Annotated in this window: 52 protein-coding genes and 1 riboswitch (1 of these 53 running past the window's edge); of the genes, 12 read left to right on the forward strand and 40 right to left on the reverse strand. The window is 71.0% G+C overall.

The genetic code is table 11. The features are described from left to right. Positions 1-15: 15 nt before the first annotated feature. The 3 genes from ACWEV3_RS01950 to ACWEV3_RS01960 form a co-directional block, all read right to left on the reverse strand. On the reverse strand, positions 16-405 hold the full coding sequence (locus ACWEV3_RS01950; protein ID WP_358576692.1) for a VOC family protein: 390 nt from the start codon (positions 403-405) through the stop codon (positions 16-18). A 49-nt stretch (positions 406-454) separates the two neighbouring features. After that, positions 455-1,318: an EamA family transporter gene (locus ACWEV3_RS01955; RefSeq protein ID WP_452612070.1), complete on the reverse strand. Its 864-nt coding sequence runs from the start codon at positions 1,316-1,318 to the stop codon at positions 455-457. 207 nt (positions 1,319-1,525) lie between these two features. Continuing rightward, positions 1,526-2,332: a TSUP family transporter gene (locus ACWEV3_RS01960; RefSeq protein WP_358306333.1), complete on the reverse strand. Its 807-nt coding sequence runs from the start codon at positions 2,330-2,332 to the stop codon at positions 1,526-1,528. Between the two features lie 209 nt (positions 2,333-2,541). Here ACWEV3_RS01960 and rpsT point away from each other — a divergent pair, with 209 nt between their 5' ends. Next, positions 2,542-2,802 carry a 30S ribosomal protein S20 gene (rpsT, locus tag ACWEV3_RS01965; RefSeq protein ID WP_093271622.1) on the forward strand — a complete coding sequence of 87 codons (261 nt, stop codon included), beginning with the start codon at positions 2,542-2,544 and terminating at the stop codon, positions 2,800-2,802. A 70-nt stretch (positions 2,803-2,872) separates the two neighbouring features. On the opposite strand, the gene holA is transcribed toward rpsT, so the two are convergent. Then, the gene (gene holA, locus ACWEV3_RS01970) at positions 2,873-3,859 is read right to left on the reverse strand and encodes a DNA polymerase III subunit delta (protein WP_452612071.1); all 987 of its coding nucleotides are present in this window, start codon (positions 3,857-3,859) and stop codon (positions 2,873-2,875) included. Positions 3,860-3,955: 96 nt separating this feature from the next. Then, positions 3,956-4,088, forward strand: a riboswitch (SAM riboswitch). Positions 4,089-4,100: 12 nt separating this feature from the next. On the opposite strand from holA, the gene thrC reads away from it, so the two are divergent. Then, complete coding sequence (gene thrC, locus ACWEV3_RS01975) at positions 4,101-5,369, forward strand: threonine synthase (RefSeq protein WP_132489125.1); 1,269 nt, start codon at positions 4,101-4,103, stop codon at positions 5,367-5,369. A gap of 102 nt (positions 5,370-5,471) precedes the next feature. Here thrC and ACWEV3_RS01980 read toward each other — a convergent pair whose 3' ends face one another. The 10 genes from ACWEV3_RS01980 to ACWEV3_RS02025 all read right to left on the reverse strand — a co-directional run bounded on the left by ACWEV3_RS01980 (position 5,472) and on the right by ACWEV3_RS02025 (position 15,186). Further along, complete coding sequence (locus ACWEV3_RS01980; RefSeq protein ID WP_452612072.1) at positions 5,472-7,823, reverse strand: ComEC/Rec2 family competence protein; 2,352 nt, start codon at positions 7,821-7,823, stop codon at positions 5,472-5,474. Next, positions 7,820-8,383, reverse strand: coding sequence for a helix-hairpin-helix domain-containing protein (locus tag ACWEV3_RS01985; RefSeq protein WP_452612073.1), 564 nt, complete (start codon positions 8,381-8,383; stop codon positions 7,820-7,822). Before ACWEV3_RS01985 ends, ACWEV3_RS01980 begins: the two co-directional genes overlap by 4 nt. Before the next feature lie 339 nt (positions 8,384-8,722). After that, positions 8,723-9,580 (reverse strand): DegV family protein, encoded by an 858-nt coding sequence (locus ACWEV3_RS01990; RefSeq protein WP_452612074.1) that lies wholly within the window; start codon positions 9,578-9,580, stop codon positions 8,723-8,725. 34 nt (positions 9,581-9,614) lie between these two features. Beyond that, the gene (locus tag ACWEV3_RS01995) at positions 9,615-10,229 is read right to left on the reverse strand and encodes a histidine phosphatase family protein (RefSeq protein ID WP_452612075.1); all 615 of its coding nucleotides are present in this window, start codon (positions 10,227-10,229) and stop codon (positions 9,615-9,617) included. Then, positions 10,226-10,624, reverse strand: a complete 399-nt coding sequence (gene rsfS / locus ACWEV3_RS02000) for a ribosome silencing factor (RefSeq protein ID WP_358576687.1) — start codon at positions 10,622-10,624, stop codon at positions 10,226-10,228. The genes ACWEV3_RS01995 and rsfS overlap by 4 nt, the downstream gene beginning before the upstream one ends. A 187-nt stretch (positions 10,625-10,811) precedes the next feature. Continuing rightward, the gene (nadD, locus tag ACWEV3_RS02005) at positions 10,812-11,435 is read right to left on the reverse strand and encodes a nicotinate-nucleotide adenylyltransferase (protein WP_452612076.1); all 624 of its coding nucleotides are present in this window, start codon (positions 11,433-11,435) and stop codon (positions 10,812-10,814) included. A gap of 286 nt (positions 11,436-11,721) precedes the next feature. Further along, positions 11,722-11,943, reverse strand: a complete 222-nt coding sequence (locus tag ACWEV3_RS02010) for a ferredoxin (protein WP_452612077.1) — start codon at positions 11,941-11,943, stop codon at positions 11,722-11,724. Positions 11,944-11,971: 28 nt separating this feature from the next. Continuing rightward, entirely contained in the window at positions 11,972-13,177 is a 1,206-nt protein-coding gene (locus tag ACWEV3_RS02015) for a cytochrome P450 (RefSeq protein WP_452612078.1), read from the reverse strand. A gap of 81 nt (positions 13,178-13,258) precedes the next feature. Then, the gene (locus tag ACWEV3_RS02020) at positions 13,259-13,843 is read right to left on the reverse strand and encodes a TetR/AcrR family transcriptional regulator (protein WP_452612079.1); all 585 of its coding nucleotides are present in this window, start codon (positions 13,841-13,843) and stop codon (positions 13,259-13,261) included. Between the two features lie 2 nt (positions 13,844-13,845). Further along, positions 13,846-15,186: a glutamate-5-semialdehyde dehydrogenase gene (locus ACWEV3_RS02025; RefSeq protein ID WP_452612080.1), complete on the reverse strand. Its 1,341-nt coding sequence runs from the start codon at positions 15,184-15,186 to the stop codon at positions 13,846-13,848. An 89-nt stretch (positions 15,187-15,275) separates the two neighbouring features. On the opposite strand from ACWEV3_RS02025, the gene ACWEV3_RS02030 reads away from it, so the two are divergent. Beyond that, on the forward strand, positions 15,276-17,396 hold the full coding sequence (locus ACWEV3_RS02030) for a RecQ family ATP-dependent DNA helicase (protein WP_452612081.1): 2,121 nt from the start codon (positions 15,276-15,278) through the stop codon (positions 17,394-17,396). A gap of 93 nt (positions 17,397-17,489) precedes the next feature. On the opposite strand, the gene ACWEV3_RS02035 is transcribed toward ACWEV3_RS02030, so the two are convergent. From ACWEV3_RS02035 to ACWEV3_RS02045, 3 genes are all read right to left on the reverse strand, one after another. Next, positions 17,490-19,130, reverse strand: a complete 1,641-nt coding sequence (locus ACWEV3_RS02035; RefSeq protein ID WP_452612082.1) for a DUF885 domain-containing protein — start codon at positions 19,128-19,130, stop codon at positions 17,490-17,492. A 158-nt stretch (positions 19,131-19,288) separates the two neighbouring features. After that, the gene (locus ACWEV3_RS02040) at positions 19,289-19,486 is read right to left on the reverse strand and encodes a DUF397 domain-containing protein (RefSeq protein WP_132489149.1); all 198 of its coding nucleotides are present in this window, start codon (positions 19,484-19,486) and stop codon (positions 19,289-19,291) included. Continuing rightward, on the reverse strand, positions 19,483-20,334 hold the full coding sequence (locus tag ACWEV3_RS02045; protein ID WP_452612083.1) for a helix-turn-helix domain-containing protein: 852 nt from the start codon (positions 20,332-20,334) through the stop codon (positions 19,483-19,485). Before ACWEV3_RS02045 ends, ACWEV3_RS02040 begins: the two co-directional genes overlap by 4 nt. A gap of 251 nt (positions 20,335-20,585) precedes the next feature. On the opposite strand from ACWEV3_RS02045, the gene ACWEV3_RS02050 reads away from it, so the two are divergent. Both ACWEV3_RS02050 and ACWEV3_RS02055 read left to right on the forward strand, forming a co-directional pair. After that, entirely contained in the window at positions 20,586-20,825 is a 240-nt protein-coding gene (locus ACWEV3_RS02050; RefSeq protein ID WP_452612084.1) for a zinc finger protein, read from the forward strand. 117 nt (positions 20,826-20,942) lie between these two features. Further along, positions 20,943-22,220, forward strand: coding sequence for an MFS transporter (locus ACWEV3_RS02055; RefSeq protein ID WP_452612085.1), 1,278 nt, complete (start codon positions 20,943-20,945; stop codon positions 22,218-22,220). 64 nt (positions 22,221-22,284) lie between these two features. Here the strand turns inward: ACWEV3_RS02055 and proB are convergent, their stop codons facing one another. The 4 genes from proB to rplU all read right to left on the reverse strand — a co-directional run bounded on the left by proB (position 22,285) and on the right by rplU (position 25,677). Continuing rightward, positions 22,285-23,406 carry a glutamate 5-kinase gene (proB, locus tag ACWEV3_RS02060; RefSeq protein WP_452612086.1) on the reverse strand — a complete coding sequence of 374 codons (1,122 nt, stop codon included), beginning with the start codon at positions 23,404-23,406 and terminating at the stop codon, positions 22,285-22,287. Next, a complete protein-coding gene (obgE, locus tag ACWEV3_RS02065) occupies positions 23,403-24,893 on the reverse strand; it encodes a GTPase ObgE (RefSeq protein WP_452612238.1) in 1,491 nt (496 codons plus the stop codon). The genes proB and obgE overlap by 4 nt, the downstream gene beginning before the upstream one ends. Positions 24,894-25,096: 203 nt before the next feature. Continuing rightward, positions 25,097-25,354 (reverse strand): 50S ribosomal protein L27, encoded by a 258-nt coding sequence (gene rpmA, locus ACWEV3_RS02070; RefSeq protein ID WP_132489159.1) that lies wholly within the window; start codon positions 25,352-25,354, stop codon positions 25,097-25,099. A 14-nt stretch (positions 25,355-25,368) separates the two neighbouring features. Further along, complete coding sequence (gene rplU, locus ACWEV3_RS02075) at positions 25,369-25,677, reverse strand: 50S ribosomal protein L21 (RefSeq protein WP_093278869.1); 309 nt, start codon at positions 25,675-25,677, stop codon at positions 25,369-25,371. A 417-nt stretch (positions 25,678-26,094) separates the two neighbouring features. On the opposite strand from rplU, the gene ACWEV3_RS02080 reads away from it, so the two are divergent. From ACWEV3_RS02080 to ACWEV3_RS02095, 4 genes are all read left to right on the forward strand, one after another. Continuing rightward, a complete protein-coding gene (locus ACWEV3_RS02080) occupies positions 26,095-27,795 on the forward strand; it encodes a hypothetical protein (RefSeq protein WP_452612087.1) in 1,701 nt (566 codons plus the stop codon). After that, complete coding sequence (locus tag ACWEV3_RS02085) at positions 27,792-28,769, forward strand: glycosyltransferase family 2 protein (RefSeq protein ID WP_452612088.1); 978 nt, start codon at positions 27,792-27,794, stop codon at positions 28,767-28,769. The genes ACWEV3_RS02080 and ACWEV3_RS02085 overlap by 4 nt, the downstream gene beginning before the upstream one ends. Before the next feature lie 237 nt (positions 28,770-29,006). Continuing rightward, a complete protein-coding gene (locus ACWEV3_RS02090) occupies positions 29,007-32,234 on the forward strand; it encodes an arabinosyltransferase domain-containing protein (protein WP_452612089.1) in 3,228 nt (1,075 codons plus the stop codon). A gap of 80 nt (positions 32,235-32,314) precedes the next feature. After that, positions 32,315-33,076, forward strand: a complete 762-nt coding sequence (locus ACWEV3_RS02095) for a helix-turn-helix domain-containing protein (protein ID WP_452612090.1) — start codon at positions 32,315-32,317, stop codon at positions 33,074-33,076. A gap of 16 nt (positions 33,077-33,092) precedes the next feature. Here the strand turns inward: ACWEV3_RS02095 and ACWEV3_RS02100 are convergent, their stop codons facing one another. The 11 genes from ACWEV3_RS02100 to ACWEV3_RS02150 all read right to left on the reverse strand — a co-directional run bounded on the left by ACWEV3_RS02100 (position 33,093) and on the right by ACWEV3_RS02150 (position 46,043). Then, complete coding sequence (locus ACWEV3_RS02100; RefSeq protein WP_452612091.1) at positions 33,093-34,598, reverse strand: carboxylesterase/lipase family protein; 1,506 nt, start codon at positions 34,596-34,598, stop codon at positions 33,093-33,095. A 22-nt stretch (positions 34,599-34,620) separates the two neighbouring features. Continuing rightward, a complete protein-coding gene (locus ACWEV3_RS02105) occupies positions 34,621-35,229 on the reverse strand; it encodes a TetR/AcrR family transcriptional regulator (RefSeq protein WP_452612092.1) in 609 nt (202 codons plus the stop codon). 45 nt (positions 35,230-35,274) lie between these two features. After that, entirely contained in the window at positions 35,275-36,183 is a 909-nt protein-coding gene (locus ACWEV3_RS02110; protein WP_452612093.1) for a hypothetical protein, read from the reverse strand. A gap of 94 nt (positions 36,184-36,277) precedes the next feature. Then, the gene (locus tag ACWEV3_RS02115; protein ID WP_452612094.1) at positions 36,278-39,250 is read right to left on the reverse strand and encodes a translation initiation factor IF-2 N-terminal domain-containing protein; all 2,973 of its coding nucleotides are present in this window, start codon (positions 39,248-39,250) and stop codon (positions 36,278-36,280) included. Between the two features lie 166 nt (positions 39,251-39,416). Further along, entirely contained in the window at positions 39,417-40,211 is a 795-nt protein-coding gene (locus tag ACWEV3_RS02120) for a TIGR03936 family radical SAM-associated protein (RefSeq protein ID WP_452612095.1), read from the reverse strand. Between the two features lie 264 nt (positions 40,212-40,475). Continuing rightward, entirely contained in the window at positions 40,476-42,440 is a 1,965-nt protein-coding gene (locus tag ACWEV3_RS02125; protein WP_452612096.1) for a TIGR03960 family B12-binding radical SAM protein, read from the reverse strand. A gap of 299 nt (positions 42,441-42,739) precedes the next feature. Then, positions 42,740-43,273, reverse strand: coding sequence for a GNAT family N-acetyltransferase (locus tag ACWEV3_RS02130; protein ID WP_452612097.1), 534 nt, complete (start codon positions 43,271-43,273; stop codon positions 42,740-42,742). 5 nt (positions 43,274-43,278) lie between these two features. After that, positions 43,279-43,689, reverse strand: a complete 411-nt coding sequence (ndk, locus tag ACWEV3_RS02135; protein ID WP_101376463.1) for a nucleoside-diphosphate kinase — start codon at positions 43,687-43,689, stop codon at positions 43,279-43,281. Between the two features lie 106 nt (positions 43,690-43,795). Further along, on the reverse strand, positions 43,796-44,224 hold the full coding sequence (locus ACWEV3_RS02140) for a type II toxin-antitoxin system VapC family toxin (RefSeq protein WP_452612098.1): 429 nt from the start codon (positions 44,222-44,224) through the stop codon (positions 43,796-43,798). Continuing rightward, positions 44,214-44,444 (reverse strand): AbrB/MazE/SpoVT family DNA-binding domain-containing protein, encoded by a 231-nt coding sequence (locus tag ACWEV3_RS02145; RefSeq protein WP_452612099.1) that lies wholly within the window; start codon positions 44,442-44,444, stop codon positions 44,214-44,216. The genes ACWEV3_RS02140 and ACWEV3_RS02145 overlap by 11 nt, the downstream gene beginning before the upstream one ends. 60 nt (positions 44,445-44,504) lie before the next feature. Continuing rightward, entirely contained in the window at positions 44,505-46,043 is a 1,539-nt protein-coding gene (locus ACWEV3_RS02150; RefSeq protein ID WP_452612100.1) for an alkaline phosphatase D family protein, read from the reverse strand. A 209-nt stretch (positions 46,044-46,252) separates the two neighbouring features. Between ACWEV3_RS02150 and ACWEV3_RS02155 the strand changes: the two genes are divergently transcribed. Beyond that, entirely contained in the window at positions 46,253-47,353 is a 1,101-nt protein-coding gene (locus ACWEV3_RS02155; protein ID WP_452612101.1) for a zinc-binding dehydrogenase, read from the forward strand. Positions 47,354-47,371: 18 nt separating this feature from the next. Here ACWEV3_RS02155 and ACWEV3_RS02160 read toward each other — a convergent pair whose 3' ends face one another. From ACWEV3_RS02160 to folC, 4 genes are read right to left on the reverse strand one after another with little or no spacing between them, the layout of a single operon-like run. Next, on the reverse strand, positions 47,372-47,800 hold the full coding sequence (locus tag ACWEV3_RS02160; RefSeq protein ID WP_452612102.1) for a TA system VapC family ribonuclease toxin: 429 nt from the start codon (positions 47,798-47,800) through the stop codon (positions 47,372-47,374). Continuing rightward, a complete protein-coding gene (locus tag ACWEV3_RS02165) occupies positions 47,797-48,045 on the reverse strand; it encodes a ribbon-helix-helix protein, CopG family (protein WP_452612103.1) in 249 nt (82 codons plus the stop codon). Before ACWEV3_RS02165 ends, ACWEV3_RS02160 begins: the two co-directional genes overlap by 4 nt. A gap of 56 nt (positions 48,046-48,101) precedes the next feature. Continuing rightward, on the reverse strand, positions 48,102-48,584 hold the full coding sequence (locus tag ACWEV3_RS02170; RefSeq protein ID WP_452612104.1) for a DUF4233 domain-containing protein: 483 nt from the start codon (positions 48,582-48,584) through the stop codon (positions 48,102-48,104). Continuing rightward, positions 48,581-49,948, reverse strand: coding sequence for a bifunctional tetrahydrofolate synthase/dihydrofolate synthase (gene folC / locus ACWEV3_RS02175; protein WP_452612105.1), 1,368 nt, complete (start codon positions 49,946-49,948; stop codon positions 48,581-48,583). Before folC ends, ACWEV3_RS02170 begins: the two co-directional genes overlap by 4 nt. A gap of 94 nt (positions 49,949-50,042) precedes the next feature. Here folC and ACWEV3_RS02180 point away from each other — a divergent pair, with 94 nt between their 5' ends. After that, entirely contained in the window at positions 50,043-50,225 is a 183-nt protein-coding gene (locus ACWEV3_RS02180) for an SIP domain-containing protein (RefSeq protein WP_452612106.1), read from the forward strand. A gap of 114 nt (positions 50,226-50,339) precedes the next feature. Here the strand turns inward: ACWEV3_RS02180 and ACWEV3_RS02185 are convergent, their stop codons facing one another. Further along, positions 50,340-52,967: a valine--tRNA ligase gene (locus ACWEV3_RS02185; RefSeq protein WP_452612107.1), complete on the reverse strand. Its 2,628-nt coding sequence runs from the start codon at positions 52,965-52,967 to the stop codon at positions 50,340-50,342. Between the two features lie 126 nt (positions 52,968-53,093). On the opposite strand from ACWEV3_RS02185, the gene ACWEV3_RS02190 reads away from it, so the two are divergent. Next, positions 53,094-55,391, forward strand: coding sequence for an FdhF/YdeP family oxidoreductase (locus ACWEV3_RS02190; protein WP_452612108.1), 2,298 nt, complete (start codon positions 53,094-53,096; stop codon positions 55,389-55,391). A 45-nt stretch (positions 55,392-55,436) separates the two neighbouring features. On the opposite strand, the gene ACWEV3_RS02195 is transcribed toward ACWEV3_RS02190, so the two are convergent. The 3 genes from ACWEV3_RS02195 to ACWEV3_RS02205 all read right to left on the reverse strand — a co-directional run. Further along, complete coding sequence (locus tag ACWEV3_RS02195; RefSeq protein WP_452612109.1) at positions 55,437-56,042, reverse strand: hypothetical protein; 606 nt, start codon at positions 56,040-56,042, stop codon at positions 55,437-55,439. A gap of 156 nt (positions 56,043-56,198) precedes the next feature. Further along, positions 56,199-56,984 (reverse strand): SDR family NAD(P)-dependent oxidoreductase, encoded by a 786-nt coding sequence (locus tag ACWEV3_RS02200; protein ID WP_452612110.1) that lies wholly within the window; start codon positions 56,982-56,984, stop codon positions 56,199-56,201. A 9-nt stretch (positions 56,985-56,993) separates the two neighbouring features. After that, positions 56,994-57,671 carry the 3' portion of an SDR family oxidoreductase gene (locus ACWEV3_RS02205; RefSeq protein ID WP_452612239.1) on the reverse strand. It continues 381 nt past the right edge of the window, so 678 of the gene's 1,059 nt are visible here — the last part of the coding sequence; its start codon lies beyond the right edge, outside the window; its stop codon occupies positions 56,994-56,996.

Raw genomic sequence — 57,671 nt, forward strand, 5'->3', positions numbered from 1 at the left:
GACGAGTGCCGGCGATCACTCCGGGGCAGGGTCGCGGACGTCGGTCCGGATCGGGTGATCGGCCGGGATTTCGACCAGCACGATGCGCATCCCGTCCGGATCGGCCACCCAGCCCTCGTCGAGGCCCCACGGCTGCCGCGCCGGCTCCGCCAGGACCGTCACGCCACGGCCCCGGAGCCGCTCGAACTCCGCCCGCACGTCCCGCACCTGCAACCAGAGCACCTGATCCGGGCTCGGCCCCGGCCCGCCCGTGCCGGAGATCTCCAGAAAACCCTGCCCCAGGAAGAAAACCGTGCCACCGGGGAACTCCCGCGAGACGGCCAGCCCGAGCACATCGCGGTAGAACCGCAACGACCGCTGCCAATCCCGCGGCCGGAGGATCAATCGGCTGTTCAAGACCTCCATGCCCCGTTTCTACCCGTGCGGACCGGCGGCCGCCGAGCAACCGGGGCCATCAGGCGATGCCGAGGAGCACCACCCCGGCCAGGACCACCACGGCACCCGTCATCCGGCGCGTCGGCTGGGCTTCGCCCAGGAGCCGCCAGGCCAGCAGGCCCGCTAGGACGATGCTCAGCTCCCGGGCCGGGGCCACCAGGCTCACCGGGGCGAGCTGCATCGCGAACAGGACGAGGATGTACGCCAGCGGCGACAGCAACGCCACCGCCAGGATCTCGCGGCGGTGCTCCCGCCACGTGCGCGCGATCTGGGTCCGCCGGGTCGCCGCGTACGGGCTGAGCATCACCGAGCGGGCGAAGTTGCTCGTCCAGTCGAACACCAGCGGAGAAAGCGCCAGGCCCGTCACCGCGTGCGCGTCCCACACCGTGTAGATCGCGATCAGCGAGCCGGTCAGCAGGCCGAAACCGACGCCCGCCAGGCTCGCGCCGGAACGCGGTACCCCGTCGGACAGGCCGATCACGAACACCCCGGCGACCACCAGCAGCCCGCCGAGCACCCCGAGCCAGCCCGGGCGCTCCCCCAGGACCACCACCGCGATGATCATCGCCAGCATCGGGCCAGTGCCGCGGGCCAGCGGGTACACCACCGACATGTCGCCGACCGCGTAGCCGCGCTGCAGCAGCAGGAAGTACGCCAGGTGCACGACCGCACTGACCAGCACGCCCAGCAGCCAGTCGCCCAGCACGGGCATCCCAGTCCAGAGCAGCGATCCCGCCGCCACCGGCAGGTACAGCACGGCGCTGCACGTCGCAGTCAGCCACACGAACCCGGCACCGGCCGACCCGGCGCGCTTGGCGAAGAAGTTCCACCCCGCGTGCGCGAACGCGGCGGTGACGACGAGGAGAACGGCGGCCAGGCCCATGGGAACCCTCTCCGTGCCACGCGGGCGCGCGGCATCCGGGTTCCTCCAGGCTTTTGTCCCGTCAGATGTGCGACCGCACTCCTTCCGCGATCGCCGGTGCCGCTCGGACCGGTCCCCCGCGCTCCTAGTTGTGGTGACCTGCAGCGGAGCGGGAGCGGAACCCTAGGCACAACCAGACGTTGATGTTACTCCGTCCGATTCCCGCGTCTACACGCCCGCGGCGAGCTTCCAGCCGAGGCTGATGACGAGCCCGACGACCACCGTCAGGAAAACCCGCCGCACGAAACCGGATCCGCGCTTCGCGGCGACCATCGCGCCGAGGACGCTGCCCGCCATGTTGCTCGCGGCCATCACCAGCGCCAAGCCCCACAGCACCTTGCCCGCCGGGATGAAGAACGCGAGCGCGCCGATGTTCGTGGCGACGTTGACGACCTTCGCCGTCGCCGATGCAGTGACGAACGCGAAACCGACCAGGCCGACGAGCAGGAACACCAGGAACGAGCCGGTACCGGGCCCCGCGATGCCGTCCCAGAAGCCGATCAGGGCGCCGCCGGCGAGCATCACGAGCAGCTGCGCACGCCGCTCGAAGCGCGGCGCATCGGACGAACCCAGCTCGGGCTTGCGCCAGGTGTAGATGCCGACGACCGCCAACGCGACCAGCACGATGACGTTGAGGACCTGCGACGGAAGCGCATCGGCCAGGACGGCTCCGCCCAGCGACCCGAGCAGCGCGACGATCGCCATCGACAGCGCGGCCTGCCAGTCGATCGGCGTCCGCTTCGCATACGTCCGGGCGGCGGCCGCTGTCCCGGCGATCGCCGCCACCTTGTTGGTGGCCAGCGAGTAGATCACCTCGCCGCCGGGCAGGAGCAGCAGCATCGCGGGCAGCTGGATCAGGCCGCCACCGCCCACGATGGCGTCGACCGCCCCGGCCAGGAACGCGGCGCAGCAGAGGAACAACAGCCCGGCCAGGGAAAGTTCCGCGAATCCGGGCCAGTTCAACGCATCGAGCACGAAGAGTGACCCTATGGTCCGCAGGCGCGGGATCCGAGCCGATGTGACCGCCGTCGCCCGGTCCCGCCCGCCACCATCGGCGCAGGTGGCCGCTGTTAACATGGACGACCGTGCCGTGCGGCATTCCGCCGTGGAGGAAATCTGCCCTGGGGGCAGCGCCGACAACAGCGCGGCACGATCGATTCAACAGACTGAGAAGAGGCGCCACAGTGGCCAACATCAAGTCCCAGATGAAGCGGATCAAGACCAACGAGCTGGCCCGGCAGCGGAACAAGGCCGTGAAGTCCGCGGTCAAGACCGCCATCCGCAAGTTCCGCGAGGCCGCTGACGCCGGCGAGAAGGACAAGGCCATCGAGCTGCAGCAGGCCGCCAGCCGCGCGCTGGACAAGGCCGCCAGCAAGGGCGTCATCCACAAGAACCAGGCCGCGAACAAGAAGTCCGCGCTGGCGCAGCGCGCCAACCAGCTCTGAGCTGAGGCCGAGCTTCCGGCCCCCTTCCCGCACGGGGAGGGGGCCGTTTGCATTCACGGGAAAGCGCGGGTCACGAACGCTGGTTGCGGAGCTCCACGAGCCGGAGGACGGTCCGCTCCAGGGCGTAGGTGGCGTCGGCGGCCATGCCCTTGACCCCGGCGTTGACCTCCGCGACCGCCTGCAGCGCTTGCGCGAGGCTCGATGCGTTCCAGCCGCGGGACTGCGCCAGCGCCTTCTTCACCTTCCACGCGGGCATGCCGAGCTCGCCCGCCAGCCGGAACGGATCGTTCCGGCCGCCCGCTGCGGCGACCCGGCCGATGGTGCGCACCGAATCGGCGAGGGCATCGGCGATCAGCACGTGCGGAACGCCGAGCTGCACGGCCCACCGCAAGGCCTCCAGCGCCGCCGCCCGATCACCGGTCACCGCCTTCTCCGCGACCGCGAACCCGGTCACCTCCGCGCGCCCGCGGTGGTAGCGGCGCACCGCCGTCTCGTCGACCTTGCCGCCGGTGTCGGCGACCAGCTGCGTCGCCGCGGCCGACAGCTCGCGCAGGTCCGAACCGACCGATTCGATCAGCGCGACCACACCGGCCGCATCGGTCTTCCCGCCGGCCCGGCGCACCTCGTCGCGGACGAACGCCTCCCGCTCCGCGGGCTTGGTGATCTTGTTGCACTCGGTGACGCGCGCGCCGAGTTTGCGCAGCGCATTGGGCAGTTCCTTGGCGTGCTTCGACCGGCCGCCGCCGGTGTGCACGACGACGAGCGTGACGCCGTCCGCCGGCTGCCGGGCGTACGTCAGCAGCGCTTCGGCGATCTCCTTGCCCGCGTCCTGCGCGGACTCCACGGCCAGCACCCGGCCCTCGGCGAACAACGAAGGGCTGAGCAGCTCCGCCAGCTCCGGAGGAGTGAGTTCACTCACCTTCACCCGGCGCAGCTCGGCCTCCGGGTCCACGGCGCGGGCCGCTCCGACGGCCGCCCACAGCGCGCGTTCCACCAGCAGTTCTTCGTCGCCGATAACCAGATGCAGCGGATCGGGGACCACGGCCGGTGCGCTCATGCACGCATCGTCGCACGCACCCGCGACTGTCCCGCCATCTGGATCGTGCTGGCCAGAACCCGGCGCGGTCCACTAGCGTTGCCAGCACAACCGAATAGCTCATCCAGAGGGGCAGAGGGAACGGCCCGATGAAGCCCCGGCAACCGTTCGTCAGCGAATCGTGATTTCACCCGCGAGGTCTCTGACGAAAGCGGTGCCAATTCCGACCCGTCCGCGGGACAGATGAGGAGAGGACCTCGCGATGACCGCTGCTGCCCATGCCCAGAATTCGGCGAAGAAGACCTACGACCTGGGCAATGCCGTCGAACTGGTGTCCAAGGAAGAGGGCCACCGGCAGCCGCTGGCCCCGGAATTCGTCTCCTTGGAAGACTTCTCCCCGCTCGAGGTCGCGTACGACTTCGGCCGGATCCGCCGCGAGGACATCGAGGCCGGCCCGCGTTCCATCTGGCGCTACAAGCAGCTGCTCCCGGTTCCCTCCAACGTCGAGGAGCACCCGAACACCGACCCGGGCTGTACCCGGCTGATCCGGGCCGACAACCTCGCGAAGGCGTTGGGCGTCAAGCGGATCTGGATCAAGGACGACACCGGCAACCCGACCCACTCCTTCAAGGACCGCGTCGTCGCGGTGGCGCTGGCCGCCGCCCGCGAATTCGGCTTCAAGGTGCTGGCCTGCCCCTCCACCGGCAACCTCGCCAACGCGGTGGCCGCAGCCGCGGCCCGCGCCGGCTGGGACTCGGTGGTGCTGGTGCCCAAGACCCTGGAGCGCGCCAAGATCCTGATGAGCGCGGTCTACGACGGTTCGCTGCTGGCCGTCGACGGCAACTACGACGACGTGAACCGGCTGGCCACCGAGCTCGCCGCCGAGCACGAGGACTGGGCGTTCGTCAACGTCAACGTCCGGCCCTACTACTCCGAAGGCTCGAAGACCCTGGCCTTCGAGGTCGCCGAGCAGCTCGGCTGGCGCATCCCCGAGCAGATCGTGGTGCCGATCGCCTCCGGCTCGCAGCTGACCAAGGTCTACAAGGGATTCAACGAGCTCGGCCAGGTCGGCCTGGTGGAGCCGAGCCCGGTGCGGATCTTCGGTGCGCAGGCCACCGGCTGCTCCCCGGTGTCGACGGCGTACAAGAACGGCCACGACGTGGTCCAGCCGGTGCGGCCGGACACCATCGCCCGGTCGCTGGCCATCGGCGCTCCCGCCGACGGCCCCTACGTGCTCGACATCGTGCGCAAGACCGGCGGCGCCATCGAGGACGTCACCGACGACGAGGTCCGCGACGGCATCCGGCTGCTGGCGCGCACCGAGGGCATCTTCGCCGAGACGGCCGGTGGGGTCACCGTGGCCACGGCGAAGAAGCTCATCGAGGCGGGCAAGATCGACCCCGACGCCGAGACCGTGCTGCTGATCACCGGTGACGGCCTGAAGACCCTGGACGCGGTGCAGGACCAGATCGGCCCGAAGGCCACCGTCGCGCCGACCACCGAAGCGGTCAACCAGGCGCTCGGCCTCTGAGCCGACCTGACGACCTGGTTCGAGGGCGTGGCGTCACCGCACGGCGGTGGCGCCGCGCTTTCGTCCACAAGGGACGACTGCGGACGCTCGGGTCGCCTCGTCCTACGACTCGCCTGCGCGCAGCGGGTCGCCCCGGGCTGCGTAGCGGGGGCCATGCGGGCCGGGCAGGATCGCGATATCTCCTTCCTGGTCGGTGCGCAGCACTTTCGTGCCCGCACGGGTGAGGTTGTCGACGATGAACGGGCTGGGGTGCCCGTAGGTGTTGCCGGCGCCGACGCTGATCACGGCCAGCCTCGGGCGCACTGCTTGCAGGAAACGCGGTGTGGTGTAACGGGATCCGTGGTGCGGGACCTTGAGCACATCGGCCCGGAGATCCGCACCGGAGGACACCAGCCGCCCCTGCCCGGGCAGTTCGACGTCGCCGGTGAGCAGAACCCGGCCGGCCGGGGTGGTCGCCAGCAGCACGATCGACGCGTCGTTGGCGTCGTCGGCCGACTGTGTGCGGGCCAGCACCGGGTCCGGGCCGAGCACGTCCAGGACGAGCCCCGGCCAGACCGCGCGCTGCCCGGACAACAGCGGCACGACCGGAACCCGGTGCGCGCGGGCATCCCTCTCGACGTCGTCCATCGCCCACGCCGGCTGCCGCAGCGGTCCGATCGCGACCGCGTCGACGGGGATCTTCCCCATCAGCGCGGCGAGCCCGCTCACGTGATCGGCGTGCAGGTGGGTGAGCACCGCCAGCGGGATCCGGCGGATCCCGAGCCGCCGCAGGCATTCCGCGGCCCGTTGCGGATCCGGCCCGGCGTCGACCACCACCGCCTCGTCCGGGCGACCGGTGGCCAGCACCAGCCCGTCGCCCTGGCCGACATCGCAGGCGACCATGCTCCAGCCCGGCACCGGCCAGCCGGGCAGCACGGTGCGCACCGGCACCACGACCAGCACCAAGAGCAGCAGCCCCACCGCGACAACCAGGCGAATCCGCTTGCCGCGCAAGGCGATCAGCCCGACCGCCGCGATCACCGCGAGCGCGGTCCCGCCGACGGCGCCCGAAGGCCAGTCGAACGCCGCGCCGGGAACCGCCGCCGCCCGCTCGGCGACCAGGATGATCCACTCCAGCTCCGGCGCCGCCAGCCGGCCGAACACGCCGGCCGACCAGGCCGATACCGGCGCCACCACGGTGGCCAGGACGCCGAACACCGTCGCCGGTGCGACGACGGGCCCGGCCAGCATGTTCGCCGGCACCGCCACCAGGCTGACCTCGCCGGAGAGCGCCGCGATCAGCGGAGCCGTGACGACGTGCGCCGCCAGCGGCACGGCGATCGCTTCCGCCAACCCGATCGGCACTCCCCTCGCCCGCAGCGCCGATGACCACACCGGCGCCAGCAGCACCAGCCCGGCGGTCGCCGCGACCGACAGCGCGAACCCCGCACTGGTCGCCAGGTCGGGCAGGAGCAGCAGCAAGCCGATCACGCTCGCGGACAGCGCCGGCAACGCCGACCGCTGCCTGCCCAGCACCAATGCGAGCAACGTGATCGCGCCCATCACCGCCGCGCGCAACACGCTCGGTTCCGGTCCGGCCAGGACGACGAACCCGACGAGCGCCGCGCCCGCACCCACGGCCGACATGACCGGCCCCGCGCCGACCAGGTGCAGCAGCACCAGCACCGCGCCGCACACGATCGCCAGGTTGGCACCCGAAACCGCCGTCAGGTGAGACAGCCCGGCGGTCTCGAAGTTCTGCTCCACCTCCGGCGGCAGCCGACCGGTGTCGCCGACCACCAGCCCCGGCAGCAGCCCCGCGGCGGCCGGGCCGAGCACGTCGGCCGAGACCCGCCGCAGGCCGTCCCGCAAGTCCTCCGCGACGCGCTGCCAACCCGGCGCGGCCGCGACGTCGGCCGGTGGGCCGAACACCTGGAAAGCCGCGACCGCGAGCTCACCGGCACGCGGCGGGGAGACCTTGCCGGTCGCCGTTACCTGTTGTCCGGCAATGAGGTTCCGCCACTGCTCGGTCGGGACCAGCAGCACCACCGCGCCGCCTGCCCGCACCCGACGCCCGGCCAACTCGCCTGCCTGCAACTCGGCGCGGACCAACGACCTGTCCGCCGCTCGCCGGGCTCCGAAGGACGCACCGCGCAACGGGGTCGGCGCGCTCGTCAACGTGACTCGCAGCGTCGCCCGTTCGCCGTGTCCGGCGGCCAGCCGCACCGGATGGTGCTCAACGGTGTGGACGCGAACCGCGATCCCGGTGGCGGCAACGCCCGCCAGCAGCAGGACCACGAGGGCACCCCTGGCGACCGGCCGGGCGCGTACCGCCTTCCACGCCAGCGGCGCGGCCAGCAGGGCGAGCAGCGCCACGACCGCGGCCGGAACCCAGCCCGCCAGCAATCCGGTCAACGTCACGGCCCAGACCGCGAGCGCGGCCGGGACCAGGCGCAGGTCGAGTCTCGCGATCACACCCGCACCACCTCCCGCAGCCGGTCGAACCGGGTTTCGCCGATCCCACCGACCTCCTTCAGCTGCTCCACCGAGTCGAAGCGGCCGTGTTCGGCCCGCCACTGCACGATCCGCTTGGCGGTGACCTCGCCGATGCCTGGTAGTTCATCGAGTTCGTCCTCCGTCGCGATGTTCAGATCGACCTTCCCGTCGCCGCCGGGTTGTCCGGGCTGCGGCGCCCCCGGCACGGCGACGTAGAGCTGCTCGCCGTCGGTCAGCCGGCGGGCCAGGTTGAGACCCGTCAGATCCGTGTCCGGCAGCGGGCCACCGGCCGACGCGACGGCGTCGGCCACCCGGGCACCCGGCGGCACGGTGACCAGGCCCGGGCGAGTCACCCGGCCGACGACGCTGACCACGAGCTCCGGCGGCGCCGCCGTCGTGACCGGGGCCGGCGGCACCACGATCGGCGGCGGCGCGGGTTCCGCCGTGGGCTGACCGGCCCACGTCACGGCCACGATGCAGACCAGCACCACCAAGGACACCAGGGCGAGCGCGAGCACGCCGATTCGGCCGGGGTCCACTCTGGACCTCAGCAGGGGCTCGGGTAGCCACCTCTCGGCCAGCCGCCGCCAAGGCGAGCCGGATCCGGTATCCGGTGGCGGCGCCGAGTAGTTCGGACCGGCGCGCTCCGCCGGATCATCACGGGACGCATGCCGCTGCAGGGTCTGAAGCCTGCTTCGCGGATCTAGTTCTTCGAATTCGTCTGCACTGGAACGAAAACTCCGGATGTCAAACATGCGGTCGACGGTAGAGCAGACGAAAGTCGTTCCGCAGCTTTATTTTTCGCGGATAAGACCACTGTGGATCAAATCAGCGCCGGATTCAGCTCGAAGGTGTGGAATCCGCCAGCCGAAAGGTTTTCAGGCGTCCGAACGCCACCCGTTCGGGAGCACCACGACACCCACAGCGCCCGGCCCGATGTGCGCGCCGATCACCGCGCCCACCTCCGAAACGACGCAATCCACCGAATCACCGAGCTCGGCCCGGATCTGACCGGCGAGCCGCTCGGCGCGCTCCGGCGCGGCCAGGTGGTGCACCGCGATCGCGGCCCGGGAATCCGCCGCGCGCAACGAAATCTCCAGCAACCGGGCCATCGCCCGGGTGGTCGTGCGCACCTTCTCCAACGCGTCGATGCGACCGTCGTGCACGTGCAACAGCGGCTTTATGGCCAACGCGGTGCCCAACACCGCCGCAGCGGTCCCGATCCGCCCGCCACGCCGCAGGTATTCCAAGGTCTGCACGGAGAACAACGTCGTCGTGCGCTCGGCGGTCGAAGCCGCGACGCGCTCCACCTCGGTCAGCACAGCACCCGACTTCGCCGCCTCGGCGGCCGCGAGCACCGAAAAACCCAGCCCCATCGCGGTGGACCGGGAATCGACGACCCGGACCCGCTCGGGGTCGACCTCGCGCGCGGCCAGCCGCGCCGCGTCCCAGGTGCCCGACAGCTGCCGCGACAGGTGCACCGCGACCACGCCGTCGGCGCCGCCGTCCAACGCGTCCTGATATGCCTGCGCCAGTTCCTGCGGCGTCGCACCAGCAGTGGTGACCCGGTGCTTGCGGTCGAAAGCGCGCGCGAGATCGCCGGGACCGAAATCCGACTCGTCGACCGCGGCGGCCCCATCCACGCTGACGTGCAACGGAACGGTCCGCACCGCGTACTGCGCGGCGTATCCCGCCGGCAGGTACGCCGTCGAATCGGTGACGACTGCAATGGGCACGCCGCAACCCTACGACGTCACGGGCAGAACGCGATCAGCCCTCGACCCCGGCGTTGAAGGCGACCAGCCGCCAGCGACCGTCGTCGCCGCCGCGCCGCTTCAGCACGACCCAGCGGCAGTTGCCGATGCCGCCCAGACCCGGCCACAGGTCCAGCGGCAAGCCGACCAGCTTGGCGGTCAGCGCGGTGATCAGCCCGCCGTGCGCGCACAGCAACGCGGAGCCGTGCGGCTGCCCGTCGAGCTCCTCGACGACCTCCAGCGCGCGCTCGGCCACCTCGACGCGGGACTCGCCGCCCGGCGGCGCCCACGTCGGGTCCGCGCGCCACGTGCTCAAAGCCCCGGGCCAGTCCTGCTCGACCTCCGCGACGCTGAGCCCCTGCCACTCCCCGAGGTGCGTCTCGCGCAGCCGCTTTTCCAGCCGCACCGAAGCCCCGCTGACCTCGGCGAACGCGGCCGCCGTCGTGCGGGCCCGGTTCAGGTCGGAGCTGAGCGCGGCGTCCGGGGCGAACCGGGCGATCGCCGGCGCCGCGCGCCGGGCCTGCTCCTGACCGGTCTCGGTCAGCGAGCTGTCGAGATGCCCCTGCATGCGGCCCGTCGCGTTGTAGTCAGTCTCCCCGTGCCGCCAGAGCACCAGCTGGTCGAGGCTCACGATTCGGCGTCCGGCGAGTCCGCCTCGGCGGGCGCGTTCTGGTCCTCGAACTCGATCCGCGGGCAGTCCTTCCACAGCCGTTCCAGCTGGTAGAAGGCGCGCTCGTCGGAGTGCTGGACGTGCACCACGACGTCGACGAAGTCCAGCAGGACCCACCGGCCCTCGCGCGCGCCTTCTCGGCGCACCGGCTTGGACCCGGCGGCGCGCAGCTTCTCCTCGACCGCGTCGACGATCGCTTCGACGTGCCGCTCGTTGGGCGCGGATGCGATCAGGAAGCAGTCGGTGATGACCAGCTGCTCGGAGACATCGAGCAAGACCACGTCGGTGGCCTTCTTGTCCGCCGCGGCCTGCGCCGCGATCAGAGCCAGCCGTCGGGCGTTCTCGGTGGCTGCCACGTCACTCCTCTCGGGTGGGTCCGGTGTGCGACCCACGCCGGGTAGAGGATAGCCAGCCCGCCCCGCACCAGGCCGAACCCGCCTCCACGGCCACCGAGCCGGACATCCACGTCCGAAGCATGTCACTCCCGGAACACCAGAAGTCCCACCTGGTCAAACAGGCGCGGGAACGAGGACTCGCCGCCGGTCAGGACGGCGACGCCGGTCCCCACTCGGTTCCGGAGTCGTCCCGGTACAGGCCTCGCTTGGTGATGTACTGCACGATTCCGTCCGGGACCAGGTACCAGACCGGCAGGCCCGCCCGGACCCGGTCCCGGCAGCCGGTCGACGAGATCGCCATCGCCGGGATCTCCACCAGCGACACCGCCCCCGCGGGCAGGTGGGCGCCGTTGAGCGAGTAGCCGGGCCGGGTCACGCCGATGAAGTGCGCCAGGTCGAAGAGCTCTTCGACCCGGTGCCAGGACAGGATCTGCTCCAGCGCGTCCGCACCGGTGATGAAGTACAGCTCCGCGTCCGGGAACTGCTCGTGCAGATCCGTGAGGGTGTCCGCGGTGTAGGTCGGGCCGCTTCGGTCGATGTCGACGCGGCTGACCAGGAATCGCGGGTTGGACGCGGTGGCGATCACCGTCATCAGGTAGCGGTCCTCGGCGGGGCTGACCACCTCGTGGCTCTTCTGCCAAGGCTGGCCGGTGGGCACGAAGACGACCAGTTCCAGGCCGAACTGGGCCTGCACCTCGCTGGCCGCGACCAGGTGTCCGTGATGAATGGGATCGAAGGTGCCACCCATGACCCCGATCCTGCGACGAGACATAGCTGCCAAGCCTAGGAAGTCGACGTTCCGCGGTGGTCGGCGGGGCGTGCGTCGTACATCACCCCGGCTGTGGGGCCCGGCTCGCACTCCCCTGCGAACCGGGCCTCACGCCACGCCGACCGTGGAGCCCGGCCCACGCTCCCCCCTGAGCCGGGCCCCACGGCCCTGCACGACCCTCGGCGGCTGGGGGCCCACCTCGGGTCGCCGGCGCTGCCATTTCTCAGGCGCGCACCGGTGTGACGCGCGGATCCGGGCACCCATGACGCGGGCACGAATGTGTCCTACGTCACTCTTCCGGGGCCACTACGTCGCCGGTCTCGGCGTCCTTGACCAGGATCGCCTCCACGGGGCAGGACTCCGCCGCGTCGACCACCTGGTCGGCCGGGTCCACCGCCGCGCTCCTGGCGCAGCCGTACCCGTCCACCAGCTCGAAGTGATCAGGCGCGACACCGGCGCACATGCCGGAACCGATGCAGGTGTCCGCATCGACCTCGATCGTCCAGCTCATTGCCCACCTCTTCCAGTCATGAGGGAGATCACTCGACACCTTGCCACGTCAGCACCATCCGCTGGGGCCCCCGGACGAGCATTCCGCTCTTCCACTCGACGTCTGCCGCGGATGTCGCGAACCGCAGCCCCGGCAGCCGGGTCAGCAGCGTGCGCAGCGCGACCTGCAACTCCAGCCGCGCGAGCTGGGCGCCGAGGCAGTGGTGCGGGCCGTGCCCGAAGCCGAGGTGCGTCGCCTCCCGGCGGGTCAGGTCGAGCTGCTCGGGATCGCTGAACACCCCCTCGTCGCGGTTCGCGGCCGACGCGCTGACCATGACCGGCTCGCCGGCCCGCACCAGCACGCCGCCCAGCTCCACGTCCTCGGTGGCGTATCGCGGGAAGCCGGCGCCGACACCGAGCGGCACGTAGCGCATCAGCTCCTCGACGGCCTGCGGCACCGCGTCGAGGTTCTCGCGCAGCCCGGCGAGCTGCTCCGGGTGCGTCAGCAGCACGTAGACGAAGTTCGGGATCTGGGTCGCGGTGGTCTCGTGACCGGCCACCAGGATCCCCGCCGCCAGCCGGACGAGCTCGTCCTCGGACAGCTTGTCCTGCTCGTCGCGGGCCGCGATCAACGCGCTGAGCAGGTCGTCGGCGGGTTCCTCGCGGCGTTGGGCGATCAGCCCGGCGATGTAGCCGAACATCTTGTCGATGTAGTCGGTCACCTGCTCCGGCGTGAGCTTCGTAGTGGACAGGAACGCGTCCGACCACACCCGGAAGTCCCCGCGGTCGGCATAGGGCACGCCGAGCAGTTCGCAGATGACGGTGATCGGCAGCGGCAGCGCGAATTCCTCGACGAGGTCGGCGGGTCCGCCTCGTTCGATCATCCGGTTCACCAGCCCGTCGGCGATCTCCTGGGTCCGCGGCCTCAGCTGTTCCACGCGGCGCGCGGTGAATGCCTTCGCCACCAGCTTGCGGAGACGGGTGTGGTCCGGCGGGTCCATGCTGAGCAGTCCGCCTTGCGGGCTGTTCGGCCGCAGCCTCGGCTCGTCGTGGTCGAGCGCGGCGGCGCGGCTGAAGCGCGGGTCGCCCAGCACGATCTTGGTGTCTTCGTATCGGGTCGCGAGCCAAGCCGTCTCGCCGTAGGGCAGCTGGACCCGGGTCAGCGGTTCCTGCTCGCGCAGGCGGGCGTAGATGGGATCCAGGTTCAGCTTGTCGGCCGCGCTGAAGGGATAGGTCCTCGGCTCCGTGGTGGTCATGCACAGCTCCTGGTGGACGTGATGTAAGCAGGCGCTTACATCATCACCGTACGCCGGCCCCAGCGCAGGTGCACGCCTTGATCACTTTTCGTCCGGAAGGTCCGTTCGTTCCAGCAGAACGGAAATCCCGCGCGCCACGTGGCGCGCGACCGCCTCCGGATCGGCGTCCGCCAACGGGGACTTGCCCAGCACCGAGCGGACCATGCCGATACCGAACAGCCACGCCAGCACCAGATCCGCGCGCAGCTCGGCGTCCGGCGCGTCCGTGAGCTCCGCCAGCCGGGCCGCGTAGCGTGCGCCCAGCTCCTCGCGCAGCACATGCGCGGCCCGCTCGTCGCTGTAGGAGCGCAGCATCGCCGCGATCGGATGCTCAGGACCGCTGAGCTGGTCCGCGGACAAGAGGTTGCCGAGGATCCGCAGCGGCAGCTCCTCCGGCGGCTGCGCTTCGAGCAGCCGGGCGCTGTCGTGGCTGAGCACCGCCGCGAAAAGCTCCTGCTTGGAGCCGAAGTAGCGGAACAGCAGGGCCTGGTTCACCCCCGCCCGCGCCGCCACGTCGCGCACCGTGGTCGCGTTGAAGCCGCGCTCGGCGAACAACGCCGACGCGGCCTGCAACAGCGCGTCCTTGGTGGCGGCCGAGTCACGTTTGCGGCGCGGCGCCTGGGTCAAGGTCAGCTCCCCGGGCAGGAACTGGTGCTCGACGGGGCGGAGCCCGGCCGCACGTGCCCGTCGCCGAAGGCCAGCCACTTCGTGGACGTCAGCTCCGGCAGGCCCATCGGCCCGCGGGCGTGCAGCTTCTGGGTGGAGATGCCGATCTCGGCACCCATCCCGAACTCGGCGCCGTCGGTGAACGCGGTGGAGGCGTTGACCATCACCGCCGCGGCGTCCACCTGGACGGTGAACTGCCGGGCCGCGCGGACGTCGCTGGTCACGATGGCCTCGGTGTGCCCGGAACCGTGGGCGCGGATGTGCTCGACGGCGTGAGGCATCGAGTCGACCACCGCCGCCGCGATGTCCAGCGACAAGAACTCGGTGTCCCAGTCCTCGTCGGTCGCCGCGACCACGTTGGAGCCGCCGACCGCGATGACGCGCTCATCACCGTGCACCGTCACGCCCGCGCCGTGCAGCTCGGCGAGCGCCCGGGGCAGGAACTCCTCGGCGATGTCCTTGTGCACCAGCACGGTTTCCGCCGCGTTGCACACGCTCGGGCGCCGGGCCTTGGAGTTGAGCAGGATCCGCAGCGCGGTGTCGATGTCCGCGGTCGCGTCGACGTACACGTGGCAGTTGCCGACGCCGGTCTCGATAGCGGGCACCGTGGCGTTCTCCACGACGGCGGAGATCAGCCCGGCACCGCCGCGCGGGATCACCACGTCCACCAGGCCGCGCGCGGTGATCAAGTGCTGCACGGACGCCCGGTCGTGGCACGGTAGGAGCTGCACGGCGTCGGCAGGCAGGCCGCGCTCGCGGACCACGTCGGCGAGGATCGACACCAGCACGGTGTTGGAGTGCTCCGCCGAGGACGAGCCCCTCAGCAGCACCGCGTTGCCCGACTTCAGCGTCAGGCCCGCGGCGTCCACGGTGACGTTGGGACGACCCTCGTAGACGATCCCGACCACGCCGAGCGGCACCCGGACCTGCTGCAGCTGCAACCCGTTGGGCAGCACGCTGCCGCGCACCACCTCGCCCACCGGGTCCGGCAGACCGGCGACCGTGCGCAGCCCGTCGGCCATCGCCTCGACGCGCTCGGTGCTCAGGCTCAGCCTGTCGATCAGGCTCTCCGGCATCCCGGACTCGCGGCCGGCGGCGACGTCCCTGTCGTTGGCGGCGAGGATCTCCGGCGCCCGCCGCACCAGCGCGTCGGCCATCGCGTGCAGCAACGCGTCCTTGTCGCCCCGGGTGGCCTGCGCCAGCTCGGCCGCCGCCCGCTTGGCGCGCCGCGCCGCGTCGCGGACCTGCTCCCGCAGCTCGTCGCCGGACACCTTGCCTGTGATCGTGGACTCGGTGGTGGTCACCCGCCCAGACTAGTCCGTTCGGTCCTCGTCCCGGCACCGGATTTCACCCCGGACGTGCGGCGTCGTGGGCATCCGGTAGGAATCGGGGCGTGGACGAAAACGCGCTGCGCGAACTCGCCGACGACCGACTCCGCGCGCTGGCCGGCCCCGACGCCGCGCTGCGCGAGGACCAGTGGAGCGCCATCCGCGCCCTGGTGCTGGAACGCCGCCGCGCGCTGGTGGTGCAGCGCACCGGCTGGGGGAAGTCCGCCGTCTACTTCATCGCCACCGCGCTTCTGCGCGAGCTCGGCGAGGGTCCGACGGTGATCGTTTCGCCGCTGCTCGCGCTGATGCGCAACCAGGTCGACGCGGCCGCTGCCGCCGGGGTGCACGCCGCCACGATCAACTCCGCGAACCCCGACGAGTGGGCCGACATCGAGGAGCAGGTCGCCTCCGGCGAGGTGGACGTGCTGCTGGTCAGCCCGGAGCGGCTGAACAACCCCGATTTCCGCGACACGATCCTGCCCGAGCTCACGCAGACCGCGGGCCTGCTGGTGGTGGACGAGGCGCACTGCATCTCCGACTGGGGCCACGACTTCCGCCCGGACTACCGGCGGCTGCGGACGCTGCTCACGGAGCTGCCGGAGGGCGTCCCGGTGCTGGCGACCACCGCCACCGCGAACGACCGCGTCGTGCAGGACGTCTCCGACCAGCTCGGGGTCGGCGGCGAGTACACCGATCCGCAGGAAACGCTGGTGCTGCGCGGCACGCTGGACCGGGAGAGCCTGCGGCTGGGCGTCGTCCGGTTGCCCTCGGCGGAAGCGCGGCTGGGGTGGCTGGCGAGCCACCTGAAGGAGCTGCCCGGCTCCGGCATCATCTACACGCTGACCGTGGCGGCGACCGATGAGATCGCCGCCTACCTGCGTGATCAGGGCTACGAGGTGGCGTCCTACTCGGGCCGCACCGATCCCGGCGAGCGGCAGCAGGCCGAGGCGGACTTGCTGGCGAACCGGGTCAAGGCGCTGGTCGCGACCTCGGCGCTGGGCATGGGTTTCGACAAGCCCGACCTCGGTTTCGTGGTCCACCTGGGCGCGCCGTCCTCGCCGATCGCCTACTACCAGCAGATCGGCCGCGCGGGACGCGGCGTGCAGCGGGCCGAGGTGCTGCTGCTGCCCGGGCCGGAGGACCGCGACATCTGGAGCTACTTCGCGTCGCTGGCGTTCCCGCCGGAGCCGACCGTGCGCGCGGTGCTCGACGCGCTGGCGCAGCACGAGCGCATGTCGACGGCCGCGTTGGAGCCGCACGTCGAGCTGGGACGCACCCGGCTGGAGATGGTGCTGAAGGTGCTGGACGTCGACGGGGCCGTCCGCCGGGTGAAGGGCGGCTGGGAGGCCACCGGCGAGCCGTGGCACTACGACGCCGAGCGCTACGCCCGCATCGCCGCGGAGCGGAAGTCCGAGCAGCAGGCGATGCTCGACTACCTCGGCACGTCGTCGTGCCGCATGGAGTTCCTCCGGCGGCAGCTGGACGATCCGGCGGCCGAACCCTGCGGCCGCTGCGACAACTGCACCGGCTCCGGCTATTCCGGGGACGTCGACGACCAGGCCGTGCAGCAGGCCGGGGAGCGCCTGCGGCGGCCCGGCGTGGAGGTTTCGCCGCGCAAGATGTGGCCGAGCGGGATGGACTCGCTGGGCGTCCCGGCGTCCGGCAAGCTGCCCGCCGGGGAGCAGGCCACCACGGGCCGGGCGATCGGGCGGCTCACCGACATCGGCTGGGGCAACCGGCTGCGCGAACTGCTCGCCACCGGCGCGCCCGACCAGGAACTGCCGGACGACCTGTTCCAGGCCGGGATCAAGGTGCTGGCCGCGTGGGAGTGGGCTCAGCGCCCGGTGGGCGTGGTCGCGCTCGGTTCGCGGACGCGCCCCCTGCTGGTGCGCAGCCTGGCGGAGCGGATCGCCACGATCGGCCGGCTGCCGCTGCTCGGCGAGGTGCTGACGAACCCGAACACGACGCCCCGGCGCGCCACGAACAGCGCGCAGCGGGTGGCTTCGCTGTGGCAGCAGTTCAAGGTCCCCGAGGAACTCGCCGCCAAGCTGTCCACACTGGATGGACCGGTGCTGCTGATGGACGACTACGCCGACACCGGCTGGACCGTCACCGTCGTCAGCCGCCTGCTCCGCCAGGCGGGCGCCCCGGCGGTCCTGCCCTTCACCCTCGCCACCACTTCGTGAGCGGATCTGGACGCTGAGCCGCTGCTCATGACCCGTGCGCACTTCGTGCTGCCATAGCAGCACGAAGTACGCACGGGCGAGCAGTCCTGCGCTTCAGCCCTGCGCTCGCACCCATCCGGCGATGACCTCGTCCAGGACCGGCATCGGCAGCGGGCCGTTGCCGATGACCACGTCGTGGAACGCCCTGAGGTCGAATGCCGGACCCAGCTGCGCTTCGGCCTTGGCGCGCAGCCGCTGGATCTCCAGGCGGCCGACCAGATAGGACAGCGCCTGCCCCGGATTTTCGATGTACCGGTCGGTTTCCGACTGGATCTCGACCTCCGGCATCACCGTGTTCGTCCGCAAGAAGTCCACCACCTGCCGACGACTCCAGCCGAAGGCGTGCAGCCCGGTGTCCACCACCAGCCGCGCCGCGCGCATCGAATCCATCGCGAGCATGCCCAGCCGGGCGATGTCGTCCGAGTACAGGCCGGCCTCGTCGGCGAACCGCTCCGCGTACAGGCCCCAGCCCTCCATGAACGCGTTGATCCACGCGGCCCGCCGGATCAGCGGCACCCCGGTCAGCTCCTGCGCGAGGGTGATCTGGAAGTGGTGTCCCGGAACGGCTTCGTGGAACGCCGTCGCCTCGGCCAGGAACCGGGGGCGCTCCTCGGCTCGGTAGGTGTTGGCGTAGTAGATCCCCGGCCTGGAGCCGTCCAGCGGCGCCGGGAGGTACGCGGCCGCGGTCGCACTCGCCTCGCGGTCCGCCGGGACGGCTTCCACCCGGCACCGCTGCGCCGGCTGCCGCCCGAACCACTCCGGCGCCGCCTCTTCGGCACGGGAGATCGCCGCCTGGGCCGCCCCGAGCAGCTCCGCGGCGTTCTGCCAGCACAACGCCGGATCGGTGCGCATCCGCTGCTGCACCTCGGCGGCGGTTCGCAGGCCGAATTCCCGCGAACCGATTTCCGCGTATTCCTCGGCAAGTCCTTCGATCGCCGCGAGCCCGGTGCGGTGCAGCTCCTCCGGGGTCCAGTCGACCGTGGTGTGCATCCGGGCCAGTGCCGCGTAAGTCTCCGCACCGCCCGGCAGCCAGCACAGCCCCGGCCGGTCGTCGGGACGGCCGTGCGGCCGGATCTCGGTGTGCAGGACGTTGCGGTACGCGGCGAACGCCGGCCGGACCGCGTCGGTGAGCAGCCGATCCCGCTCGTCGGCGCAGCGCAACGGCGCCTGCCGCAACGGATCGCTTTCCAGGGCCGACAGGTAGGTATCGAGGTGCGCGACCGCATCCCGGACCCGGCGCGCGACCGGCGTCCGCCCCGCCGCCGCGCCGTGGCGGTGCCGATCCGCCGCTTTGGCAAGGAAATCGGGGATCGCGGCGAGCCTGGTCAGGAAGTCCTGTTCCTGCTGTGGCCCGGACGGCCGCACTGCGGGCAGGAGTTCGAGCAGCTTGGCGATCGGCGAGACCAGCAGGTCGTGCATGGTGTGTTCGACCAGCCGCGCGCCGAGCCGCGTCGCGACCGCCTCTGCCTGCTGCACCACCACACCGCGGGTGATCCGGTCCTCGGGCGGCGGATCGAGCGAGCGGGCCGCGGCGGCGATGCGCAGCGCGCGCTCCCGGATCGCGGACTCCGCGGACTCGTCGAGATCGCCCAGCCGGTGGTCGATTCCCGGTATCCCCTGCAGGAGTTCGTTCAGCGGATCCTCATCCGCCAGGACCTCGATCAGCTCGTCGGCGAGCTCGCGCGCGGTGTTCACCGGACCAGTCTGCCCTACGCGGCGACGCATTCGACCGAATTCGGCCAACGGGTGCAATTCACCCGAAGTAGGTCATGAAAAGGTGCGAAGGCGAATGAAATGCGGAAAACCGGCTCGGTGCCCTCGAACCGACGCCGAGGGCACCGCAGGAGTCGACGTCAGGAATCGAATCGGCCGGCGCGCACGCCGGCGACGAACGATCTCCATTGACCACCCGAAACCGCGAAGTACCCCGCAGCCCGGTTCTTCGAATCCCGGACGGCCGCGCCGTCACCGAAGCGGCCGACCTCGACGCAGTCGCTCACCTGCGCCGACCGGCTCGACTTCCGCCAACCAACCGGCTGTGCCGTAGTCACGCAATGGCCTCCATCTCGTTCGCACACTTGGCGATGAACCCGATCGATTCGTCGTGATCCATCGCGAACGAGAGCAGGGTAGTGATCGCGTCCAGGTATTCCTGCGCTAGTCCGGGGTTGTACAGAAAGGCGGCGGATCGGTAGTGCTCCAAGTGGACGATCGGCTGCGCCTTCGGGAATTCGAACACCACGAACGGGCCGACATGACCGGGATGCCAGGACGTCGAACCGCTCGCCACGACGCGGACTTCGATGTTGGACCATTCCGCCAGTTCCGCGACCTTGCGGAGCTGGTCGGCCATCACGGCGTACCCACCGATCGGTTCCCGCAGCGCGTGTTCGCTGATGATCGCCGTCAGGTGCGGGCCGTTGCGCGCGGAGAGGATCTCCCGGCGGCCGACGCGCATCAGCACCAGTTTCTCCACCTCGCCGACCGGCCTGCCGCGCATCACGGCGCGCGCGTAGTCGGAGGTCTGCAGCAGCCCGGGCACCAGCCCGGTGGCCACATTGGTGATGCGGGTGGCGGTGCGCTCGAACTCGATCAGCGCGGTCAGCTCCTGCCGCACGCCGGCGCGATCCGCGGTGAGCCAGTTCGGCACGTCGGCGTCGCGCGCCATCTCGACGAGTCGATCACGTTCGGTGGCCGAAACCCCCAGCGCCGTCACGAACGCGGCCACCACTTCCGGCGGCGGCACGGACTTGCCCGTCTCGTACCGCATCAGCTTGACGTGATTGGTGTCGAGCTCCTGTGCCAGCGCGCGGAGGCTCTTGCCGACCAGTTCCCGGGCTTCGCGCAGCTCAGCCCCGAGCGCGCGGGCCTTCGGCGTGCCGCCAGTGGTACGGGTCATGAAACATAGCGAAACAGAATTCGGGTCTGGTAACTACTACCTGTTCAGGTAATTGGCCAGCCGTTTCAGTACCACCAGAATGGTACGTGCGACGACGTCCGATCAGGAGGGCACCGGCCAGCCTCGCAGCCGCCCGGCGCGTCCTCGGTGTCCAGCACCGCGATCCCGGCGACGTCGTACCCCCGGAACCGGCTGCCGGACGCGACAAGCGGCGGACGCCTCAGTCGAGTTGGAACAGGCGGTGATCTTGCATGCCTCACCCGTTTCGCTGGCAACCCGGCGATGGGCAGCGCCACGCCACGCTGAAACCCCGGCCCCACGGCGGTTTTCCGGTGGACGCGCAGATCGAAACGCTGTGCGGCAAGCAGATCACCGTGGACAACTCCGACGTCGCATGGCTGTGGACGACGTGCCCGGAGTGCAACCGGTTCGCGCACGAACTGACCGGTACTCCGATCGCGCCCTGTAGTCCAGGTCCTCCCACAGGGTGAATTGGGATCTTCCGTACGGGCGACCCAGACCGTACTGTGTCGTCACCCGTACGAAGCCCGGAGAACAACAGCACATCTCCGGCGCACGGGCGTCCTGCCATGACACCGGAGGATGCGATGGCGCACGAAGCGGCGACGGCCGAGGATTCCCGACTACCCATCCGAACCCTGGTCGCCGCCAGCATCGGCAACGCGGTCGAGTGGTACGACTGGACCATCTACACCGCCTTCAGCGTCTACTTCGCCGCGGCGTTCTTCCCCGGTGAGCTCGCGCTGATCAACACGCTGGCCACGTTCGCGCTGGCGTTCTTCTTCCGCCCGCTCGGCGGCTGGCTGCTCGGGCGGTTCGCCGACCTCCGGGGCCGCAAGACGGCGATGCTGGTGACCATCTCGCTGATGGCCGGTGGCTCGCTGATCATCGGCCTGCTGCCGACGTTCGAGTCGATCGGCTGGGCCGCGGCGATCCTGCTGGTCCTGGCGCGCATCGGGCAGGGCCTTTCGCTCGGCGGCGAGGTGTCCAACGCATCGGCCTACCTGGCGGAGATCGCCCCGGCCGCCAAGCGCGGCCGCTACTCGGCGTTCTTCTACATCTCGACCGGCTCCGCGCTGCTCGTCGCCTCGCTGCTCGGCTACACGCTGACGGCGCTGCTCACCGAGGAGCAGCTCACCGACTTCGGCTGGCGGATCCCGTTCCTGATCGGTGGCGTGCTCGGGCTGCTCGGCATCTGGCTGCGCCGCACGCTCGAGGAGACCGAGCAGTTCGAGGACAACCGAGCCAAGGCCAAGGCGCTGAAGAATCCGCTGTGGATGACGCTCAAGCACCACCCCAAGGCGGTCGGCCAGCTGGTGGGCTTCAGCATGCTGTCCACGCTCTGCTACTACACGTTCTTCAGCGCGCTGACGCCGTTCGCGGTGAAGACCCGGCACGCCGACGCCACCGACGTGTTCCTCGCGCTGTCGATCGCCACTGCGCTGTTCATCGCGCTGCAGTACCCGATGGGCGCGCTGTCGGACCGCATCGGGCGAAAGCCGCAGCTGCTGGTGTGGTCGGCGGCGACCGCGGTCCTCATCGTGCCGCTGTCCACATTGGTCCGTCCCGGGCTGGGCGGCCTGCTCGTGGTGTTCTGCGTGGGAATCGCGTTGTACACCGCGATGACCTCGATCGCTCCGGCGATCATGTCGGAGCTGTTCCCGACCGAGCTGCGCGGCCTGGGCATCGGCGCCTGGTACAACCTCACCGTCGCGATCTTCGGCGGCACCGCCCCGCTGGTGATCCAGACGCTGGCGCGCTACGAGCTGTCGACGATGTTCTTCTGGTACATCGCAATCGCCTCGGCGATCGCGTTCTTCGTGATCCGCACGCTGCCCGAGACCAAGGGCACCGAGCTCCGCTGACCTCGGCCCGGACGACGAAGGGCACCTCCGCGCGGAGGTGCCCTTCGCTCAGGGGAAATCGTCCTCAGCGGAGCGGGACGAGGTCGTCGGCGTGGACCACCTCTCGGCGTTGTTCCGCCGGCAGCTCGTGCGTCGAGCGGCCGATCAGGTCCGGCAGTTCCGCCGCGTCGTAGGCGACCACGCCGCGGCCCACGACCTTGCCCGCCGGGTTGACCAGCTCGACCACGTCGCCGCCGTCGAACGCGCCCTCCACCGCCGTGATGCCCGCCGCCAGCAGGGAACGGCGGCGCTTGACGACCGCTGCCACCGCACCGTCGTCCAGCCACAGCCGGCCGTTGGCCCCGGCCGCGTGCGCAAGCCAGAAGCGGCGCGCCGAGAGCCTGCTGCCGGTCGCCGCGAAAGCGGTGCCGACATCGGCCGGGCCGAGCGCGCGCTCGGCCAGCGCGGCGGAGGTCAGCAGCACCGGAATCCCCGAGGAGCAGGCGACCCTCGCCGCCTCCACCTTCGACGCCATGCCACCGGTGCCCAGCCCGGACGCGCCGGTGCGGCCGGCATGCACGCCCGCCATGTCCGCGTCGCCGTTGACCTCCCGGATCGCCGAAGCGCCGCCGCGGCGCGGATCGCCGTCGTACAGGGCGTCCACATCGGACAGCAGGACCAGCGCGTCGGCACCCACCAGGTGCGACACCAGCGCGGCCAGCCGGTCGTTGTCGCCGAAGCGGATCTCGTGCGTCGCGACCGTGTCGTTCTCGTTGACCACCGGTACCGCGCCGAGACCGAGCAGCCGGTCCAAGGTGCGCTGCGCATTGCGGTAGTGACCGCGGCGCACCACGTCGTCCGCAGTGAGCAGCACCTGCCCGACCGTCAGGTCGTAGCGCGAGAAGGACTCCGCGTACGCGTGCGCCAAGGCCTGCTGGCCGACGCTCGCGGCAGCCTGCTGGGTCGCGAGGTCCTTCGGCCTGCGGTTCAACCCCAGCGGGGCGATGCCCGCCGCGATCGCTCCCGACGACACCAGCACCACCTGGCCACCGGCGGCGACCCGCCGGGCCACGGTGTCGACCAACGTCGCCAGCCGCTCGGCGTCCAGGCCGCCCTTCGTGGTGGTCAGCGACGACGACCCGACCTTCACCACGACGCGCTGCGCCGCGGCGACCGCCTTCCTGGTCGCCGAGAGCTGATCGCTCACCGGCCGTCCTCCTCCTCGATGTACTGGCCGAACTCGTCCAGCGCGCTGCGGCGCGCCTTCTTCGCCGCCTTGCGGTCGGACGCCGAGATCCGGTCGTCGTGGTCGATGCGCAGGTCGGTGCCCCGTCGGCCGAGCACGCCCGCCACGCCGGCCGGCGTGGACGGTTCCCAGTCGAAGGTCATGTTGCCGATGGTCACCTGGCTGCCGGGCTTCGCGCCCCGCTTGGCCAGGGCCTCCTCGACGCCGAGCTTCGCCAGCCGGTCGGCGAGGAAGCCGATCGCCTCGGTGTTGCCGAAGTCGGTCTGCCGCACCCACCGCTCCGGCTTCTCGCCGCGCACCACGAACGCGTCCTCGAACTGGGGATCGGGTTCGACGGTGAAGTTGCCCGCGTCGACGGCCGCGGGCCGGACCACCACTCGCGCCGGCTCCGGCGGCGGCAGCTGCGCGCGGTAGCGCTCGACCTCGGCGGCCATCGCGAAGCTCAGCTCGCGCAGCCCTTCGCGGGACGCGGTGGACACCTCGAACACCGGCCAGCCGCGCGCCTCCAGGTCCGCCTTGACCAGCTCGGCCAGTTCGCGGGCCTCCGGCACGTCCATCTTGTTGAGCACGACCATCCGCGGGCGGGACTCCAGGTCCTGGCCGCCCTGCTCGGCCTTCAGCGCCGGGGTGTACTGCGCCAGCTCGTTCTCCAGCGCGTCCACATCGGACAGCGGATCGCGGCCGGGTTCGAGCGTGGCGCAGTCCACCACGTGCACCAGGACCGCGCAGCGCTCGATGTGGCGCAGGAAGTCCAATCCCAGGCCGCGGCCCTCGCTGGCGCCCGGGATCAGACCCGGCACGTCCGCCACGGTGAACACCGTCTCGCCGGCGGTGACCACGCCGAGGTTGGGCACCAGCGTGGTGAACGGGTAGTCGGCGATCTTCGGCCGCGCCGCGGACAGCACCGAGATCAGCGACGACTTGCCCGCCGACGGGAATCCGACGAGGCCGACGTCGGCGACCGACTTCAGCTCCAGCACCAGGTCGAACTGCTCCCCCGCCTCGCCGAGGAGCGCGAAGCCGGGCGCCTTGCGCGCCTTCGACGCCAGCGCGGCGTTGCCCAGCCCGCCGCGGCCGCCCGCGGCGGCGACGAAGGTGGTGCCGACGCCGACGAGGTCCGCCAGCACCTCGCCGTCCTCGGTCATCACCACGGTGCCGTCCGGGACCGACAGGACGAGGTCGCCGCCCTGCGCACCGTTGCGCATGCTGCCCTGGCCCGGCTTGCCGTTGGCCGCGCGGGCGTTCGGGCGGTAGTGGAAGTCGAGCAGGGTGTGCACGTTGGGATCCACGACGAGCTGGACGTCGCCGCCCTTGCCGCCGTTGCCGCCGTCCGGCCCGCCCAGCGGCTTGAACTTCTCCCGGTGCACCGAGGCGCAGCCATGCCCGCCGTCGCCTGCCGCGACGTGGATGGTCACGCGGTCAACGAACCGCGACACGAATGCCTCCAGGAAACTCCGGCCGAGCCCGGCCCGGCGTAAAACTGTCTGGGGCGCCTCGCGCGTGAACGCGCACGTCACCCACTTCGATGGTGCCGCGCGAGACGCGTCGCTGCCGGGAGGCGTGACCACCCGCACAACGAAAACGACGAGGGGCGGGCCGGACTAGCCGGACCCGCCCCTCGTCGGGAACTACTTCGCAGCCGAGAGCCGGATCAGGCCTCGGCCGGCAGCACGCTGACGGCCTTGCGGCCGCGGTAACGTCCGAACTCGACGGTACCGGCGGACAGCGCGAACAGGGTGTCGTCGTTGCCCCGTCCCACGTTCAGGCCGGGGTGGAACTTGGTGCCCCGCTGACGGATCAGGATCTCGCCGGCCTTGACGACCTGGCCGCCGTAGCGCTTCACCCCGAGGTACTTGGGGTTAGAGTCGCGGCCGTTCCGAGAGCTGGATGCGCCCTTCTTGTGTGCCATGACTACTCAGGTCCTCACTTCGTGATGCCGGTGACCTCAACGCGGGTCAGCTTCTGACGGTGACCCTGGCGCTTGTGGTAGCCGGTCTTGTTCTTGAACTTGTGGATGCGGATCTTGGGGCCCTTGGTCTGCTCGACCAGCTTGCCGGTCACCGACACCTTGGCCAGCGCGTCGGCGTCGGTCGTGACATCAGAGCCATCGACGACCAGAAGCGCCGGGAAACTGACCTCGGAGCCCAGCTCGCCCTCGAGCTTCTCGACCTCGACGACGTCCCCGACAGCCACCTTGTACTGCTTGCCGCCGGTCTTGACGATCGCGTACATGAGTCGGAAGTCTCCTGCTGCTCGGTTTCGCTACTTCACCAGGTCTGCGGCGGACGTCCACCTCGACCGCGTGGGACGAGGATTCCTACCACGCCGCCGGTGCAGCGCCTCGGTGGGTTCCTGTCTCGGCAGCCGAGCCGCACGGGCGATCGCATTCGAAACAGGCGTTTTATCTCTCCGCCCGTCCGGCGGCGAGAAGTTCTCACCCATCATACAGACCGCTTTCCGGACCCCGATCGACCGGGGGCGCACCGCGGGAGGAACCGGCCACGAGGGCCGATGACGAGCGAGCCGCGACAGCGTACGACCGGCGGAACCGCGTGGTCAAATCCAGCCACGGTCGACGTCTGATCTGCCAGGCTCTGACCTGCGCTTGCTACGGTGAGGCGCTATTGATCGGAACTGGGGAAGCAAAGCGTGACTGACATCGCATCGGAGACCGACCCGGGCGAGCGCGCCACCCCCGAAGCCCCCATTCCAGGCCCGGTGCGGCGGTTCGGCCCCGTGCTGCTCGGCCTGTCGGCGATCGTCCCGCCACTGATGATGCTTCGGGAAGTGCTGCGCTACCCGCAGATGCACTTCTACGACTACTGGTGGGTCCTGCTCGACCTCACCGGCGACGACGGCACGTTGCGCCCGGAGGCGCTGTTCGGGTTCCGCAACGAGCACCCGTTCGTGCTGCCCAGCCTGCTGTTCTGGCTCAGCGCCCGGTTCGGGCACGGCCTCAACCAGCCGCTCGGGCTGGTGATCATCGCGTTCGGGGTCGCCAGCGTCCTGCTGGTGTGGGCGATGCTGCCGAAGTCGCTGAACCCGTGGCAGCGGGCCGGGCTGGTGGCGGCCGCCTCGACGCTGGTGTTCAACCCGCACGGCATCCACAACTACGTGCGCTCGATGAGCGGGGCGTCCTGGATCCTCGCGCTGATGCTGGTGCTCGCCGCGCTGCTGGCGATGCAGCGCGAACACCGGGTGCTCGCGATCGTGTTCGGGCTGCTGGCGTCGATCAGCTACGGCACCTCGTTCGCGGTGTGGCCGGCGCTGGCGCTGGTGGCGTGGCTGCGCGGGGACCGCCGTCGCTGGGTCGCGACGCCGCTGGTGGTCGGGTTCCTCGTGGTGGCCTCGTGGCTGGTGCTGCGCGGCCCGCAGGGCGGTGGCGGCGCTTCGCCGACCGATGATCCGGCGCAGGCGCTGCTCGCCGGGCTGAGCATGCTCGGCATGGTGTGGACCGGCACCGAGCCGTCGATCGCGCTGATCGCGGGCGTGGCTGGCCTGGCCGTACTCGTGCTGCACGTCCGGCAGACCCGCGAGGAATTCCGCAGCGCCGCGCCGTGGTGGGGGCTGGCGGTCTACGCGGCCGGCTGCGCGGTGATGATCTCCGGCTCGCGGGCCGCGTTCGGCGAGGCCGCCGGGCTGCAGAGCCGGTACAACAGCATGACCGCCGCGTTGTGGATCGCGGTGCTGGTGATCGTGGTCGCCTGGCCTCGCTGGCCGAAGGTCCGCACGGTCGCCGTGGCGGGCACGGTGCTCGCCACCGTCGCGCTCGGCGCGCCCATGGCCCAGAGCGTGCGCTCCGATGCGCCGAACCAGAACCTGCTCGCCATCGCCGCGCGCATCGGCCACCCCGACGCGTTCGAGGACCGGTTCCCCGAGCCGGACCGCCTGCTGCCGCGGCTGCAGGCGCTCGGGCACTACCCGTTCTCCGGCGAGTTCACGCTCGGCTGCCCCGACGGCCTGGAGATCGGCGACCGGGTCAGCACCGCGGACTGGCGGACGCCCAGCGACGGCGCGCTGCGCGAGCCGCGCCCGGACGGCCGCGACGTGGTGCTCAACGTGGAGACCGACCAGATCCAGGGCGGGGCCCGGATGCTCAAGGGCTGGGCGATCTCCGGGATCGAGCGGGCAGACTGCGTCGCCGTGCTCGACCAGACCGGCACGGTCATCGGCGGCGGTGTGGTCGACATCCCGCGCTCGGACGCGGAAGCCCAGACGCCCGGCATCGAGATCGGCCTGGGCTTCGAGGCGGTCGCCCCCGCGCAGCCCGGGCCGGTGCGCGTCGCCTTCCACTTCCCCGACGGCTGGTGGATCCGGCCCCTCACGGAAAGCCCGCAGGTCAAGCCATGACGGAAGCCGCACCGGAAGTCGAGGTCTCGCTGCTGGCCCCGGCCAAGAACGAAGGGGAGAACCTGCCCCGGCTGTTCGCCGAGATCCGCGACGCGATGCAGCAGCAGCCCCGGAGCTGGGAGCTGCTGGTCGTCGACGACGGCAGCACCGACGACAGCTGGCAGGTGATCGCCGAGCAGGCCCGGCAGGATCCCCGGTTCCGCGGCATCCGGTTGCGGCGCAACTTCGGCAAGGCCGCGGCGCTGGCCGCGGGCGTCGCCGAGGTCCGCGGGCGGCTGCTGGTGACGCTGGACGCCGACCTGCAGGACGACCCCGCCGAGATCCCGCGCCTGCTCGACGAGCTCGACGACGGGGCCGACCTGGTCAGCGGTCACAAGGCGCAGCGGCAGGACCCGCTGGGCAAGCGGCTGCCGTCGAAGGTGTTCAACTGGGTCACCGGGCTGATCACCGGCCTGAAGCTCGCGGACCACAACTGCGGGCTGAAGGCCGCCCGCACCGAGGTTTACCGGCGCGTGCCGCTGTACGGGGAGCTGCACCGCTACATCCCGGCGCTGGCGCACCAGCTGGGCTACCGGGTGCGCGAGCTCGCCGTGCACCACCGGCCGCGGGTGCACGGCAAGTCCAACTACGGGTTCGAACGGTACGTGCGCGGCGCGCTGGACCTGCTCACGGTCGTCGCGCTCACCCGCTACGGGCGGCGCCCGGCGCACCTCTTCGGCGGGCTGGGGCTGCTGGCCGGGACGATCGGCACGCTGATCCTGCTCTACCTGACCGGCGTGTGGGTGTTCACCGAGCAGTCGATCGGCACCCGCCCGCTGCTGACGCTGGGCATCCTGCTGGAGATCTTCGCGGTGCAGATGATCTCCGTGGGCCTGCTCGCGGAACTGGTGCTGCACCGGACCGGGCGGGACCGGGATGTGGATGTGCTGGTCGCCGATCAGACGACGACCGAAAGCCCGGCGCAGTCCGCCTGATCGTGTTCGGGTCGCTGTGCGGACTCGTTTCCGAACTGTTTCGCACAGCGGCGGCGCTCGCAGAGGCGGATTGAGCGACAACGAATGCCTCGCGCCGCCGCGGCAAAACCGACACTATTGCGCCCCACCCCCTACGACCAGGCAGAACGCGCGGCGCCGCGGGCATGCAAATGCGGTCCGGAGGACGCGCGAGGGGTGCGCACAAGTGCGGGCGATCAGCGCCCGTATGGTCTCCACGTGCACCCAGGGTCGGCGAAAAAACTTCGGCTGTACGCCTCGCTGCTCGGGCTCGTCGGCACCGTGCTGGCGTTGCTCGTGCCCTTCCTACCTGTCAATCACGATGTGGTGACATTACGGTGGCCAACTGCTCAAGGCACCAGATCGGTGTCCGCCCCGTTGGTCGCCTATTCGCCGCTGTGGCTCGACGCGAAGGTGCCGTGCGCCGCCGCTCGCAGCCTGGACGCGCGCACCGCGGGGCCGGCGATCCTGCTGAGCACCAATCCGCCGTCCTCGGACTACGGCAAGCTGACCGGGCTGACGCTGCAGGTCGATGAGGGCCAGGCCGCGCTGTTCTCCAAGGGGCGGCAGATCAGCACGGTGCAGCTGCCCGCCGGCGCGTGCTCGATCGACGTGCGCGCGGACGCCGACGGCACCACCGCGAGCATCGACGGGCAGGCGTGGGCGCGCGTTCTCGGCGACCAGCGCCCGCAGCTGACCGGCATCTACTCGTCGCTGGACAACACCGCGGACGACGTGCGCGGGCTGTCCTTCGAGGCGCGCGTCGACAACCGGTTCAGCAGCTACGCGACGCCGCTCAAGCTCGTGGTGATCGCCCTCACCGTGGCCGCGTTCCTCGGTTCGGTGCTCTGCCTGCGGAAGCTGGACACGCGCGCCGGCCGTCGCGCGCCGCGGCTGGCCCCGCTGCGCTGGTGGAAGCCGACGCTCCGCGACGTCTCGGTGTTCGGCGCGCTGGGCTTGTGGTGGCTGATCGGCGCGATGACGTCGGACGACGGTTACGTGCTGAGCATGGTGCGGTCGGCCGAGAGCGCCGGGTACGTCAGCAACTACTACCGCTGGTTCGCCAACCCCGAGTCGCCGTTCGGCTGGTTCTACGAGTTCTACGCGCTGTGGGTGCAGATCTCGACGGCGACGCCGTGGGTGCGGCTCCCGGCGCTGCTGATGGGCATCATCAGCTGGTTGCTGATCAGCCGTGAGGTGCTGCCGAGACTCGGCCAGCAGGTGCGGCGCAGCAACGCCGCTGGCTGGGCCGCCGCCGCGGTGTTCCTGGCGTTCTGGCTGCCCTACAACAACGGACTCCGGGCCGAGCCGGTCGTGGTGCTGTTCTCGCTGCTGGCGCTGTGCGCCGTCGAGCGGGCCGTGTCGACCGGTCGGCTGATGCCCGCCGCGCTGGGCCTGGTCGGCGCCGCCCTGTCGGTGGGCGTCAACCCGCACGGCCTCGTCGCGGTGCTGCCCTACATCGCCGCGATCAAGCCGCTGTACCGGTTGGTGCGCAAGCGGGCCCAGGAGTTCGGCTGGGTGCCGGTGCTGGCGCCGATCTCCGCTTCCGGGTTCGTGATCCTGACGCTGGTGTTCTACGACCAGACCTGGCAGTCGGTCATGGACGCGATGGAGCTCAAGACCACCTTCGGCCCGAACGGCCGCTGGTACGAGGAGCTCAACCGCTACAGCCTGCTGTTCAGCCAGAGCCCGGACGGTTCGCTGACCCGACGGTTCCCGGTGCTGCTGGTGATCCTCTGCCTGGCCACCTGCGCCGTGGTGCTGCTGCGGCGCGGCCGCATCCGCGGTGCCGGGCTCGGCCCGAGCCGGCGGCTGCTCGCGATCACCGCGATGTGCTTCGCGGTGCTCGCCCTGACCCCCACCAAGCACACCCACCACTTCGGCATCTTCGCCGCCTTCGGCGGTGCCCTGGCGGCGCTGACCGCGCTGGCCACCAGCACCACCGTGCTGCGCTCCCGCCGAAACCGGGCCGGCTTCGTCGCCGGTCTGATGGTGATCCTGGCGTTCGCCGCCACCGGGCCGAACGCCTGGTGGTACGTCTCGGGCTGGGGCATTCCGTGGTTCGACAAGCCGCCGTCGATCAACGGGCACAACTTCAGCACGCTGTTCCTGGTGTTCGCCGCGATAGCGGGCGTGATCGCGCTGATCGAGCACCTGCGCATCGACGAGAACAACCCGAAGATCGTCGACGAGCGCTGGGACAGCCCGGAGAAGCGCAGCCGCGCCCTGCGGTTGGGCACCGCACCGTTGTCGCTGGTCTGCGCGCTGATGGTGTTCGGCGAGCTCGCCGCGTTCGGCAAGGCCATCCAGGAGCGCGGCGACAGTTACAGCCTGTCCACGGACAACGTCAAGCAGCTCACCGGCGACAGCTGCGGGTTGTCGGACTACATCGGGGTCGAGACCGATCCGCAGGCCAGCGTCCTGCCGGTGGCGCCCGACCAGCCCTCGGTGGTCGCGCCGACCCGGGACCCGGCGGTGCCGGTGCCGCCGCGCCGCCTGGCCGGCCGGGAAACCGCCGAGCAGTACCTGCAGCCCAAGCAGGTGGGCTTCACCCGGCCCGGCGTGCCCGCCAGCGACGGCGTCGACCCGGATGCGCCGAGCTGGAAGCCGCCGCACCAGTTCGGCGGCGACAACGCGCCGGCGTGGGGCAGCTTCGACGAGGCCGGCACCAACACCGGCGAGCTGCGCACGCCCTGGTACGACATCCCGGATTCGGCCCGCAACGGCGAGGTGCCGATGGCGGTGAGCCTGGCGGGCGCGGAGACCGGCGCGAACTTCGTGGTCCTCGAATTCGGCAAGGACACCGATCGGGGCTTCGAGATCACCGGCCGCTACACCGTGGAGCAGGGCCCGCCACCCGGGTGGCGGGATCACCGCTACATGCTCGGCGCCGAGGCCGAGGGCGCGACGAAGATGCGGCTGATCGCCGTCGACCAGGCGCTGGGCCGGGAGGGCTGGATCGCGGTGACCGCGCCGCGGGTGCCGAAGCTGACGAACATGACCGAGGTCATCGGGAACAGCGCGACGTTCGTCGAGTGGCCGGCCGCGCTGGTGCACCCGTGCCTGCGGATTTCCGGTCTGTACAACGGGATCGCGGAGATGCCGCAGTTCCGGGTGTCCGCCGGCGAGGAGGTCCGGGACGTCGGCGAGGGCTGGTCGTCGCCGGATGCCGGCGGGCCGTTCGGCTGGCTGACGATCGCGTCCAGCGTCCGCGAGCTGCCGACCTACCTGCGCAACGATCCGCAGCAGGACTGGGGTTCGCTGTACGTGGTGCACCCGTACGACGCGGATGCGCTGCCCGCGCAGGCGGCGATCGAGGTGCATTCGGAGACCCACTGGGGCACCTGGTCGCCCGGGCCGCTGACGCAGGCCCTGGAGCTGCCGGGCGACATGCCCAGCTCCGACGACCGCACGGACATCCCGACGTTCGACGACAAGCAGGACTGATCCGGGCAGCAGGGCCCCGCCGACCGAACGAGCCGGTCGGCGGGGCCCTTCGCGTTCCGGTGTCGGGGTCGGTGGGCATCATGGGGGTCGTGAGCCGGTATCGGGAGCGGCCGCCGGTCGGCGCGCTGACCGGGGCGATCGCCTGCTTGTGGACGCACGGGGCGGACGCGGACTGCCACGTGCAGCGCGTGGTCCCGGACGGCTGCGTGGACCTGATCTGGATGGGCGATCGCCTCGACGTGGTCGGGCCGGACACCTCCGCCCGGCTCGCGGAGCTGCCACCGGGGAGCCGCATCACCGGGATCCGGGCCAGGCCCGGCGCCGCCCGGCTGCTGCTGGGCGACATCCCGGCCACCGAGCTGCGCGATCTGCAGGTCGACGGCCTGGACTGCTGGGGCGCCTCGATCCGGTACACCGTGGACAGGATCAGCGAAGCGCCGGAGCAGGCGGGGCGGATTCTCGAGGAGTTCGCCTGCTCCCGGTTGTCGGAGTACCGGCCCGATCCGGCGCTCGCGGCCGTGGTCGCGGCTCTGGATTCCCCCGCCCCGCTCACGGTTCCGGCGCTTGCCGACACCCTCGGGCTGTCCGAGCGCCAGCTGCGGCGACGCGTCACCGCAGCCGTCGGCTACAGCCCGCAGACCCTCGCCGCGGTGCTCCGCTTCCAGCGGGCGACGCGGCGCGGCACCGGCCCTGGCGGGCTCGCGGAGCTCGCCCACGCCACCGGCTACGCCGACCAGGCACACCTCACGCGCGAGTTCCGCCGCCTGGCCGGCGTGACCCCGGGTCGGTACTTCACCTCACACCACGGCATCCAGAACAGCCCCTACAGCAGTCGAAAGTAGACACGGCACGGGGCGATCAGCCTCGTTCGGCCAGAGCCCTCCAGAACTCCAGGCGGTGCTCGGCGGCGAAGTCGGTCCCGGCGACCTCGTCCGGGTGCAAAGACTGCACCCTCGGCTCGGCGGCCGAGAACCGCGGCCAGCCGGGCAGGTCGGGCCCGTTGGGGTCGCCGCTGCGCGCGAAGTTCGCCCAGTAGTGGTTCATCGTCGCCGCCAGCCGCCGCTGCGCGTCGTTCAGCGGCGCCGGCTCGCCGAGGTCGAACTGGTAGGGCACCTCGGCGGAGTGGTGGGCGCCCGGCGGGAATCCAGGCGGGAACGGCACGATCGGCGGCGCGTCGCGGTCGGCGAACTCGTAGACGTAGGTGGCGGTGTCCGGGCTCAGGGCGTGCGCGAAGTCCCACACCGAGCGCGCCCAGGCGCAGTCGCCGACCACGTCCGCCCACGCCACGCTCGGCGTCGGGTACGCCCCGGCGGGGTACTGCTGCGCGACGTCGTCCGCCGCTGCGTCGAAGGCCTCGGCGAGCAGCTTGTCGTAGCCGTCGGTCGTGATCGGCTGACCTGCAGCGTCCCAGAACAACGCCGTGAACAGCCGGGCCTCGTCCCGGGTTCCGCCGGTGAGGACCGGGACCCGGTGGAACCGCCCGGCGGGCAGCGCCTGCGCTGGGGATTCCGGCAGCACCGAACCGCCGAACGCCGGCCTGCTGAACACCGACGACACGTTGACCAGCTGCTCGACCGGAACGCGGCGCAGCTGCTCGATCGCCGGGCCCTGCCCGGGCCGCACCCAGCCGAGCTCGCCGACCAGGTGCTCGGCCAGGGCTTCCAGTTCCACTGCGGACATCCACATCGTCGGCAGATCCGGCGAGCCCGGCGCCCAGCCGTTGGCCGGGGCCTGCAGCAGCGCGAAGCCGCTCTGCACGATCGCCCGGTGGAACAGCCCCGCCGAGCCGGGCGCTACCAGGTGCGCGCTGACGTTGAGCCCGCCGTAGGACTCGCCGAACAGCGTCACGTTGCCCGGGTCTCCGCCGAACTCGCCGATGTTGCGCTGCACCCAGCGCAGCACCGCCTGCTGGTCTTCGAGGCCGAAACCACCGCCTCCCGCCAGGCCCGGGTAGCCGAAGTTGCCGAAGATGCCCAGCCGCGAATTCGGCGTGACCACGACGACGTCCTCGGCGGTGGCGAGCCGGCGCGCGTCGAAGATCGCGCCCTCGCCGTTGGCCCCGCCGCCGCCGTGCAGCCACACCATCACCGGCTTGCGGCCGCCGCTGCGGGGCGCGGTCACGTTCAGGAACAGGCAGTCCTCGTCCAGGCTCGCGATGTCGGCGAAGTCCTGCGGGAGCTGCGGGCACGGGTTTCCCGGCGCGGTCGCGTCCCGCACGTCCGGCCACGGCTCGACGGGCTGCGGCGAGCTCCAGCGCAGCTCGCCGACCGGCGGCGCGGCGTAGGGAATCCCCTGGAAGAGCCGGTGCTCTTCGAAGGTCAGGCCGCGCACGCGACCCGAGTCCAGCTCCACGATGTCTTCCACGGCACCTCCGTGCGTTGCCGGCTCACCCGGACCGGGTGGCCAGGTCGAACATGGTCGCGAGCTCGCGGGCGTAGCGGTCGGCGTCGGCGTCGGGTTCCACCCCGAGGCGCAGTGCGACGCCGTCCAGCGCGTGGCGCAGCGCCACGGCCATCACGTGCGGGTCGAAGTCCCGGAACTCGCCCGCCAGCTGGCCGGCGCGGAGCATTTCCCGCAAGCCTTCGAGTTCCCGCCGGTGCGGCAGCGCCGCGTCGTCGCCGCGCTCGTTCAGGAAGATCTCGGTGAGCGCCCGGATCTTCCGGTGATGCGCGCGGTAGAAGTCCACACTGGACTCGATGAACGCCCGGAGCCGGTCGCGCGCCGTGCTCGCCGCCTCGATGCGCTCCCCCACCAGCTCCTCGGCCACCGCGTAGACGTCGGTGACCACCTGCTGCATCAGCTCGGCCTTGTTCCGGAAGTGGTAGGAGATCATCCCCGTGCTGCTCAGCCCGGCCCGCTTGGCGATCTGCCCGAACGACGCGCGCGAGTAGCCGAGCTCGACGATCGTGTCGATGGCGGCCTCGACGATCTGCGCCCGCCGGCCCCGCTCGGTGAACGACCGACCTTGCTCACCTGAGCCGGAATTTGCTCGCATGAGCAAACCTTAGCACAGATGAGCAAAAGCCGAGAGCGCCGCGGATCAGACCTGGTCGTAGGCGCGGAGGGTGCGCAGGGCATCGATGGCCACCCGCGGCCGCCACTCCAGGCGGGTGCCGGGCGCCCACGCGCGCCAGCGGATCGGCCAGCCGCCATCGTCCTCCTGCAAGGCCGCGAGGTGGTCGAGCCCGAGGGCCATCTCGTCGTCGGAGAACCACGAACGCGCCAGGCTCGTCGGCTCCGGCGCGTAGTCCCAGGCGCAGTGCAGCTCGCCGGGCGCGTAGCCGGGAGGCACCTGTGCCCGTTCGGGATGCTGCGGGTCGAGCAGCACGAACCCCTTCTCCCGCACGAGCTCGCCGAGCTTCCCGGCCGCGGCGCGTGCCCGATCGCGATCCGGCACGTGGTCGAGGAACGACACCGCGGCCTGCACCTCGTAGGGGTGGCTCTCGGTCAGCTCCTCGATCCGCCGCCAGCAGAACTCGGTGGCCCCGGCCAGCCACGGGTGGTCGATCCGGTTCTTGTGCAGCAGGGCCGCGAGCAGGCCGGTGGAGAGCAGGTTCCCCTCGGGCTCCTCGACGATCGGAATCCACGGCGCGTGCGGGTAGTCCCGCAGCCGCGTGTCACCTCCGGGCACGCCGCCGTCCGGGCGCGTGATCGACACCAAGTAGTCGCAGATCCGTGCCACCGCGGCCCCGTCGCAGGCCCCGACCTCGTCGAGGATCACCAGCGCCGTGAAGGTCTGCAGCGGCTGGCTGAGCGGGCCGCGCGAGTCGGGCTCCAAGGCGTAGCCGTAGCCGCCGTCCGCGCAGCGGTAGGCGTCGAGCGCGGCCAGCACCCCGTCGGCGCTGCCTCCGGCGAACAAGAACTCGAAACGGCGTTGTTCCAGCACGCGCGCGGTCAGCCAGACGAACCGCTCGACGGCGGCCACGCGCTCTTCGGTGCATCGAATCATGCACCGAAGATAAGAAGAATGGCCGATCCGTTCTTGAACGAATCGGCCATTCTGGCGAATCTGCGCTGCCTTCGGTGGCAGCCCCGGACGGGGGCTACTCCACCGGCGGCCCCGCCGGACGGGACGCGGACCGGCGAACCCGCCGCACCGGAGCGGCCGGAGCGACGCTCGGCAGGCCGTTCTGGGCGGCCTCCTTCGGCTCGGCCGGCTTGCTGACCACCAGCGGCGTCACCGCCGCGCCGGCGCTGCCGGCGGCCCGCGTCGCCTTGCGCCGCGGGCGACCGTTCGCCGCGGCCGGCTCCGCCTCGGGCTCGACCGCCTTCGGCTCGACGACCGGCTTCGCCGCCTCCGCCTTCGGCTCGACGACGGGCTCCGGCTTCGGCGCCTCCGGCGCGGCCTTCGCCGCCGGCTCCGGCTCGGCCTTCACGGCCTCGACGGGCTCGCTCTTGACGGGCTCCGGCTTGGTCTCTTCGACCTTGGCGGCCTCCGCCTTCGGCTCCTCGGCCTTGGCTCGCTCGACCTTCGGCTCTTCAACCTTGGGCGCATCGACCTTCGGCTCTTCAACCTTCGGCGCCTCGACCTTCGGCTCCTCGGCCTTGGGTGCCTCGGCCTTGGCCTCGGTGCGCGTCTCCTGCTGGGCGGGCTGCTCGTGCTCGTGCTGCTTGCCCCGCTGCTTCCGCCGGGCACCGTTGTTGCCGCCCGTCTGCCCGTTCGGGTGCGTGACCGGTTCGGTCGAGACGAGCAGGCCGCGGCCGCGGCAGTGCTCGCAGGTGCTGCTGTAGGCCTCCAGCAGGCCGGTGCCGACCCGCTTGCGGGTCATCTGCACCAGGCCCAGCGAGGTCACCTCGGCGACCTGGTGGCGGGTGCGGTCCCGGCCCAGGCACTCGGTGAGGCGGCGCAGCACCAGGTCGCGGTTCGACTCCAGCACCATGTCGATGAAGTCGATGACGATGATGCCGCCGATGTCGCGCAACCGGAGCTGCCGGACGATCTCCTCGGCCGCCTCCAGGTTGTTGCGGGTGACCGTCTCCTCCAGGTTGCCCCCGGAACCGGTGAACTTACCGGTGTTGACGTCGATCACCGTCATGGCTTCGGTGCGGTCGATCACCAGGTAGCCGCCGGAGGGCAGCCAGACCTTGCGGTCCAGGGCCTTGGCGATCTGCTCGTTGATCCGCTGCTCGGTGAACACGTCGTTCTTGCCGACGTGCTTGGACAGCCGCTGCGCCAGGTCCGGCGCGACGTGCTTGACGTAGGCGTCGATGGTGTCCCAGGCGTCGTTGCCCTGGACCGTCATGGCCGAGAAGTCCTCGGTGAACAGGTCGCGGACGACCTTGATCAGCAGGTCCGGCTCCTCGTAGAGCAGCTGCGGGGCCTGCGCGCCCGGCGTCTCGGCCTTCTCCTTGATGACCTCCCACTGCGCCTGCAGGCGCCGCACGTCGCGGTCCAGCGCCTCTTCGCTGGTGCCCTCGGACGCGGTGCGGATGATCACCCCGGCGTTGTCCGGCACGATCCGCTTGAGGATCTCCTTGAGCCGCTTGCGCTCGGTGTCCGGCAGCTTGCGGCTGATGCCGGTCGCGCCGCCGCCCGGCACGTACACCAGGAATCGGCCGGGCAGGCTGATCTGGGTGGTCAGGCGCGCGCCCTTGTGGCCGACCGGGTCCTTGGTGACCTGCACCAGGACGCTGTCACCGGTCTGCAGGGCCTGCTCGATGCGGCGGGCCTTGCCGGCCAGCCCGGCGGCGTCCCAGTCCACCTCACCGGCGTAGAGCACCGCGTTGCGGCCGCGGCCGATGTCGACGAACGCCGCCTCCATGCTGGGCAGCACGTTCTGCACGCGCCCGAGGTAGACGTTGCCGACCAGCGAGCCGGAGCCCGACGAGGTCACGAAGTTCTCGACGAGGACGTTGTCCTCGAGCACCGCGATCTGCGTCTGGTCGCCGTTCTGCCGGACGACCATCTTGCGGTCCACCGACTCGCGGCGGGCCAGGAACTCGGCCTCGGAGAGCACCGGTGCCCGGCGGCGACCGGCCTCGCGGCCGTCCCGGCGGCGCTGCCGCTTGGCCTCCAGGCGCGTCGAGCCCTTGACCGCGCGCACCTCGTCGTCGCTGCTGTCCTGACGGGTCTCCGCAGCCGCCGGCTCGCGCACGTGCACGACGGTGTTCGGCGGGTCGTCCTCGCGAGCGCTGCTCTCGTCGTCCGAGGAGCCCTTGCGGCGACGGCGGCGACGGCGACGGCGGTTGGAGTCGCCCGAGCCCTCAGCCTCGGCCGACTGCTCCTCGGCGGCTTCCTCCGCGGCCGGTTCGGCGGCCTCGACGGCGGTCTCCTCGGCGGTGTCGGTTTCCTCCTCGCCCGACTCGGACTCGGCACCGCGACCACGGCCACGGCCCCGGCGGCCGCGACGACGACGGCGGCGACCAGCGGGCTCGCTCTCGTCGTCGGTCTCGGCGGCGGTCTCGGCGGGCTGCTCGGCCTCGGGCTCCTGGCTCGCCTCCACCGGCTCCGGCTCGGGCTTCGGCACCTGCCGCGCCTCGGGCTGGGGCGCGAGGAACATCGCCTCCGGCGCCGGCGCGGCGAACAGGGGCGTCAGCCCCGGTGCCGCGGGCGTGCCTGCGGGGGTCTCGGCACCGGCAGACGCGAAGTCCGCCGCCGGCACCGCGGGCTCGGCAGCGGCCTGCGCCTCAGCTGCGGGCTGCGCCTCGACCGCGGGCTTGGCCTCGGCTGCCGGCTCCGGCTCGGTCTGGGCTGCGGCTTCCGCCGGGGCCTCGGCCTGGGGTTCCGGCTCGGTCTGCTCCGGCTCGGCCGCGCTCTCCGACTCCGCCACCATCTCGGGGTGCAGGGCCTGCACCACCTGCAGGGCGACGTCTCGGGTGATGTTCGACTGGGCGCTGCGAACCGATTCGCCGATCGATTCCAGCGTCGTGATGATCTCCCGGCTGCTGGCGCCCAGCAGCTTGGCCAGTGCGTGCACCCGGAGCTTGGCGGGCAGCTCGATCGTGCCCTGCTCGTCTCGGGTAGGTGTGGGCGATTGCCCGCTGGCGCTTCCAGCGGGCGTATCCATGTTCAACATCCAGCTCCTCCGCCCCCGGGCGCGTCCTGGTGGACGCGGCCGCACAGAGGCATGTGCGATCTTCGGTCTCCGCCGCCCGCAGGCGACGGCAATTCTGGTGTTCCCTCCGCCCCGGGCCTTCAGGCCGGGAAGTCACACGGCGGGTCGACGACGTCCGCGCCGCCCGTCACCCCGCCGCGGGCTCTCCCGCCGGAATCCGGCCGCCGCCTGAGGCCCGGGCCAACGGGTCGACAATCCCTCCCCCGTCGTCGAGCCGACCCTGCTCCAGCCGGGTCGCTCTCGCGACGGCCGACGGTGCCAGACCGGCGACGACACGCAGGGCGCTCAGTACGTCGTCGGGTCGTACGACCGGTGTTGTCTGCCGCACGACCGTTACAAGTATCCCATACGGTTCGGATGCCTTCGGCCAATCGTCCACCTGGGCGGTCGACGCGGAATTTTGATCACTCTCCGCGACGACCTGTCGGCCGTCCTGCACCTCCGCGCTGACCAACGCGGCCCGCGCGTCGATGGTGCGGCGGCCATCCTTGGTCATCCGCTCCACCAGCGCGGTGTCGGCCGCCATCAGCGCCGTTGCGGCGTCGCGCAGCTCGGCGACGTCCGTGCCGGGGAGATCGATCCGCCACCGGCTCACCTGCAGCCGGTCCGCGAGCGGCCCCGGCTCGGCCTCGACCGCGTCGAGCACGTCGATCCCGTCCGGCAGCGCGGCGTTGAGCTCGGCGGACAGCGTCGCCGGGTCGAGCCGCTCGACGAGCTGGAGCTCGACGTACTCGGCCACGCTGGACACGCCGGTGGGCACCGCACCGGCCCAGGACACCTTCGGGTGCGGGCTGAAGCCCTGGGAATACGCCATCGGTATCCCAGCCCTCCGCAGCGCGCGTTCGAAGGTGCGCGCCACGTCGCGGTGCGAGGTGAAGCGCAGCCGCCCCCGTTTGGCGTAACGCAGGCGCAGCTTCTGCACCGGTGGCGCCGAGGGATTGGGGTGATCTCGCCGACTCAGGATGCCCTCCCCGACCAATGATCGTCATCGGCGGTCCTCGTCGACCGCTCCGATGTCGATGCTTGCGTGCTCAACCGCCGTGTGACAACACCTGCGGCTCATATTTCGAAGGACCGTACCCCGGCCACCACCCCGGCACCGAGCGCTCCGCCTGGGTGTGCGAGGTTCCGGCCGGAACCTCGCACACCCCGAATCAGAGCCCCTTGACCAGGGACGATGCGGGGGTCAGCCGCCGTTGAAGGCCGGGTTGCGAACCGGGGAACCCTGCCCGACCGGAGAGATCGGCAGCAACTTCCGCCCGGTCGGACCGACCTCGATGTCGGTGCCCATCGTCGGGCACACGCCGCAGTCGAAGCACGGCGTCCACCGGCAGTCGTCCTGCTCGCGGGCGTCCAGCGCGTCCTGCCAGTCGGCCCACAACCACTCCTTGTCGAGCCCGGAGTCGAGGTGGTCCCACGGCAGCACTTCGGTCTCGCCGCGCTCGCGGGTGGTGAACCAGTGCACGTCCACGCCCAGCGGTTCGAGCTCGGCGGCGGCGCAGGCCATCCAGCGCTCGAACGAGAAGTACTCGTTCCAGCCGTCGAACCGGCCGCCCTCGCGCCACACCCGCTCGATGACCCGGCCGATCCGGCGGTCACCGCGCGACAGCAGTCCCTCGACCATCGTCGGCTTGCCGTCGTGGTAGCGCATGCCGATGTTGCGGCCCAGGCTGCGGTCGGTGTTGATCTCCTGGCGCAGCTTGCGCAGCCGCTCGTCGATGGTGTCCGGATCGCACTGCGACGCCCACTGGAACGGGGTGTGCGGCTTCGGCACGAAACCGCCGATCGAGATCGTGCAGCGGATGTCCTTGCGGCCCGAGACCTCCCGGCCGGCCCGGATGACCTGCTTGGCCATCTCGGCGATCTGCAGCACGTCCTCGTCGGTCTCGGTCGGCAGCCCGCACATGAAGTACAGCTTGACCTGCCGCCAGCCGTTGGCGAACGCGGCGGAGACGGTGCGGATCAGGTCCTCCTCCGACACCATCTTGTTGATCACCCGCCGGATCCGCTCGCTGCCGCCCTCCGGCGCGAACGTCAGACCCGAGCGGCGGCCGTTGCGGGACAGCTCGTTGGCCAGGTCGATGTTGAAGGCGTCCACGCGGGTCGACGGGAGCGACAGCCCGGTGTTGGTGCCCTCGTAGCGGTCCGCCAGACCCTTGGTGATCTCGGCGATCTCGGAGTGGTCGGCCGAGCTCAGCGACAGCAGGCCGACCTCTTCGAAACCGGTGGCCTCCAGCCCGCGCTGCACCATCTCGCCGATGCCCTCGATGGACCGCTCCCGCACCGGCCGGGTGATCATCCCGGCCTGGCAGAACCGGCAGCCGCGGGTGCAGCCGCGGAAGATCTCCACGCTCATCCGCTCGTGCACGCTCTCGGCCAGCGGCACCAGCGGCTTCTTCGGGTACGGCCAGTCGTCGAGCTCCATGGTCGTCCGCTTGAAGACGCGGTACGGCACCCGGTCGCGGTTCGGCACGACCTCGGAGATCGCGCCATCGGGGCCGTAGGTGACGTCGTAGAACTGCGGCACGTACACGCCGCCGGACTCGGCGAGCCGGAGCAGCAGCTCCTCGCGGCCGCCCGGCCGCCCCTCGGCCTTCCAGCGCCGGATGGCCTCGGTGATCTCCAGGACCGCTTCCTCGCCGTCGCCGAGAACCGCGGCGTCCAGGAAGTCGGCGATCGGCTCGGGGTTGAACGCCGCATGCCCGCCGGCCAGCACGATCGGGTGGTCATCCGTGCGATCGACCGCGTGCAGCGGGATGCCCGCGAGGTCGAGCGCGCCGAGCATGTTGGTGTAGCCGAGTTCGGTGGCGAAGCTGAGGCCCAGCACGTCGAACGCGCCGACCGGCCGGTGGCTGTCCACGGTGAACTGCGGGATGTCGTGCTCCCGCATCAGCTCCTCGAGGTCCGGCCACACCGCGTAGGTGCGTTCGGCGAGCACGTCCGGCTGCTCGTTGAGGATCTCGTAGAGGATCTGCACGCCCTGGTTGGGCAGCCCGACCTCGTAGGCGTCGGGGTACATCAGGCACCACCGGATGGCGGCGTCGTCCCACGCCTTCGCCGTCGCGTTGAGCTCCCCACCCACGTACTGCACGGGTTTGGAGACGCGCGGCAACAGCGGTTCCAACCTGTCGAAAACGGACTCAACACGCACGCGACCAGGGTAGAGGTCCGCCCCGGATCGGGAGACCGGGGGCGGATTTCATTGAGCTTTTTTCATCCTGGTCTGCGGCGTCAGACCAGGTCCCGAGTGTCCAGGGGTCGTGAGTGCCCATGGTCGCCATAGCAGCCATAGCCACTCACGACCCGACGTCCCGCAGTCGTGAGTGGCTATGGTCGCCACAGCAGCCATGACCACTCACGACCCAGGACACAGGCCATCCGCGCAGAGGATGAAAAAGGTCAATGGAAATCGGACCTCCGACTTCCATTGAAATCGCGCAACACCGGTGCTCAGGCGTCGCGGGTGAACCAGATTTCGTCGCGGTCGTCGCCGGCGGCGACCCGCACCGCGCCCGGCCAGCGGCCGCGCTCGACCCAGCCGTTGGCCTCGTAGAAGCGCTCCAGGTCGTGTCCGCTGCGGGTGACCAGGTCCAGCTTCTCCAGGCCGATCGCCCGCGCCTGCACCAGCACGGCGTCGAGCAGCCGCTTGCCCCAGCCCTGGCGCTGCAGGACGGGGTCGATCGCGAGCCAGGCCAGCTCACCGGTGTGCCTGCGCACCGGCAGCTGGCGCTGCCGCAGCACCGCGAGCCCGACCAGCGCGTCCTGCCGGCCGATGGTGATCAGGTGCGCCCGCTCCGCTTGGACGTCCTCGACCAGCGCGGCCGCCGCCGCGCGCAGCCGCTCGACCGGGTCGGTCGGGCTGAAGCCGACCGCGCCGCCTGCGGCGGTGACCCGCTCCCACAGGCCGGCGAGCCCGTCCACCAGGCCCGGGTGCGAGGCGTCGACCCGGTGCGGCCCGGTCACTTCGGCGCCGGTTCCGGTCACGGCGCTCAGATCTCCGGGAACCACAGCTTGAGCTCGCGCTCGGCGGACTCGACCGAGTCGGAGCCGTGCACGAGGTTGTACTGGACCTCCAGGCCGAAGTCGCCGCGGATGCTGCCCGGCGCGGCCTTGTCGACCGGGTCGGTGCCGCCGGCCAGCTGGCGGAACGCCGAGATCGCGCGCGGGCCCTCGACGCACGCGGCCACGACCGGGCCGGAGGTGATGAACTCGATCAGGCTGCCGAAGAACGGCTTGCCGTCGTGCTCGGCGTAGTGCTGCTCGGCGAGCTGGCGGTCGACGTTCTTCAGCTCCAGCGCGACCAGCTTCAGGCCCTTGCGCTCGATGCGGCTGATCACCTCGCCGACCAGGCCGCGCTCGACGCCGTCGGGCTTGACCAGGACCAGGGTGCGCTCGCTCACGGTTGCTTCTCCTTCATTTCCGGTGGCGCCGGGTGCGAAAACGCACCGCGCCCGATTTGCCCGCCAGGGTATCGATGCAGGTGACACCCCGAGCGGCGACCCCGCCTCAGTCCGGAGCGATCACCTCGACCGTCGGGAAGTAGGTGCGGTACCGGCGGGCATCGCGGGTCAGCAGGCGAAGCCGGCTCACCGCCGCATGCGCGCCGATGTAGAAATCGGGCAGCGGCGACCGCTTCTCGCCTCCCCGGCGGCGGTAGTCCTGGAAGCACTTTCCCGCCAGGAACGCCGCCGACCACGGCAACGGCATGCGGACGAAGAAGTCGTTCGGGAACGCCTCCTCGACTTCCTCGATCGCCGGGAAGCGCACCGACACCTCGGCGAAGATCAACGGGTTGATCACCAGGGGGCCCTCTTCCGCCGCCTTTTCCAGCGCGTCCGAAGACCAATCGACCCATTCGCCCTCCTCGATGACCAGATCGAGCAGAACGTTGGAGTCGACCAGTGTGGCCGGCGCGCGGGTGGATTCACTCTCCACGGGTCATCGCCATGATCTCGTCGGTGGAAAGCCCTTCCCCGCTGGCGCGCCCGCGGAGGTGCTCCACGATCCGCTGCCCGCGGCTGGGCACCGAGTGCGCGCGCGTCAGGACCAACGCATTTCCCTCCAATCTGATCTCGATCTGATCGCCCGGCCGAAGCCCGAGTTCTCGGCGCAGGTCGATCGGAATGGTCACCTGTCCCTTCTCCGTCAGCTTCATAGAAGTAAGAATACGACTTTTCCTACTTCCACTTCCACGGAATAACTCGATCGTGGCTGGTCAGCGCTGCGGGTCGAGGGTCTTGGCCCAGAGGGAGCGACCGGACTGGTCGCGGAGGTCCACGGTCAGCTGCCCCGTGCGGCCGTCGATGTTGACCTCGCCGAAGTGCTGGAAGCCCTCCAGCGGGGACGCGCCCTGGCGGGTCGGGGCGTTGACGAACACCTGCTCCGGACCGAAGGTCGGGTCGAGCTTGTTCGGCCCGAACGCGCCGGCGTGCAGCGGGCCGGAGACGAACTCCCAGAACGGGTCGAACCCGGCGAAGGCCGCGCGCTCCGGCGCGTAGTGGATCGCCGCCGTGTAGTGCACGTCGGCGGTCAGCCAGACGGTGTTGCGGACCGAGCGGCGGCTGATCTCCTGCAGCACCCAGGCCAGCTCCGCCTCGCGCCCGTTGGGCGCCCCCGGCAGGCCGTTGGCCACGGCCTCGATCTTGTCGCCGTCCGGCACGACGATGCCGATCGGCATGTCCGAGGCGATCACCTTCCAGGTCGCGCTGGACCGGGCGAGCCCGTCGACGAGCCAGCGCGCCTGGCGGGCGCCGAGGATCCGCTCCGGCGTGGTGCCCGTCGAGTTCGGGTCGCGGTAGCTGCGCATGTCGAGCACGAACACGTCCAGCAGCGGGCCGTGCGAGACCTTCCGGTACACCCGGCCGTCCACCGCGTCCTGGCGGCGGACGGGCTGCCACTCGTGGAAGGCCTGGAAGGCCCGCGCGGCGAGCACGTCGACGCGCTTCTCGGTGTACTGGTCGAGGTCCAGGATCTCGCCCGGGTACCAGTTGTTGGTGACCTCGTGGTCGTCCCACTGCACGAGCTGCGGGACCTGCGCGGCGAAGCGCCGCACGTTCTCGTCGAGCAGGTTGTAGGCGAACTGCCCGCGGTATTCGGCCAGCGTCTCGGCAACCTTGGACTTCTCCTGGGTCACGACGTTGCGCCACACCCGGCCGTCGGGCAGCGTGACGGACTCCTTCAACGGACCGTCGGAGTACACCGTGTCTCCGCTGTGCAGGAAGAAGTCCGGGTTGCGGGCGGCCATCGCGTGGTAGATCGTCATGCCGCCGACGTCCGGGTTGATGCCCCAGCCCTGCCCCACGACGTCGCCGGACCACAGGAAGCGCACGTCCCGCCGGTTGCTCGGCGCGGTGCGGAAGGTGCCGGTCAGCGCCTCGCTCTCGACGCGGCCGTCCAGGTCCTCGGCGATCACGCGGTAGTACGCCTGCTGCCCCGGCGGCAGCCCGTCCAGCCGGACCTCGCCGGTGCCGTCGGTCTCCGGGGTCAGGACCGGGCCGGGGATCCGCCGCGCGCCGCGGAAGTCGGCGTGCCGGGAGACCTCCACGAACATCCGCGACGGCCGGTCGGCGCGGGTCCACACCACGGCCCCGTCCGGGCGCGGGTCCCCGAGCTGCACGCCGTGGGTCAGCACCGGGCGGCCGCCGCGTGCGAACGCGGGCGCGCCGGACAGGAACAGGCCGGTGGCGGCCAGGCCGGTGGCGGCGGCACCGCGGAGCAGGGCTCGCCGGTTCAGCTGGGCAGGTTCGGGAGTCATGCCTCCGGTTCTATCCAGGGCAGGAGACTGGTGGATCACCGCTGGTCGACGCGCAGGTGAAGAGTTCGTGCCGGGCGACCACGAGCGCACGGGCGGTGCCGGGCCAATCACCGGCGGTGCGGATTTCCCGCGTTCGCGCCTGGTGCCCGGCGGGTCGGCGCGATAGCTTCACGGGCAAACCGACTGGCCGGTCTGACTTGGAGGTCCGGATGCGCGCCGCCGTGCACACCGCCGCGAACCAGCCGATGCGGATCGAGGAACTCGCCGATCCCCGACCGAAGGCCGGCGAGGTCGCCATCGACGTGCGGTCCTGCGGGGCCTGCCACACGGATCTGCACGTGCTCAAGGGAGAACTGCCGTTCCCGACGCCGACGGTGCTCGGGCACGAGGTGGCCGGCGTGATCGCCGAGCTCGGACCGGACGTCACCGGACTCGAGGTGGGCGACCGGGTCGTGACCAGCTTCATCATGCCGTGCGGCCAGTGCGAGCAGTGCGCGCGCGGCAACGAGGAGATCTGCCGGAAGTTCTTCGAGTTCAACCGCGGCAAGGGGCGGCTCTACGACGACGAGACCCGGCTGTTCCGGCCGGACGGCGAGCCGGTCTGGATGTACTCGATGGGCGGCCTGGCGGAACGCTGCGTCACGCCCGCGACCTCGGTCTACCGCGTGCCGGACGGCGTGGAGCTCAGCGACGTCGCTTCGGTGGGCTGCTCGACGATGACCGCGTACGGCGCGCTGCGCCACGCGGCGAACGTGCAGGTCGGCGACACCGTGGCGGTGATCGCGGCGGGCGGCGTCGGCTCGGCGCTGATCCAGCTGGCGGCGGTGTTCGGCGCGTCGATGATCATCGCGGTGGACATCAGCGAGGAGAAACTGGCCGGGGCGCGGAAGCTGGGCGCGACGCACGTGGTCAACTCCGCCGAGGCGGACGCGCCCGCGGCGATTCGCGAGCTGACCGGCGGGCGCGGCGTGGACGTCGCCTTCGAGGCGCTGGGCGCGGTGCCCACCTTCGACATCGCGCGCGACTCGGTCGTCGAAGGCGGTCAGGTCGTGGTGGTCGGCATCGCCGCCAGGGGCACCACCGCGGAGTTCGACCTGGCCACCATCGCCCGCCGGAAGCTGCAGATCAAGGGCTCCTACGGCGCGAAGCCGCGGCGCGACATGCCGGTCCTGCTCGACCTGGTGGCCCGCGGCCTGCTCCGCCCGCAGGACGCGATCAGCCGCCACTACCCGTTCGAGCAGGTCCAGGACGCCTACGACGCCCTGAAGCGCGGCGAAACCGTCGGCCGAGCCGTCATCGACATCGGCTGACGAATCCGGCCCTCGGACCTAGTCCAGGGGATGTCTCCAGCGCAGTCCCGGGTAGCGCGCGAAGCCCCGGTCCGCGGTGATCCACTCGCAACCGTGCTCGATCGCGATCGCCGCGAGATAGGCATCCGGGACCAGATTGCCCTTCGCGTCCGCCTTGCGGCAGAGCTCGGTGAAGATCTCCCAATGGCGTGGACCCGGTTCGACCTGCACGAATGCGGGCGACGTGCGAATCGCGGCGATGACCTCCAACGCTTGCTCCGGCGCCAAGGGCCGGTTCCAGATCTTGTGGTTGGTGACGATCCGCAGGTAGCTGCTGAACACCAGCGCTGGAATGCCGACCGGGGCGGGCCCCTGCAGGGCATCCTCGAGCCAAACGCGGTACTTCTCGTGGCCCGGCAGGGCCGCGTTCTGAGCGTTGAGCAGGACGTTGACGTCACAAGCGATCACTGGTCGCGCTCCATGAACTCGAGCAGGGCAGCGTTGTCATTCACGTCAACGCCGGGCTTCGGCTCGCCCAGGTCGAACGTCGGCAGCCGAAAACGCCCTTTCTTCGGAGCGTCTTGCTGAGCGCGCCGCAGCTCACCCATCCGAACGTCGTCTTCGATCAACGCACTCACCGTGGTGTGCTCGCGCGCCGCACGCAGCTTCAACCGGTCGAGCAACTGATCATCGATCGTGATGGTCGTCCGCATGCATCAAAGCATATCGCGACTGCATCATGATGCACCACGCCCGACCAGGTGGAACGTCAGTCGGTCTGCTCCGGCGGGTAGCCCGGCGGGTGGCCGAGCTGGTCGTAGAGCTGGCCTTCGCGCATGCGCCGGGCGACGTCGTGGCGCAGGTACAGCATGTAGGCCCAGACCGCGGCGAACACCGCGCCCATGATCCCGACCGCCGGGTGCACGAAGAAGCAGAGCACCATCGCGACCTGCAGGGCGAGCGCGACGCCGAGGCCCCACGGGCGGCGCTGCACGAACGCCGCCGCCAGCATCAGCACCGACAGCACCGCCACGATGGTGAAGCCGATGCTGGAGACGCCGCCGCCGAGCTTCCAGACCACCGGCAGCGCGAGCATGAACGAGATGAACTCCAGCACCAGCGTGCCCGCCATGATCCCGCGCAGGCCCTTCCACGGGTCGCGCACGCCGGGCGGTGCCTCGGGCAGGCCCTTGCCCGGTTCGGGGTTCGGCTGATCGGTCACGACGACTCCAGTGTCTTGCGGTTCGCTCACGCGGGCTCCTTGCCGAACAGGGCGCGCGCCTCGCCGGCGGTCACCACTGACCCGGTGATCACGACGCCGCCGCCGGAAACCGATTCGCCGGGCTCATCGGTCTCCTCGGCCAGCTGGATCGCGGTTTCCACCGCGTTGTCCAGCCGGGGCTCCACCACGATCCGGTCCGGGCCGAAGATGTCCTTGGCCACGCCGGCCAGCTCGTCCGGATCCATCGCCCGCGGCGAGGAGTTCGTGGTCAGCACGATCTCCTCGACCACCGGTTCCAGCTCGGCGAGGATGCCGCGCGCGTCCTTGTCGCCGAGCACGGCGACCACCGCGACCAGCTTGCGGAACGAGAACTCGGAGCTGAGCGCGTCGGCGAGGGCTCGTGCGCCGTGCGGGTTGTGGGCCGCGTCGACCAGTACCGTCGGCGCCGCGCGGACCCGCTCCAGGCGCCCGGGCGTCACGACGTTCGCGAACGCGTCGCGGACCCGCTCGACATCGAGCTGCCGGTCGGCACCGGCACCGAAGAACGCTTCGACCGCCGCCAGCGCCAACACGGCGTTGCGCGCCTGGTGTTCTCCGTGCAGCGGCAGGAAGATCTCGTCGTACACGCCGCCCAGGCCCTGCAGCCGGAGCAGTTGGCCGCCGACGGCGACGGTCCGCGAGAGGACGCCGAACTCCTGGCCCTCGCGAGCGACCGTGGCGTCCACCTCGGCGGCCCGCTCCATGATCACCTTCTGCGCCTCGGCGGGCTGCGCCGCGACCACCGCGATGGAGCCGGGCTTGATGATCCCGGCCTTCTCCCCGGCGATCGAGGCCAGGTCGGTGCCGAGGTAGTCGGCGTGGTCGAGCGCGACCGGGCAGACGACCGCGATCTTCGCGTCGGCGACGTTGGTGGCGTCCCAGCTGCCGCCCAGGCCGACCTCGATCACCGCCGCCTCCACCGGGGCGTCGGCGAAGGCCGCGAACGCCATCCCGGTGAGCACCTCGAACTTGCTCATCCGGACGTCGCTGCGCGAGTCCACGATGGACACGTACGGCGCGACGTCGCGGTATGCCTCGACGTAGCCCTCGGGGGTGATCGGCGCGCCGTCGATGCTGATGCGCTCGGTGGCCAGCTGCAGGTGCGGGCTGGTGTAGCGGCCGGTGCGCAGCCCGAGGCCGCTCAGCAGCGCGTCCGTGATGCGCGACGTCGACGACTTGCCGTTGGTGCCGGAGATGTGCACGACCGGATAGCTGTGCTGCGGATCGGCGAGCAGCTCGGTGAGCGCCCGGATCCGGTCGAGCGACGGTTCGATCTTGGTTTCCGGCCAGCGTTCGTTGAGCTCGGCCTCCACCACGCGCAGTTCCTGCAACGCGGCGGGATCGGTGCCGGACAAGTGCTCACTCCCCTGCGAACGGCGAAACGACGAGGTCAGTCTACGTCTCGCCGGTCGGCCGACCGGCGAAGACCCGCTCCGCCGGTTCCCGGTGGTGCGGGACAACCCGGGGCGAGCGGCGCTGGCCGAGGCCGAGGAGTTGCCCGCGCCCGCCGAGAACACCTGCGCCTGGGTCGTCGGCGAGTCCGAGCTGGCCGCATCACTGCGCCGGCACTGGGTCCGATCCGGCCTGCCGAAGAACAACATCATGTTCTGCGGCTACTGGCGAATGCCGTGACCGCGCACACGTCCCGGAAAGGCGAAAGCGGCGATTTCGCGAGAAATCGCCGCTCGTCGCGCCTGCCGGGTGGCGGTTTCACGCGAAATCGCCACCCGGCGAGCTCGAAACCGGTCAGGCCCCCGGCAACGCGGCCAGGCGCGCGTTGATGCGGGCGATGTCGGCCTGCGCCGTCTCGCGGCGGGCCTTGATCTTGTCCACCACGTCGGCCGGGGCCTTGTCCAGGAACGCCGGGTTGTTCAGCTTCTTGTCGGTGCCCGCGAGTTCCTTCTCCGCCACGGCCAGGTCCTTGGCCAGCCGCTTGCGCTCGGCGGCCACGTCGACCGCGCCGGAGAGATCCAGCTCCACCGACACGTTGCCGCCGGCCAAGCCGACCTCGATCGACGCCGACGAGGTGAACCCGTCGGCCGGCTCGGTGACCCGGGCCAGCGCCTGCACCGCGGGCACGTGGTCCGCCAGCCCCAGCTCCGCGATGCCGCCGAGCTTGGCCGCGACCCGCTGCCCCGGCTTGAGGCCCTGGTCGGACCGGAAGCGCCGGATCTCGGTGATCAGCTTCTGCGCCGCCGCGATCCGCTCCGCGGCGGCGGGGTCGGCAACCGCCCCGGACGCCTTCGGCCAGTCCGCGATCACCACGGACTCGCGGCCGGTCAACGCGGTCCACAGGGTCTCGGTGATGAACGGGATCGTCGGGTGCAGCAGCCGCAGCAGCACGTCCAGCACGTATCCGAGCACCTCGCGGGTCCGCTCCGCCCGCTCGCCGTCCAGCTGGACCTTGGACAGCTCCAGGTACCAGTCGCAGAACTCGTCCCAGGTGAAGTGGTAGAGCGCCTCGGTCGCCTTGGCGAACTGGAAGTCCTCCAGCAGCTCGTCCACATCGGACACCAGCTGGTCGACGCGGTCCAGGATCCACCGGTCCGCGTCGGTGAGCTCGCCGCGGTCGGGCAGCCGCTCCGGCACCTTCGCGCCGTTCATCATCGCGAACTTGGTGGCGTTGAACAGCTTCGTGCAGAAGCTGCGGGACGCCGCCACCCATTCCTCGCTGATCGGCGAGTCGGTGCCGGGGTTCGCGCCGCGGGCCAGGGTGAACCGCAGCGCGTCGGTGCCGTAGGTGTCCATCCACACGAGCGGATCGACGGTGTTGCCCGCGGACTTCGACATCTTCTTGCCGTGCGCGTCGCGGACCATGCCGTGCAGCGCGATGACCTTGAACGGTTCCACGCCGTCCATCGCGTAGAGGCCGAACATCATCATCCGGGCGACCCAGAAGAACAAGATGTCGTAGCCGGTGACCAGCACGCTGGTCGGGTAGAACTTCCGCAGGTCCGCGGTGTCCGCCGGCCAGCCCATCGTGGAGAACGGCCACAGGCCCGAGGAGAACCAGGTGTCCAGCACGTCCTCGTCCTGGTGCCAGCCCTCGCCCGACGGCGGCTCCTCGTCCGGCCCGACGCAGACGACCTCACCGCCCGGCCCGTACCAGATCGGGATGCGGTGACCCCACCACAGCTGCCGCGAGATGGCCCAGTCGTGCAGGTTGTCGACCCAGTCGAAGTAGCGCTTGGTCATCTCCGGCGGGTGCACCGCGACCCGGCCGTCGCGCACCGCGTCGCCGGCGGCCTTGGCCAGCGGGCCGACCTTGACGAACCACTGCAGCGACAGCCGCGGCTCGATCGGCTCCTTCGACCGCGAGCTGTGCCCGACGCTGTGCAGGTACGGGCGCTTCTCCGCGACGATGCGGCCCTGCTCGCGCAGCGCCTCGCGGACGGCGACGCGGGCCTCGAAGCGGTCCATGCCGTCGAACTGCGTGCCGGTGTGGGCGATCCGGCCCTGCTCGTCCATGATCGTCAGCATCGGCAGGTCGTGCCGCTTGCCGATCTCGAAGTCGTTCGGGTCGTGCGCCGGGGTGACCTTGACGGCGCCGGTGCCGAACTCCGGGTCCACGTGCTCGTCGGCGACGATCGGGATCTTGCGGCCGGTCAGCGGCAGCTCGATCTCGGTGCCGACCAGGTGCTTGTAGCGCTCGTCGCCGGGGTGGACCGCGACGGCGGTGTCGCCGAGCATCGTCTCGATCCGGGTCGTGGCGACCACGATCGCGTCGTCGCCGTCGCCGTAGCGCATGGAGACGAGCTCGCCCTCGACCTCCTTGTGCTCCACCTCGATGTCGGAGATCGCCGAGCGCATCTGCGGCGACCAGTTGACCAGTCGCTCGGCCCGGTAGATCAGCCCGTCGTCGTAGAGCTTCTTGAAGATCGTCTGCACCGCGCGGGAAAGCCCGGCGTCCATGGTGAAGCGCTCGCGGGTCCAGTCGACGCTGTCGCCGAGGCGGCGCATCTGGGACAGGATCGCCCCGCCGTGCTTCTCCTTCCACTGCCACACGCGCTCCAGGAACGCCTCGCGGCCCAGCTCGCGGTGGTCGATGCCCTCCTCGCGGAGCTGCCGCTCGACCAGCGCCTGCACCGCGATGCTCGCGTGGTCCATGCCCGGCAGCCACAGCGCCTCGTAGCCCTGCATCCGGCGGCGCCGGGTGAGGATGTCCATCAGGGTGTGCTCGAAGGCGTGCCCGATGTGCAGGCTGCCGGTGACGTTCGGCGGCGGGATGACGATCGAGAACGGCGGCTTGTCGCTGTTCGCGTCGGCGGTGAAGTATTCGGCGGCTACCCAGCGCTCGTACAGCTCGGCCTCTACGTCGGCCGGATTCCAGGTCGACGGAAGTTCACGTTGCTGAGCGTCATGGGTCTGTGTCACGCACCGGATTCTACGAGTGCCTGTTCAGCGCGTTTTCCGGGCATTGGGGTGCGCGGCGACCAGCGCGGTTGTGACTCCCCCCACCCCACCCGTGCCCGCCTGCGCGCCGTGGCGCACGCTAGGCGCATGTCGCGTGGAGCGCCCGAACAGGACATCGACGAGAACGGCCTCCGAGTCGGTCCGCCCGGCCAGGCCGCGGCGGGGGTGAAGGGAGTTCTGGTCTCGCTGCAGCGCAGCTGGGAGCAGATGGGCCTGACCCGCACCGTGCGGACGTTGCCGCTGCTGAACCAGCGCGCGGGCTTCGACTGCCCCGGGTGCGCGTGGCCGGACCCGCGCGAGGCCGAGGGCGACAAGCGGAAGCTCGCCGAGTTCTGCGAGAACGGCGCGAAGGCCGTCGCCGAGGAGGCGACGACGCGGCGGGTCGGGCCGGAGTTCTTCGCCCGCCACCCGGTCGCCGAGCTCGCCGGGAAGACCGACTACTGGCTCGGCCAGCAGGGCAGGCTGACGCAGCCGATGATCCTGCGCGACGGCGACAGCCACTACCGGCCGATCGGCTGGGCCGAGGCGTTCGAGGTGATCGGGGCGGGCCTGCGCGGGCTGGCCTCGCCCGACGAAGCGGCCTTCTACACCTCGGGCCGCACCAGCAACGAGGCGGCGTTCCTCTACCAGCTGCTGGTGCGCAGCTTCGGCACGAACAACCTGCCGGACTGCTCGAACATGTGCCACGAGTCGTCCGGGTCGGCGCTGACCGAGACCATCGGCATCGGCAAGGGCTCGGTGTCGTTGTCCGATGTGGAACACGCGGACCTGGTGCTGGTGGTGGGCCAGAACCCGGGCACCAACCACCCGCGGATGCTGTCGTCGCTGGAGAAGGTCAAGCAGCGCGGCGGGCGGATCATCGCCGTGAACCCGCTGCCGGAGACCGGGCTGATGCGGTTCAAGAACCCGCAGAACGTGCGCGGCGTGGTCGGCGACGGCACCCAGCTGGCCGACGAGTTCGCGCAGATCCGCATCGGCGGCGACCTGGCGCTGTTCAAGGCCCTCAACGCGCTGGTGCTCAAGGCGGGCGCGGTGGACCAGGAGTTCATCGACGCGCACGCGCACGGCTTCGACGAGTTCGCCGCCCAGGCCCGGGAGGTCGACTGGGAGGCCACCGCCGAGGCGACCGGCCTGGACCGCGAGCAGATCGAGCGGATCGCCGAGATGCTGATCTCCGCGCAGCGCACGGTGGCGTGCTGGGCGATGGGCCTGACCCAGCAGAAGCAGGGCGTCGCCACCATCCGCGAGATCGTCAACCTGCTGCTGCTGCGCGGGATGATCGGCAAGCCCGGCGCCGGGGTGTGCCCGGTGCGCGGCCACTCCAACGTGCAAGGCGACCGGACGATGGGCATCTGGGAGAAGATGCCGGAGCAGTTCCTGGCCGCCCTGGAGCGCGAGTTCGGGGTACCGGTGCCGCGGGAGCACGGCCTGGACACCGTGGACACCATCCGCGCCATGCAGGCCGGCCGGGTCAAGGCGTTCGTGGGGATGGGCGGGAACTTCGTCTCCGCGACGCCGGACACCGACGCGACCATCCGGGCGCTGCGCGGCTGCGAGCTGACGGTGCAGGTGTCCACGAAGCTCAACCGCTCGCACGTCGTCCCGGGCCGCACCGCGCTGATCCTGCCCGCGCTCGGCCGCACCGAACGCGACGCGCAGGGCACCGGCGAGCAGTTCGTGACCGTCGAGGACTCGATGTCGGTGGTGCACGCCTCTCGTGGGCGGCTCGCGCCGGCATCCGAGCACCTGCTCTCCGAGGTCGCGATCATCTGCCGGCTGGCGCGCGAACTGCTCGGCCCGGACCACCCGGTGCGCTGGGAGTCCTTCGAGCGCGATTACGACGTGATCCGGGACCACATCGCGCAGGTGGTGCCCGGCTGCGAGGACTACAACCGGCGGGTCCGCGAACCGGACGGCTTCGTGCTGCCGCACCCGCCGCGCGACAGCCGCACGTTCCCGACGGCGACCGGCAAGGCGAACTTCACGGTGAACGTCCCGGAGCCGATCCGGGTGCCCGCGGGGCGGCTGCTGCTGCAGACGATGCGCAGCCACGACCAGTACAACACCACGATCTACGGGCTCTCGGACCGCTACCGCGGCATCGAGGACGGCCGCCGCGTGGTGCTGGTCAACGGCGAGGACATCGCGGAACTCGGCTTCGCGGCGGGAGATCTGGTGAACGTGATCTCGGAGTGGGCGGCGCCGGACGGCTCGGTCGAGGAGCGCCGTGCGGAGCGCTTCCGGATCGTCGCCTACCCGACCGCCCGGGGCTGCGCGGCGGCCTACTACCCGGAGGCCAACCCGCTGGTACCGCTGAACTCGGTGGCGGAGAAGTCCAACACGCCGGTGTCCAAGGCGGTCGTCATCCGCCTCGAACGGGCCTGATGCGGTCGTGGGTGGCCCTCCCAGCAGGAGAGCCACCCACGAGGGCTAGCCGCACTGCCAGAGGAAGCGGCCCTGGCCGGTCTTCTCGTCGATGAAGGCGTAGGCGACACCCGCGTCGCCGAGGTTCATGTCGAACGGTTCGTCCGCGCTGTCCAGCTGCGCCACGAACCGCCAGGTGCCGGGTTCGTCCGGCCACTCCTCGCCCTGCAGCCAGACCGGTTCGCCCCACAGCCGGCTGCGCAGGTCGTCGTCCTCGTCGTCCACCGCGTCCGGGTCGTGCGGGGCCAGTTCCGCGTGGTGGTCCGGGCCGAACGTCGGGCCTCGGCGGATGCTGGCCACCTGGTAGAACTCCGCCGGCTCGCCGGGCTGGGCGAAGAAGGCGTTCTCACCGGCGGTCGGGTCGTAGGTGCCGTCGACGAACTCGTCGGAACCGTCCTCGGTCATGAACAGGTAGCCGAGCCGGACTTCCTCGCCCGGCAGGCGGATCTGGCCGATGAACCGCATCGGGCGGCCGGTGTCGGCGGACAGCGGCCAGGTCGGGTCGGCCAGCCACACCGGCTGGCCGCCGAACTTCGTGATCGGTTCGGTGATCGGTTCCGACGCCTCCGCGAAGCGCAGGTTCTGCCGTTCGGGCGGGGTGCTGGTGGCCATCGCATTCCTCACTGTGCGGGGTGCCTCGCCGACGGTAGCCCCACCGACCGCCAGCGCGGGACCGATCGCCCCGAAACCACCACGCAGGCCGAACCGCAATTTCCATTGAAATCGAAGGTCCGATTTCAATGGAAATTGCGGCGAACGGATGCCGTGTCACAGCTGGCGGAGGGCTCCGCCGTCGACCGCCCACTCCGCGCCGGTCACCTGAGCCGCCAGCGGGGACAGCAGGTAGACGATCACCCGGGCCACGTCGTCCGGGGTTCCCAGGCGGCCCGTCGGCAGGCCGCGGACGTCGCGGACGAAGTGCTCCACCGCCTCCTCCACCGGCAGGCCGAACCGGTCCGCCAGCTGCGCCGCGAAGCCGCCCGGCGCGTCCCACAGCCAGGTCCGGGTCGGGCCCGGCGCGACGACGTTGGAGCGCACGCCGCGCGGGCCGAACTCGATCGCCAGCGCCTTGGACACCGACAGCATCGCGGTCTTCGAGGCCGCGTAGTCGATCAGCGGCACGTCCGTCAGGCGCGCCGCCTCGCTGGTCACGTGCACGACGCTGCCCGCGCCCTGCGCCAGCATCGCGGGCAGCGCCGACCGGGTCATGCGGATCGCCGAGTGGAAGTTCAGCTCGAAGGTCCGCTTCCACTCCTCGTCGGCGACGTCCAGGAAGCCGGTGCGCGACTGCAGCCCGCCGACGTTGTTCACCAGCCCGTCCAGGCGACCGTGCCGCTCCAGCGCGGTCGCCACGACCCGCTCGGCGGCGTCCGGGTCGGTGATGTCCGCCGCCACCGCGCTGATCCCGCTGCCGAGCGCGCAGATGCCGTGCGGTTCGCGCGCCACCCCGACCACTTTCGCGCCCTCCGCCGCCAGCAGGCGGACGGTCGCCTCGCCGATGCCCGCGGAGGCACCGGTCACCACGAAGACCTTGTCGGCCAGTTGCAGATCCATCAGGACTCCTCAGGGAATGACGCGGCGCGCGCGCAGGTCGTCGAAGATCTCCAGGAACATCGCCTCGGTGTCGACGAACTCGTGGAACCCGAACCGGCGGGCCTTCGAGCCGTCGGCGAACATGTCGTAGTCCCAGGAGAAGACGAAGTCGCCGAACGCCCAGGACGAAACCTCCTGGTACGCGTGCGGTTCCAGGCCGTGGTCGGCGACCATCTGCTGCCACAGCCCGGCCTTGTCGGCCATCACGTCGCTCAGCGACATCGGCAGCGGGTCGGCGACCTCCAGGCCGAAGTGCGCGGCGATCTTCGGCCACAGCTCCCGCCAGCGGAACAGATCGCCGTTGTTGATGTTGAACGCCTGGTTCTCGGCCCGCTCCGAGGTGGCGGCCCAGACCGTCGCCTTCGCCAGCAGGCCGGCGTCGGTCATCTCCAGCAGCGAGTCGTAGGCGCCGGGCTTGCCGGGGAACCGCAGCGGCAGGCCGAGTTCCTTCGAGATCGCCGCGTAGATCGCGATCACCATCGCCAGGTTCATCGGGTTGCCGAGCGCGAATCCGGCCACCACCGACGGGCGCAGGGCCGTCCAGGTCCAGGCCTTGCCGCGCTGGCGCTGCTCCAGGAACTGCTGCTGGGAGGCCATGAACTCGGGCGGCATCGGGCGGGCGTCGGTCTCGCGGGCCGGCGTCTTGAA

It is taken from the genome of Saccharopolyspora sp. NPDC003752, assembly GCF_053605825.1.

Bases quoted from the DNA above. Each gene is read 5' to 3' on its own strand.
- ACWEV3_RS02015 (WP_452612078.1), bottom strand. From the start codon at position 13,177: ATGACCACCACGGAGCCGAGGACCTATCCCTTCAGCGCGGCCGACAAG.
- ACWEV3_RS02010 (WP_452612077.1), bottom strand. From the start codon at position 11,943: ATGAGCTGGACGATCGAGGTCGATGCGGACACCTGCATCGGTTCCGGC.
- nadD (WP_452612076.1), bottom strand. From the start codon at position 11,435: ATGTCTCGTCGCAGGATCGGGGTCATGGGTGGCACCTTCGATCCCATT.
- ACWEV3_RS02110 (WP_452612093.1), bottom strand. From the start codon at position 36,183: ATGATTCGATGCACCGAAGAGCGCGTGGCCGCCGTCGAGCGGTTCGTC.
- ACWEV3_RS02050 (WP_452612084.1), top strand. From the start codon at position 20,586: ATGCCTCACCCGTTTCGCTGGCAACCCGGCGATGGGCAGCGCCACGCC.
- thrC (WP_132489125.1), top strand. From the start codon at position 4,101: ATGACCGCTGCTGCCCATGCCCAGAATTCGGCGAAGAAGACCTACGAC.
- ACWEV3_RS02085 (WP_452612088.1), top strand. From the start codon at position 27,792: ATGACGGAAGCCGCACCGGAAGTCGAGGTCTCGCTGCTGGCCCCGGCC.
- ACWEV3_RS02165 (WP_452612103.1), bottom strand. From the start codon at position 48,045: ATGCGGACGACCATCACGATCGATGATCAGTTGCTCGACCGGTTGAAG.
- ACWEV3_RS02095 (WP_452612090.1), top strand. From the start codon at position 32,315: ATGGGGGTCGTGAGCCGGTATCGGGAGCGGCCGCCGGTCGGCGCGCTG.
- ACWEV3_RS02155 (WP_452612101.1), top strand. From the start codon at position 46,253: ATGCGCGCCGCCGTGCACACCGCCGCGAACCAGCCGATGCGGATCGAG.
- ACWEV3_RS02190 (WP_452612108.1), top strand. From the start codon at position 53,094: ATGTCGCGTGGAGCGCCCGAACAGGACATCGACGAGAACGGCCTCCGA.
- ACWEV3_RS02195 (WP_452612109.1), bottom strand. From the start codon at position 56,042: ATGGCCACCAGCACCCCGCCCGAACGGCAGAACCTGCGCTTCGCGGAG.
- ACWEV3_RS02115 (WP_452612094.1), bottom strand. From the start codon at position 39,250: ATGTTGAACATGGATACGCCCGCTGGAAGCGCCAGCGGGCAATCGCCC.
- rplU (WP_093278869.1), bottom strand. From the start codon at position 25,677: ATGTACGCGATCGTCAAGACCGGCGGCAAGCAGTACAAGGTGGCTGTC.
- rpmA (WP_132489159.1), bottom strand. From the start codon at position 25,354: ATGGCACACAAGAAGGGCGCATCCAGCTCTCGGAACGGCCGCGACTCT.
- ACWEV3_RS02145 (WP_452612099.1), bottom strand. From the start codon at position 44,444: ATGAAGCTGACGGAGAAGGGACAGGTGACCATTCCGATCGACCTGCGC.
- ACWEV3_RS02055 (WP_452612085.1), top strand. From the start codon at position 20,943: ATGGCGCACGAAGCGGCGACGGCCGAGGATTCCCGACTACCCATCCGA.
- ACWEV3_RS02200 (WP_452612110.1), bottom strand. From the start codon at position 56,984: ATGGATCTGCAACTGGCCGACAAGGTCTTCGTGGTGACCGGTGCCTCC.
- ACWEV3_RS02150 (WP_452612100.1), bottom strand. From the start codon at position 46,043: ATGACTCCCGAACCTGCCCAGCTGAACCGGCGAGCCCTGCTCCGCGGT.
- ACWEV3_RS02105 (WP_452612092.1), bottom strand. From the start codon at position 35,229: ATGCGAGCAAATTCCGGCTCAGGTGAGCAAGGTCGGTCGTTCACCGAG.
- ACWEV3_RS02045 (WP_452612083.1), bottom strand. From the start codon at position 20,334: ATGACCCGTACCACTGGCGGCACGCCGAAGGCCCGCGCGCTCGGGGCT.
- holA (WP_452612071.1), bottom strand. From the start codon at position 3,859: ATGAGCGCACCGGCCGTGGTCCCCGATCCGCTGCATCTGGTTATCGGC.
- ACWEV3_RS01950 (WP_358576692.1), bottom strand. From the start codon at position 405: ATGGAGGTCTTGAACAGCCGATTGATCCTCCGGCCGCGGGATTGGCAG.
- ACWEV3_RS01955 (WP_452612070.1), bottom strand. From the start codon at position 1,318: ATGGGCCTGGCCGCCGTTCTCCTCGTCGTCACCGCCGCGTTCGCGCAC.